The sequence below is a fragment of the Kitasatospora sp. Root107 genome (genome assembly GCF_001424875.1).
Classification (GTDB): domain Bacteria; phylum Actinomycetota; class Actinomycetes; order Streptomycetales; family Streptomycetaceae; genus Kitasatospora.
The window spans coordinates 107,208-163,014 of sequence record NZ_LMCT01000002.1; the positions used below are offsets into that span (position 1 = coordinate 107,208).

Genomic DNA, 55,807 nt, shown 5'->3' on the forward strand with positions numbered 1-55,807 from the left:
GCAGACCGTGCGGGGCCGGGGCGGCCAGGAACGCGGAGATCCGGCCGGGCTGGCGAACGGGCGCGGCGGCCTGGGCCGGGATCGGGACGGACTCGGCCGGGACCTCGGCGGCGATCGGCTCGGCGACCACCGGCTCGATGGCCGGAGCCTCGACCGCCACGGGTTCGACGGCCGCCGGCTCGGCGACGGGGGCCTCGACCASGAYCGGCACCTCGACRGCGACCGGCTCGACGACGGGCTGCTCGACCACCACSGGCTCGRCCAYSACCGGCTCGGCGACCGGAGCCTCGACGGCCACCGGTTCGGGCTCGGGCTCGGCCACCACGACGGCCTCGACCGGCGCCGCCGGGACCTCGACAACCACGACCGGCTCGGGCTGGACCGGAGCCACCGCCGGAGCCGGGACAGCCACGGGAACGGGAACGGGCGCGGGCATCGCCTGGACCGCCACCGGCGCGGACACGATCGGCACGCCGTACGCCGGGGTGCTCCCCGAGGGGCCCCGGTCGGCCAGCGAGCGGACCGGCACGTGGCCGGTCATCAGCGAGGGGTCCGGGATCGGCGGCCCGGCGTGCAGCGGGCGGCGCGGCGGCTGAGGGGCCGTCACCTGCTCGCGCGCCTGGGCGGCGGACCGGCCGAGGGTCTCAGGGGCGGGCTGAGCAACCGGTTCTGCAGCCACCGCGGGCACGCCCAGGACGGGCGGAGCGAGCGGCCGCAGAGGCGGACGGCGTCGCCCTGCCCACCGTCTCGTACCCGCTGGTGCTCGACGTGTCATAGTGTCGACCAGCGGGGAGGCGACGGCGTGCTCGTTCACCACGACCGTCTCGACCGCGCCGTGCACGGCCGCATCGCCCCAGGACACCTGCGGACCCGGCATCAGCAGCACGTCCTCGTCCTCGTCCAGCCCGTCCGGCTGGTCCAGGAAGGTGTAGGCGGGGTGGGGTTCGGCACCCGGCGTCGGGACGCCGTCCGGGCGGCCGAGCGGATCGGCGCCGCCGAGCAGGTGCTCGGGCAGGCCCTCGCTGAGGACGTGGCCGCCATCGGTCATCTCAAAGCTCCTTCCGGGCGCTGCCGCACCCTTGGCGCGGTGATCGCCGACCGCCGCGCCCAATTCTCCGCTCGGGGCGGGCCGTGCCCCCGCCCATTCATCCGTCCGTCCTCCGGCCCGGCGTCCGCCGTGCCGCGCTCCGGACCGGTGAGCAGCCCGTGGGAGGGGTGGCACACCATCAGAAACAACGACAGCCCGGGACAACCGGCACGACCGCACCGGGCCCGATGGCATTCTTCCGGGCCGACCCGCTTCACGTCGAATGTCCGAGACCGCTCCGGCCTGTGGGTTCCGCCACGTCAGAAAGGTGGCAGACAGGACGAACTGGACACGAACCGTCGATCGCATGCGCGCTCGAACGCCTCACCCTACCGGCCATCCTCGATCGACTCCCGAACCGGTGTCTGATTTGCGTAAGACCGGCCGCCCGTCAGGAGCCTTGCTCGCCCCAGAGCACCAGGCTCTGCTCCCCCGGCCCGAGCCCCAGTCCCGCCGCGCTGCCGTGCCCGGGGCCCAGCGGCGCGGACTGCAGCAGTGCGCCGTCCACCCGGTACCCCGCGCCTGCGATGGCCGCCCGGATCTCCTCCGCGTCGCCGAGCGAGTGCGCCACCGCGACCAGCCGTTCCGGTCTGCGGGCCAGCACCGCCCGGACGACCTCGGCGCCGCCGGACTCGACCACCACCGCATCCGGTTCCGGCAGCCCGCCGAGCACCTCGGGGCCGACCCCGTGCACCACCTCGACCTCGACGCCGTACCGGCGGGCGTTCACGGTGATCTGTGCGCAGGCCGAACGGGACGCCTCGACCGCGACCACCGCCGCACCGAAACGTCCGATCTCCACCGCCAGCGCGCCGCTGCCCGCGCCGACCGCCCAGAGCAGCTCGCCGGGCACCGGACCGAGCCGGGCCAGCGCCAGCGCGCGGACGTGCGGGGGCAGCGCGGAGCCGATGCCGCCCGCCGCACCCGTGCTCCGCTCCGCACCCGCGTACGCCTCGGCGTCCAGTGCCCAGCCCCGGTCGGGTCCAGGGAAGCCGAGCGGACGGCCCGCCAGCCAGCCGGAGGACTCGGCGGGCGCGTGGTTGGGGCCCGTGCCGCCGATCACCAGGACCACCGCCGGGTCCCGCCAGTCGTGGTCGGGCACCCGCTCCGAGGTGAGCATGGTGATGTCCTCGTCGGGGGTGCCGAGCGCCTCGCAGACCACGAAGGTGCGGTGCACCCCGCGGAGCATCAGCGCGAGTTCGCTCGGCCCGGCCCCGGCCGTGGTGAGGACTGCGACCTTCGGGTACGCCCGGCAGACGTTGGCCGCCCGGCGCAGCCGTCCGCCGTGTGCACTGACCACCTGGGCGTCCTCCCACGGCATGCCGGCCCGGGCGAAGGCGGCGGCCACCGAGGAGACACCGGGCAGCACTTCGAGTTCGAGGCCGTACTCGGGGCGGCGCAGCTCGCGGACCACGCCGAAGTACCCCGGATCGCCCTCGGCCACCACCACGGCGGCGCCCCGGTGCTCGGCGATCCGGCGGGCGGCCTGCTGCACACTCCCGAGGACGAGTCGCTCGGCGCCGGCCGGGACCGGCAGCGCGGCCAGTTGGTAGGGCGCCCCCGCGACCAGGGTCGCGCCCGCGAGCGCCGAGGCGGCCGCCTCGGTCAGTGGTGTGCCGTCCCACCCGATGACCGTGATCCGGTCCGCCATCTACCGATGCTCCCTCAGCCCTGACGACCGGTCGGCCCCCGACGCCCGAGGCTACCCGCTCGCACTGCCGTACGGCCGCAGGGCGCAAGGTTGCACCGGTCCAGGAGCGGGGAGTTCACCGCCCTGCGGCGTAGTGCGACTCCCTGGCACCGACCGGTTCCAGGTCCTCCGGGAGCAGGCTCCACAGGATCAGGTCGCTGCGGCTCTCCTCACCGTCCCGCACTATCCAGGCGCTCCGCAGCACCCCCTCGCTGATGCAGCCGAGCTTCTGCGCGACCTGCTGCCCGGCGGTGTTGCCGGCGGCGGTGCGCAGTTCGAGCCGGAGGAAGTCACGGTCCTCGAACAGCCACTGCGCGACCCCGTTCACCGCCTCGGGTGCGTAGCCCTCGCCCCGGGCCCAGGCGGCGGTCACGTAGGTGGCCTCGGTGGAGCGCAACCGCCAGTCGGTGCAGCGCAGTTCGACCACGCCGACGACCCGCCGGGTCAGATGCTCGGTGACGGCGAAAACGATTCCTCGCCCATCCGCCCGCCGAGCGGGGGCCAACTCCCGGATCCACTCCAGGGCGTGGCCGTCGGTGAAGGGCTGTGGGATGGCGGTCCAGGCGTGCACCTGCTCGTCGGCCATCATGGCCACCAGGCTGGGCGCGTCCGTCTCCGCGAGGGGGCGCAGCAGCAGCCGCTCGGTGCTGATCGCGGTCTCGGGGAAGCTCGCTGCCATCCGTCTCTCTCCTCGCCGGGTCGTGGACTCACGGTACGCCCCGCCCTGTCCGGGCCGTGACACGGTACCCGCAAACAGCACGACGGCACCCTCGCCCACCGGGCGAGGGTGCCGTCACGGACCGTCAGAAGGCCGGTCAGAAGGCCGGGATGACCGAACCGTTGAAGGTGGTGTTGATGTACTCCTTGACCTTGTCGGAGTGCAGCAGCTCGGCGAGCTTCTTCACCCGGGGGTCGTTCTCCTTGCCCTTCTTGACGGCCAGGATGTTGGCGTACGGGTTGCCCTCGGCCTTCTCCAGCAGGATCGCGTCGGAGGCGGGCTTGAGGTTCGCCTCGAGCGCGTAGTTGCCGTTGATGACGGCGGCGTCCAGGTCGGGGAGCGAGCGGGGCAGTTGGGCGGCCTCCAGCTCCTTCCACTTCAGGTTCTTCGGGTTGCTGACCACGTCGGCCGGGGTGGCGGCGGTGCCCACGCCGTCCTTGAGCTTGATGACGCCGTTGTCGGCGAGCAGCTTGAGCGCCCGGCCCTCGTTGGTGGTGTCGTTGGGCAGGCCGACCGTGGCGCCGTTGGCCAGCTCGGTGACCGACTTCACCTTCTTGGAGTACAGGCCGAGCGGCTCCAGGTGCACCGTCTCGACCGAGACGATGTCGGTGCCCTGCTTCTTGTTGAAGTCCTCGAGGTACGGCACGTGCTGGAAGTAGTTGGCGTCCGCCGAGCCGTCCTGGACCGCGGTGTTCGGGGTCACGTAGTCGGTGACCACCTTGACGTCGAGCTTGAGCCCGGCCGCGTCGGCCAGGTTCTTCTGGACGTACTCCAGGATCTGCGCGTGCGGGGTCGGGCTCGCGATCACCTTGAGCGCCGCATCCGGGCTGGAGCCGGAGGAGCTGTCGCTGCTGCAGGCGGTGAGCGACAGGGCGAGCCCGGCGGTGGCGAGAACGCTGGTGAACTTCAGGACGTTACGCACGAAAAGTGCCTTTCTCCATTGAACGGTGAAAACAGTGGGACGGGTCAGTGCGGAAGGACGAGTTCCTCGTCCTTCTCGGACGGGGTGTCGCGCGAGCGCAGCAGGCGGGTGGTCCCCCCGGACCCGCCGCGGTTGGTCAGTCGGCGGACGATCAGGTCGCCGGCCAGCTGAATGACCGTCACGATGACGGCCAGTTCGGCGACGATCACCCACATGAAGCCGGTCTCGAAGCGCAGGTAGCCGTAGTTGATGGCGAGGAAGCCGAGGCCGCCACCGCCGACCGTGCCGGCCATCGCGGAGAACCCGATCAGCGCGATGATCGTGGTGACCACGGAGGACACCAGCGAGGGCAGCGACTCGGGGAGCAGGACCTTGCGGACACTGGTCCAGGTCCCGCCACCCATCGCGTGGGCGGCCTCCAGCAGGCCGCCGTCGACCTCACGGACGGAGGTCTCCACCAGCCGGGCGAAGAACGGGATGGCACCGACCGTCAACGGCACGGTGGCCGCCTCCCAGCCGATGGTGGTGCCGGCCACGGCTCGGGTGAAGTTCATCAACGCGACCATGAGGATGATGAACGGCATCGAGCGGCCCAGGTTGACGACGGCTCCTGTCACCCGGTTGACCGGGGCGTTCTGCAGTGCGCCGCCCTTGTCGGTGAGCACCAGCAGCAAGCCGAGCGGCAGTCCGATCAGCACGGTGACGACGGTGGCGACGCCGACCATCTGGAAGGTCTCCCAGGTGGCGGGCCACATCAGGTCCAGCATCTGATCCCAGGTCATGCCGCTGCCCCGCCCTTCTCGTCGAGCACGTCCACCTGCAGGCCCTGCTCGCGCAGGAAGCCGATCGGCACCACGTTGTCCCGGTGTCCGCCGGGCAGTTCGACCCGCATCCGGCCGACCATCCGGCCGGCGATGGTCTCGACGGCGGCGCCGAGGATGTTGATGTCGATCTGGTAGGTGCGGGCCAGCTGGGAGACGAACGGCCGGGCCGAGGTGTCGCCCTGGAAGGTGATCTCCAGCACCGTGTTGCCGCGGTGGCCGTGGCCGAACTCGCCGAGCGGGAACAGCTCGCGGGCCAGCTGGGAGTTCTCGGTGGCGAGCAGGTCGGTCAGCTTCCCCTCCTCGACCACCCGGCCTCCGCGCATCAGGGCGGCGGAGTCGCAGACGGACTTGATGACGTCCATCTCATGGGTGATCAGCAGCACGGTCAGGCCGAGCTGTTGGTTGAGGTCGCGCAGCAGGGCGAGGATCGAACGGGTGGTCTCCGGGTCCAGCGCCGAGGTGGCCTCGTCGGAGAGCAGCACCTTGGGGTCGCCGGCCAGCGCCCGGGCGATGCCGACCCGCTGCTTCTGGCCGCCGGAGAGCTGGCCGGGGTAGCTGCGGGCCTTGTCGGCCAGGCCGACCAGCTCGAGCAGTTCACCGGCCTTGCGGCGGCGCTGTCCCCGGTCCAGGCCGATGATCTCCAGCGGGAGTTCGACGTTCTGCTGCACGGTGCGCGAGGAGAGCAGGTTGAAGTGCTGGAAGACCATGCCGATCCGGCGGCGGGCGGCCCGCAGTTCGGCGCCGGCGCGCTGTTCGGTCCCGGGCAGCGCGGTGAGCTCGACGCCGTCCACGGTGACCGTGCCGGAGCTGGGGCGCTCCAGCATGTTGACGCAGCGGATCAGGGTGGACTTGCCGGCGCCGCTGGTGCCGACGACTCCGTAGACCTCACCCTCGCGCACGTGCAGGTCCACCCCGGCCAGGGCGGTGACCTCGCGGCCTCGGGTTCGGTAGACCTTGGTCAGGTCCTTGGTGGTGATCACGGCTGCTTCCGTTGGTCGGGGGCGGACGACGGCATGCGGAGGCACACCTCTGAGGGAGGATCAGGTCCGGCCATGCTTCGATCGTTGCCGCTGAGCGGCGGGGGCGCGCGTGGGCATGACCCTTACGAGTCACGGCACGGGGTGCGCGGGAAGAGGGGCGAAAGCCCTCAGAAGCGACACATTCGACAACAACACATGCAGCGCTCTCCGGCCGGCGTGGCGCCGGTGGGGGTGCAGGTCGTCGTCGTGGTCATGAGTCAAAGTAAATCAGACATATGGACACGGTCTCAATTATCAGGAACGCCGGTCCGAAATACGGACACGACACAGCTGTGACAACGCAAAGAGCACCCGACCGGTCATCAGGTCGGGTGCTCTTCCGAGGAGTCTCAGGCCGCGGCCGCGACCACCACCCGCTTCGCCAGGGTGACGATGCTCAGGCTCCGGCTGACCTCGCGGACCTCGGTCTGCCGGTAGCCGTGCCGGGCGTACAGCCGCAGGTTGCCCAGGCTGCGGTGGCCGGTGAACAGCTCGAAGGAGCTGACCGGGCCCTCGGCGCTGAGCTGCCGCTCCACCGCGTCCAGCAGCCGGCCGCCGAGGCCGTGCCGCTGCATGCGCGGGTGCACCACCAGGCGGTGGACGTGCGCGGTGCCGTCCTGGTCCACCGAGCCGCGGACGGTGCCGACGATCTCCTCGCCGAGCCGGGCGACCAGCACGTGGCGCTCGGCCAGTTCGGTACGCAGGTTCTCCAGGGTCTGGGTCAGGGGCTCGATCGCCCAGTCGCCGTACAGTTCGGCCTCGGACTGGTAGCCGAGGTACTGGAGCTTCAGGATCTGCTCCGCGTCCTCTTCGTTCGCCACCGAGATGCTCACGCTCATGCCCATGTGCTGGGGCCTCCCCATCGTTAGTTCCCGGTGCGCGGGGTGAGGGTGGCGCACCGGTTGCCCTGCGAAGGATTCCCGGCCGGGGATCTGCCCTGACCGGGGGTGGCGCAGTCGTGCCCCGACTGTCCTCGGGGTCGGATCTGCGCGCCTGCCCAGTATCCGGCCGCTTGAGAGACCGTCAAGGGCACGTTAGCCACCGCTCTACCCACCGTCCGGCCTCCGGCAACCTTCCGGCCGCCCGACGTGGCGAGCGTCACTCCGGCCGTTCGTTGTGCAGGAGGGCGCGCAGGCAGGCGAGGCAGCGCGAGCGGGTGGGTCCGATACTGCCGCGCGGCAGGCCGAGCCGCTCGGCGAGTTGGCGGTACGTCAGTTCGGGCGCCTCGGCGATGGCGGTCATCAGTTCGGGGCAGCGGCCGGGCAGGCGGGCCAGCGCACGGCGCACCGCGCGCTCCCGGGCGGCGGTCAGCACCTGCTCCTCGGCGGACGGGACCACCCACTCCGTTCGGGTGAGGACGGGGCGCAGTTCGGCGTAACGGATCACACCTCGGAGAACGACGAGGGGGCGCCCGTGGACGCCCCCTCGTTCAGGTGGTGCTCAGCCCTGGACCCACTCCTGCTGGACCGCCAGGTCGGCCTTGAGCTCGGCCAGCTGGGCGGCGACGGCGGACGGTGCGGTGCCGCCCCGGCCGTTCCGGGAGGCGATCGAGCCGTGCACGGTGAGCACCGAGCGGACCTCGGGGGTCAGGTGCACGGAGATCTCGGCGAACTGCTGGTCGGTCAGGTCGGAGAGCTCGATGCCCTGGCCCTCGCAGAACTTGACGCAGGCGCCCGCCACCTCGTGCGCGACCCGGAACGGGACGTTCTGCCTGACCAGCCACTCGGCGATGTCGGTGGCCAGCGAGAAGCCGGCCGGGGCCAGCTCCTCCAGCCGCTCCCGATGGACCGTCAGGGTGGCCATCATGCCGGTGAAGGCGGGCAGCAGGACCTCGAGCGTGTCGCAGGAGTCGAAGACCGGCTCCTTGTCCTCCTGGAGGTCCCGGTTGTAGGCCAGCGGGAGCGCCTTGAGGGTGGCCAGCAGACCGGTCAGGTTGCCGATCAGGCGGCCGGACTTGCCCCGGGCCAGCTCGGCGATGTCCGGGTTCTTCTTCTGCGGCATGATCGAGGACCCGGTGGAGAAGGCGTCGTGCAGCGTGATGAAGCCGAACTCCTTGGTGTTCCAGATGATCACCTCCTCGGCGATCCGGGAGAGGTTGATCCCGATCATCGAGGTGACGAAGGCGAACTCGGCGACGAAGTCCCGCGAGGCGGTGCCGTCGATCGAGTTGCCGACCGAGCCGCGCTCGAAGCCCAGCTCGGCGGCGACCGCCTCCGGGTCCAGGCCGAGCGAGGAACCGGCCAGCGCGCCGGAGCCGTACGGCGAGACCGCCGTCCGGGTGTCCCACTGCCGCAGCCGCTCGGCGTCCCGGCCGAGGGCCTGGACGTGCGCGAGGACGTGGTGGGCGAACAGCACCGGCTGGGCGTGCTGGAGGTGGGTGCGGCCCGGCATCGCGGTGTCGGGATGCGCCTCGGCCAGGCCGACCAGCGCGTGCTGGAGGTCGAGCAGCAGGCCGCCGATGATCTTCGCGTGGTCCCGCAGGTACATCCGGAACAGGGTGGCGATCTGGTCGTTCCTGGACCGGCCGGCCCGCAGCTTACCGCCGAGGTCGGGGCCGAGCCGCTCCAGCAGGCCGCGCTCCAGCGCGGTGTGCACGTCCTCGTCGGCGACCGTGCCGGTGAAGGCACCTGACGCCACGTCGGCCAGCAGCGCGTCCAGGCCGCCGAGCATGCCGGTCAGCTCGTCCTCACTGAGCAGCCCGGCCTTGTGCAGCACCCGGGCGTGCGCCTTGGAGCCCGCGATGTCGTACGGGGCCAGCCGCCAGTCGAAGTGGACCGAGGCGGAGAGCTTGGCCAGTGCCTCGGAGGGGCCGTCGGCGAAGCGCGCGCCCCAGAGGCGGACGTCGGCGTTCTGATCGGCGGTCATCGCGTGGGCTCCTTCTGTCTGTTACGGGGTAGGGCAGCGCCCCGGCTGCCACGGGCAGCCGGGGCGGTTCACAGCGTGGATCAGGCCAGGTCGCGGCGGGCCGCGATCTTCGAGCTCAGGCCGAAGATCTCGATGAAGCCCTTGGACATCGACTGGTCGAAGGTGTCGCCGGTGTCGTAGGTGGCGAGGTTGAAGTCGTACAGCGACTGGTCCGACTTCCGGCCGTTCACGACGGCGCGGCCGCCCTGCAGGACCATCCGGATCTCGCCGGAGACGACCTGGTTGGCCTCGTTGATGAAGCCGTCCAGCGCGCGCTTGAGCGGGGAGAACCACAGGCCGTCGTAGACCAGCTCGGCCCAGCGCTGCTCGACCTGCCGCTTGTAGCGGGCCAGCTCGCGCTCGACGGTGACGTTCTCCAGCGCCTGGTGCGCGGTGATCAGCGCGATCGCGCCGGGGGCCTCGTAGATCTCCCGGGACTTGATGCCGACCAGGCGGTCCTCGACCATGTCCAGCCGGCCGATGCCGTGGGCACCCGCGCGCTTGTTGAGCTCCTCGATCGCCTGCAGCACCGAGACCTTGCGGCCGTCGATGGCCACCGGGACACCGGCCTCGAAGGTGATGACGACCTCGTCCGCCTCACGCGGGGTGGCCGGGTTCTGGGTGTACTCGTAGACGTCCTCGATCGGGGCGTTCCAGATGTCCTCGAGGAAGCCGGTCTCGACGGCCCGACCGAAGACGTTCTGGTCGATCGAGTACGGGTTCTTCTTGGTGGTGACGATCGGGAGGTTCTTCGCCTCGGCGAAGGCGATCGCCTTGTCCCGGGTCATCGCGTAGTCGCGGACCGGGGCGATGCACTTCAGCTCGGGGGCCAGCGACTGGATGCCGACCTCGAACCGGACCTGGTCGTTGCCCTTGCCGGTGCAGCCGTGGGCGACCGTGGTGGCGCCGTGCTTCTTGGCGGCGGCGACCAGGTGCTTGACGATGGCCGGCCGGGACAGCGCCGAGACCAGCGGGTACTGGCCCTGGTAGAGGGCGTTGGCCTTGAGGGCCGGCAGGCAGTACTCGTTCGCGAACTCGTCGCGGGCGTCGGCGACCTCGGCCGCGACGGCGCCGCAGTCCAGCGCGCGCTGGCGGATCGCGTCCAGGTCCTCGCCGCCCTGGCCGACGTCGACGGCGACGGCGATGACCTCGGCGCCCGTCTCCTCGGCGATCCAGCCGATGCAGACGGACGTGTCCAGACCGCCCGAGTAGGCGAGTACGACGCGCTCGGTCACGGCTTTCTCCTTCACAACAGTGCGAACAGGGTTACGACGACAGGCATAAGTATGCACTACGCCGTATGAAACTCAAAACAGGGGGTCGCGTGCGGCGGGCCTCGGGAGGACGCTTACTGCGCCTTGGCCTGGGCCAGTTGCATCAGGTGGTCGGCCAGCGCCTGGCCGCCGAACGGGTCACGGCTGATCAGCAGGACGGTGTCGTCACCGGCGATGGTGCCGATGATCTCGAAGACCTCGGCCTGGTCGATCGCCGAGGCCAGGAACTGGGCGGCGCCCGGCGGGGTCCGGAGCACCACCAGATTGCCGGAGGCCGTGGCGGAGACCATCAGCTCGCCCGCCAGCCGGGCCATCCGGCCTTCGGTGGCGGACTCCCCCATCGGGGCGCGCGGGGTGCGGTCCCCGCCCTCGGCCGGGACGGCGTAGATGAGCGCGCCGTCCCGGTTCCGGATCTTCRCCGCGCCCAGCTCGTCCAGATCCCGGGAGAGGGTGGCCTGGGTGACCACAAGGCCGTCGTCGGCGAGCAGCTTGGCCAGCTGGCTCTGCGAGCGGACGGGCTGACGGGTCAACAGGTCCACGATCCGCCGGTGCCGTGCGGTGCGGGTCTGCGGGACCTGCGACGTCGGACCGGCGGCGGGCTGGTCGGGGTTGGGTGCGGTCATGAAGAGGATTCTCCCGGAGTTCGCTCAGGCGTTCGCGTCGGGGGCGACGCTGTTCAGGATCTCCGGCAGTGCGGCCAGGAAGCGGTCCGCCTCCTGTTCGGTGAGGACGAGCGGGGGAACCAGCCGGACGGCGTCCGGCACGGCGGCGTTGACCAGGAATCCGGCCTGCTGGGCGGCCGCCTGCACCTTCCCGGCGACCGGTGCGGTGAGCACGATGCCCAGCAGCAGGCCGGCACCCCGGACGTGGTCGACCAGCGGGGAGCCGATCGCCTCGATACCGGTGCGCAGCTGCTCGCCGACCTTCTGCACGTGCGCCAGCAGCCCGTCGGCGACGATCGTGTCGAGCACCGCCAGACCCGCCGCCGCGACCACCGGGTTGCCGCCGAAGGTGGTGCCGTGGTGACCGGCGTGGAACAGCTCGGCGGCCGGCCCGAAGGCCACCGCGGCGCCGATCGGCAGCCCGCCGCCGAGGCCCTTGGCCAGCGTGATGACGTCCGGCTCGACGCCCTCGTACGCCTGGTGGGCGAACCAGTGCCCGGTCCGGCCGACGCCGGTCTGCACCTCGTCCAGCACCAGCAGGGTGCCCGTTGCCCGGGTGATCGCCCGAGCCTCCGTCAGATAGCCCTCGGGCAGCGGGATCGCGCCGTTCTCGCCCTGGATCGGCTCCAGGAAGACGGCGGCGGTCTCGGTGGTGACGGCCGCCCGCAGCGCCTCGATGTCGCCGAACGGGACGTACGTGACGTCACCGGGCAGCGGTACGAACGGGGTCTGCTTGGCGGGCTGGGCGGTGAGCGACAGGGCGCCCATGGTCCGGCCGTGGAAGCTGCCCTGGAGCGAGACCAGGTGGGTCCGGCCGGTCAGCCGGCTGATCTTGAAGGCGGCCTCGTTCGCCTCGGCGCCGGAGTTGCAGAAGAACACCCGGCCGTCCGGGCGGCCGAACAGCTCCAGCAGCCGCTCGGCCAGCCGGACGGTCGGCTCGGCGATGAACAGGTTGGAGACGTGGCCGAGCTGCCCGATCTGCGCGGTGACCGCCTCGACGATGGCCGGGTGGGCGGTGCCGAGCGCGTTCACCGCGATCCCGCCGACCAGGTCCAGGTACTCCTTGCCGTCGGCGTCCCAGAAGGTCGAGCCGGCGCCCCGGACCAGCGGGATCCGGGGGGTGCCGTAGTTGTCCATCAGCGAGTGCTGCCACCGCTGGGTGAGCTGATCGTTCGTCATGCCAGGCCCCCCAGGACCGTTGTCTCGTCGTCCGGCACGACCATGGTGCCGATGCCCTCGTCGGTGAAGATCTCCAGCAACAGGCTGTGCTGCACCCGGCCGTCCAACACACGTGCTGTGCCGACGCCGGAGCGGACCGCGTTCAGGCAGCCCTCCATCTTCGGCAGCATGCCGCTGGCCAGGGTCGGCAGCAGCTCCTCCAGCTCGGTGGTGCCGAGCTGGCTGATCACGTCGTCGGAGTTCGGCCAGTCCGCGTACAGGCCCTCGACGTCGGTCAGCACCACCAGCATCTCGGCGCCCAGCGCGACCGCCAGGGCGGAGGCGGCGGTGTCCGCGTTGATGTTGTAGACGTGGCCGTCGGTGCCGCGCGCGATCGAGGAGATGACCGGGATCCGGCCGTCCCCGATCAGCGCCTTCACGGCGCCCGCCTCGATGTTGACGATGTCTCCGACCAGGCCGATGTCGACCTGCTCGCCGTCCACCACGGCGTACCGCTTGACGGCGGTCATGGTGTGCGCGTCCTCGCCGGTCATGCCGACCGCGAACGGGCCGTGCTCGTTCAGCAGCCCGACCAGCTCGCGCTGGACCTGGCCGGCCAGCACCATCCGGACCACGTCCATGGTCTCGGGGGTGGTGACCCGCAGGCCGTTGGTGAAGGACGACTCCAGGCCGAGCTTGCTCAGCTGCGCGCTGATCTGCGGGCCGCCGCCGTGCACCACCACCGGGTGCAGACCGGCGTAGCGGAGGAAGACCACGTCCTGGGCGAAGGCCGCCTTCAGCGACTCGTCGACCATGGCGTTGCCGCCGAACTTGATCACCACGGTCTTGCCGTGGAAGCGCTCCAGCCAGGGCAGCGCCTCGATCAGGGTCAGTGCCTTGGGCAACGCGGTGTTGTTACGGGCCTGTTCGCCCTTGGGTGCGATCTTCACGGGGTCCCCCGGCTCAGGTGGAGTAGGCGCTGTTCTCGTGGACGTAGTCGGCGGTGAGGTCGTTGGTCCACACCGTGGCCGCCGCCTCACCGGCCCGCAGGTCGGCGGTGATGACCACCTCGCGGCCGGTCATGTCCACCAGGTCCCGGGACTCGCCGACGCTGCCGTCCTTGCAGACCCAGACGCCGTTGATCGCCACGTTCAGCTGGTCCGGGTCGAAGGCGGCGTCGGTGGTGCCGATCGCGGCCAGCACCCGGCCCCAGTTCGGGTCCTCGCCGTGCAGGGCGCACTTGAGCAGGTTGTTCCGGGAGATCACCCGGGCCACCTGGACGGCCTCCTGCTCGGTGGCGGCGCCGGTCACGTCGATCCGGATGTCCTTGCTCGCACCCTCGGCGTCACCGATCAGCTGGCGGGCCAGGTCGGCGCAGACGGTGGCCACGGCGGCGGCGAACTCGTCCTGCTCCGGGACGACTTCGGACGCACCCGAGGCCAGCAGCAGCACGGTGTCGTTGGTGGACATGCAGCCGTCCGAGTCGATCCGGTCGAAGGTGGTGTTCGTCGCGCTGCGCAGCGCGGCGTCCAGGCCCTCGGCGGTGACCTCGGCATCGGTGGTCAGCACCACCAGCATGGTGGCCAGACCAGGGGCGAGCATGCCCGCACCCTTGGCCATCCCGCCAACCGTCCAGCCGTTCTTCGTCACCTGCGCGGTCTTGTGCACGGTGTCGGTGGTCTTGATGGCGATCGCGGCGGCCTCGCCACCGTCGGCGCTTAGCGCCTTGGCGGCCTGCTCCACGCCAGGCAGCATGAGGTCCATCGGCAGCCGCAGCCCGATCAGACCGGTGGAGGCGACCGCCACCTCGCCCGCGTTCAGCGACAGCTCGGCGGCCACCTTCTCGGCGGTGGCGTGGGTGTCCTGGAAGCCGAGCGGGCCGGTACAGGCGTTGGCGCCACCGGAGTTGAGGACGACCGCGGAGATCCGGCCGCCCTTCACCACCTGCTCGGACCAGAGCACGGGGGCGGCCTTGACCCGGTTGGAGGTGAAGACGCCGGCCGCGGCGTTCGACGGTCCGTCATTGACCACCAGGGCCAGGTCGGGGGTGCCGCTGGCCTTGATGCCCGCGGTGACGCCGGCGGCGCGGAAGCCCTTGGCCGCCGTCACTCCAATGTTCTGCGTGTTCGTCACGGTGCGACTCCGTTCAGCGGGAGGCCCAGCTCTTCCGGCAGGCCGAGGGCGATGTTCATGCTCTGCACCGCGCCACCGGCGGTGCCCTTGACCAGGTTGTCGATCGCGCTGATCGCGATGATCCGGCCCGCGTGCTCGTCCAGCGCGACCTGGACCAGCGCGGCGTTCGAGCCGTAGACCGAGCTGGTCCGCGGCCACTGACCCTCCGGCAGCAGGCGGACGAACGGCTCGTTCGCGAAGGCCTGCTCGTACGCGGCGCGCAGGCTCGCGGCGGTCACACCGGGCTTCGCCTTGGCGCTGCAGGTGGCCAGGATGCCGCGCGGCATCGGCGCCAGCGTGGGGGTGAACGAGACGGTGATCTCCTCGCCCGCGACCGGGCCGAGGTTCTGCGCCATCTCCGGCGTGTGGCGGTGCCCGCCACCGACGCCGTACGGGCTCATCGAGCCCATCACCTCACTGCCCAGCAGATGCGCCTGGACGGCCTTGCCCGCGCCGGAGGTGCCGGACGCGGCGACCACCACGGCCTCCGGCTCGGCCAGCTTCGCGGCGTACGCCGGGAACAGCGCGAGCGAGACGGCGGTCGGGTAGCAGCCAGGGACGGCGATCCGCTTCGTGCCCTTGAGCGCGGCCCGGTGGCCGGGCAGCTCTGGCAGGCCGTACGGCCAGGTGCCGGCGTGCGGGGAGCCGTAGAACTTCTCCCAGACCGCCGGGTCCTTGAGTCGGAAGTCCGCCCCGCAGTCCACCACCAGCACGTCCTCGCCGAGCGCCTCGGCGACGGCCGCCGACTGCCCGTGCGGCAGCCCGAGGAAGACGATGTCGTGCCCGGCCAGCACCTCGGGGGTGGTCGGCTCCAGCACCCGGTCGGCCAGCGGCAGCAGGTGCGGCTGGAGCTCACCGAATCTCGTCCCGGCATTCGACCCGCCGGTCAGCGCCCCGATCTCGATCTCCGGATGCCCGAGCAACAGACGCAGCACCTCCCCGCCCGCATACCCACTGGCGCCGGCGACGGCGACTCGCAATGCCATGATGATCCCTCCTAGGACTCGGCATGAATATACGCATCACGGAACATTCATGCAAGAAGTCCTCACGGTGGAACCGCCAAGTGCTTGACCGCCCGACGCGGGCGGTGAAACCGTCCCCAGGTGACCGATTCCGTAGATGAAACGACTTTGGCCCGACCGGACGACCGGGCCGCGTCCGTTCTGCGCTTCGCGGTGGAACTCATCGCCTGGGTGGCGACCCCCTGGGCACTGGCCGACCACTCATGGCTGCTTGCCGTCCTGTCCGTGACTCTCCTGATCGGCCTTCCCACGTGCCTCTCCACTCCTGGCGACAAGGCGCAGGTGATCATCGCGGTACCGGGCTGGGTCACGATCCTCCTGGTACTGCTCCAACTCGTTGCAGCCGTGGTCTCCTCATGGCTGGCCTGGCCCGCATGGGCGGCGGTCCCGGTAACCCTGCTGGCCACTGCGACCCTGGTCACGGAGCGCCGACGCTGGCGGTGGCTGGTCTCCGGGGCACCGACTCGCTAGCACTCAGGGACAGGAGCGTGGCACAGCCCGGCGGTCGGCACCCCACGAGCGTGCGCGTCTCCGTCAAGTCGGAACAGGCTGACGCCCCGCCGGCCGCATGTCAACCAATGATTGACACAAGTGCGAATGGCAACCTACGGTTGACACATGACGATTCCCGTACGGCTCGACGACCTGATCGACGCCATCAAGAAGGTGCACCCCGACGCCCTGGACCAGCTCTCCGGTGCCGTCATCGCCGCCGATCACCTCGGCGACCTCGCCGACCATCTGATCGGCCACTTCGTGGACCAGGCCCGGCGCTCCGGCGCCTCCTGGACCGACATCGGCAAGAGCATGGGCGTGACCCGGCAGGCCGCCCAGAAGCGCTTCGTGGCCAAGGATCCGGGCGAGCCCGGCGACCTCGACCCGAGCCAGGGCTTCGGCCGCTTCACCGACCGGGCCCGCCAGGCGGTGGTGGCCTCGCAGGAGGAGGCCCGCTCCGCCGGGAACCACGAGATCCGCGCCGAACACCTGGCACTCGGTCTGCTCACCGTCCCCGAGTCGACCGGCACCCGGGCGCTGGCCGCCCAGGGCGTCACGCCCGAGGCGGTCCGTGCGGCCGTCAGCGTCGTCCTGCCCGCACCGGTGGCGGACGTGCCGGGGCTGATCCCGTACGACGCCGGCGGCAAGAAGGCGCTGGAGCTGACGTTCCGTGAGGCGCTCCGGCTCGGCCACAACCACGTGGGCACCGAGCACATCCTGCTCGCCCTGCTGGAGCTGGAAGGGACGGACGGGCTGCTCGGCCGACTCGGCGTCAGCAAGGCGGCCACCGAGCACTTCGTTCTCGAACAGGGCTGACTCGGCGGGGAGATCAGGAAGGCTGACGTCCATGGTTTCAGTAGTGCAGAACGTGGCGATCGACTGTGCGGACGCCTATGAGCTGGCCCGGTTCTGGAGCGAGGTGACCGGCCGTCCGATGGATCCGGAGGACGCACCGGGTGCCCGGGAGACCCAGGTGCTGCTGGCGGAGGGCCCGGTGCTGTACTTCAACCAGGTGCCCGAGCCCAAGACGGTCAAGAACCGGCTCCATCTCTGCCTGCGCCCCGAGACCTCGCGCGAGCAGGAGGTGGAACGGCTGCTGGGCCTCGGGGCCACCCTGGTCGCCGATCGCCGGAATCCCGACGGCTCCGGCTGGGCGGTCCTTGCCGACCCCGAGGGCAACGAGTTCTGCGTGCTCCGCAGCGAGTCCGACCGGGCTGCCATGACACCGCAGCCCTAGTTCTTGACCGCCCGGAGCAGCACGAACTTCGGGTCGCTGCTGACCACCTGCGAGTTGCCGAACAGCCGGCGCAGCTTGACGTGGTAGCCGAGGTGCCGGTTGCCGATCACCCAGAGCTCGCCGCCGGGGCGCAGCGCGTTCTTCGCCGTGGTGAACATCCGCCAGGCGGTGGCGTCGGTGGTGGCCTGGTGGGTGTGGAACGGCGGGTTGTTGAGCACCAGGTCGAGCGAGTCGGGCTCGGCGTCGGCCAACGCGTCGCCGACCGTGAACTCGGCCTTCGCGGCCGGGCCGAGCGCCGCCCGGAAGGTGGCCTCGGCGGAGGTCACGGCCTGGTACGACTCGTCCACGAAGAGCAGCTCGGCCTCCGGGTTGGCCAGCGCGGCAGCGGTGCCGACCACGCCGTTGCCGCAGCCGAGGTCGGCGATCCGCTTCGGCCCGGTGGTGGCCGGGAGGTGGGCGAGCAGGAAGCGGGTGCCGATGTCGAGGCGTTCGGCGCAGAAGATGCCCGCGTGGTTGGTGACGGTCCGTCCGGAGACCGGGCCGACGTCGGTGGGGAGGGTGTAGCTGATCGGCCAGGGGCTGACGGTCCTGGGCAGCGCCGGATCCGGCGTGCAGTGGATCAGCCGGGCCTTCCTGACGGCCAGTGAGGTCTTCGTCGGGCCGAGGATCCGCTCGAACAGGTGCAGGGTGGAGGTATGGATCTCGGTCACCATGCCGGCCCCGATCACCACCGTGCCCGCGTGCACTGAGGGGGCCAGCCGGTGCAGCTGGTCCTCCAGCAGCGCCAGGCTCTTGGGCACCCGGACCAGCAGCACGTCGATCCGCTCCGGCGGCGGGTCCTGAGTGGTGAGCAGCTCGACCGCGCCCGGCTCGGCACCGTTGCGGGCCAGGTTCTCGGCGGTGGCCCGGCGGCCGAGCCAGGAGTCGGAGATCTGGGTCGGCCGGTGCGCGGCCAGCGCGGTGGCCAGGGCGCCCCAGCGGTCGCCGAGCACCACCACCCGCCCGCTCAGGTCCACCGGCGGTGCGCCGTCGATGCCGTGCAGCTGCCGGAGCAGGTACTCGTCGGCAGCGTCCCAGGCCCGGAGGCGGTCGCGCGGATCCTCGGGGAAGCGGCTCAGCTCGAACTCGCCCCATGACGTCGTGAAACTTTCCATCGTCTGCCCAGGCTATCCGAGCCGGGCCAGGTCGATCCGCGCCGCCACCGGCAGATGGTCGCTGAGGGTCGGTGGCAGGGTCCAGCTGCCCGTCACGGCCGCGCCCCGGGTCAGCACGTGGTCGATCCGGGCCAGCGGGAAGCTCCGGGGCCAGCTGAACTCCCGGCGTCCCCCTTCGCCCAGCAGGCCGGTGAGCGGCGCCAGACCCCGGTCGTCCAGGGTGCCGTTGAGGTCGCCGAGCAGGATCACCCGGGGCAGCGGTTCGGCCGCGAGGACGGCGGCCAGCAGCCGGGCGCTCTCGTCCCGGCGGTCGGTGCCGTAGCCGCCCGGGCCGAGCCGGACCGAGGGCAGATGGACCACGTACACCGCCGTCTCACCCTGCTCGGTGTGCAGGGTGGCGCGCAGGGCCCGGCGCCAGTCGGCGGTCAGACCGCGCGGCTTGAGGTCGACCGGCCGGATGTCGGTGAGCGGATACCTGGACCAGAGTCCGACGGTGCCCTCGACCGCGCGGTAGGGGCGGTCGGCGCCGAGCACGTCCTGGTAGTCGGCGAGCCGCTCCGGGAGCAGCTCCTCCAGCGCGACCAAGTCCGCACCGCTGTCGGCCAGGGTCCGGGCGGTGCCGGCCGGGTCGGGGTTGGCGTCGTCCACGTTGTGCTGAACCACCGTCAGCCCGCCGCCACCACCGCCGTCGCCGCCGTCGGTCGGGAGGAACAGCGCCGCCCAGACCAGAGCCGCGAGCCCGATCGCCAGGCCCGCCGTGGCGGACCGGCGGAGCAGCGCGAGCAGCAGCAGGACCGGCACGGCGAGCCCGAGCCAGGGCAGGAAGGTCTCCAGCAGGCTGCCCAGCCGTCCCGGCCGGTTGGGCAGCAGCCAGGGCCACAGCAGCAGCGCCGTCACCAGTACGGCCGTCCCGGCCACCAGTCGTCCTCGCCGCCATATCTCCGCGTTCACAGCTGACAGGAGGTCAGGAACGGGCGGGCCGGTTCCGGCCGGGGCGGGTAACGTCCGGTCCATGTCGACCACGCTGTACGGCACCGCCGTCACGCTGCGCCCCGCCACCGCCGAGGACGTCGCCCCGCTGGCCGCGATCCGGGCCACCCCGGAGGTGTTCGCCCGCTGGCGCGGTACGGGCGACCTGCCCGCCGAGGTGGCCGAGGACCTGGCCGACCCGGGGACCGAGGTGTTCGCGATCGAGCACGCGGGCCGGGTGGTCGGCGCCGTCCAGTGGCACGCGGAGAACGAACCGGACTACCGGCACGCGGGCATCGACATCTTCCTCGACCCAGCCGTGCACGGCCAGGGCTTGGGCACCGACGCCGTCCGCGCTCTGGCCAGACACCTCACCACCACGCTGGATTTCCACCGCCTGGTGATCGACCCGGCCGCCGACAACACCGCCGCGATCCGCTGCTACGCCAAGGTCGGCTTCCGCCCGGTCGGCGTCATGCGGGCCTACGAACGCGGCGCGGACGGTGCCTGGCACGACGGCCTGCTGATGGACCTGCTCGCGGAGGAGGTGACCTGACCGCCGGTCACCCGACCAGCGGATGAGCCGCCTGGTACGCGAGCCGCTCGTCGGCCTGCGGGAAACCGAGCTCCAGCAGCAGTTCCCCCGCCGGTTCGTACCGGGCGGCCTCGGCGTCCACCGTGAGCTCCGGCCAGACCTCGGCGAAGCCGGCCAGCAGCCGGCCCGCTACGTCGTGCACCAGCCGCAGGTGGGCCACCAGCCGGGGCGGGGCGGCCAGTTCGGCGTACAGGTCCTCCAGGCCGGGCGGGACGTCGTAAAGCAGGGGCTGGCTGATGGTCATACCGATTAGTGTGCACGCATGCTGACTGACGCGATGGTCGACCGGTACCTGCGGCGGCTCGGAGTGGACCGGCCGGGACGGCCCACGGTGGAGGGGCTGTTCGCGCTGCACCGGGCCCATGTCGAGCGGGTCCCGTACGAGAATCTCGAGATCCAGCTGGGCCGGCCGACCACGATCGAGCCGGTCGATTCGGTACGGCGAATCCTCGTCGGGCGGGGCGGGTACTGCTTCCACCTCAACGGGGCGTTCGCCGCGCTGCTGACCGCCCTCGGTTACCAGGTGACGTGGCACGTCGCCGGGGTCCAGACCGACCCCGCCGTCCCGGCCGGGGCGAACGCCAACCACCTGGCGCTGACGGTGGAGTGCGAGGGCGGGCGCTGGTTCGCGGACACCGGTCTCGGCGACGCGCTGCACGAGCCGCTGCCGCTGAGCGAGGGGACGTACCGTCAGGGGCCGTTCACCTTCGGCCTGGCGCCCTCGGCGGCCGAGCCCGGCGGCTGGCGCTTCAGCCACCACCCGCAGGGCTCGTTCCTCGGCATGGACTTCCGTCAGGAGCCCGCCGCCCAGGCCGACTTCCTGGAACGGCACACCTGGCTCTCGACCTCGCCCGACTCCCCGTTCATGGGCCTGACCTGCGCGCAGCGCCGGGATGCCGACGGGACGGACGGGCTGCGCGGCCTGGTGCTGAGCCGCACCGACGCCACCGGACGCACTGAGACCGAACTGCTGGATCCCGCCGAGTGGTTCACCGCCCTCGCGGACGTCTTCGGCCTCACCCTCGCGGAGCTCGGCCGGGCCGACCGCGACCGCCTGTGGCGCAAGGTGCACGCCGCTCACCTGGTCTGGAGCGGTGAGCGGGCGGTCGCGGCCGAGCCGGTCAGCGGGTGACCTGCCAGCTGAGCGAGTCGGTGAGGCCGGACCGCAGTTCGGGGTCACGGACGGCGGTGGTCGGGTCGCTGGCCACGGCGGTGAGCTGGTGCGGGCGACCCTTGGGGCCGGTCAGCTTGAGCTCGGTGAGGGCGAGTGCGGTGCGGTCGCGCAGTGCGGTCAACTCGCGGCCGTCCAGGTACCACCGCAACTGGGTCCCCGGCACCGGCAGTTCGACGCTCAGCCGGTCGGCGGCGGTGAGCTGCGCCGAGGCGGGGGTGGTGCTGGCCAGCGTGCTGGCGTAGCGGTAGAACCCGGCGATCATCGCCTCCCGGCCGGGGAGGTTGAACTCCCGGCCGAGCGATCGCATGATCGAGTTGTCGGTCGGCCGGTACAGCCCCTGCGGGTAGTAGCCGCCGCCCAGGTAGGCGCCCACGGTGCCACCGTCCGGCGAGGTCTGGCCGAGCCAGCGGTACCACTTGGTGTGGCTGCGGCGCAGTTGGGCCGCCGTCTGCTTCGAGATGTTGGCCTCGGCCGGCTCCTTGCCCTGGTAACTCCCCTGGCCCTCGTAGAAGTACTCGTCGGCGAGCAGGCCGAGCGAGTGCCCGGTCTCGTGCACGGCTATCTGTCCGGACTGGGCGTTGCCGCCCGCCACGGTGGCGATGCCGGAGTAACCGAGCGAGGAGACCACGTCGTTGTAGCCCGCGCCGCCGTACTTGGCGCTGTTGGCCACCACGACCACCAGGTCGGCCTGCGGCGCCTTGGCGGCGTACCGCTCCACCGCGTCGGTGTCCACGCAGAGCAGCCGCTCGACGTCGTCGCACCAGAAGTACGAGCCGAGCGCGGTCTGCCGCACGGTGGCCTTGTCCGGGTCGCCGCTCACCCCGGACTCCGCCGAAACCGCCTCCACCGCCCAGACGTTGAACAGGCCGCGGTAGGTCTTGTACGGCTCGACGGCCGAGATCTGCTGCCACTTGGCGGTGGCGTCGGCCAGGAACTTCGTCTGCTGGTCAGCGGTGTAGCCGTCGCCGATCATCACGATGTCGAGCTTGGCGGCGGTGGCGCCGCTCTGCACGATCGGGGTCACCGTGCCGTCCCCGGTCACCCCCGCCGCTGCCGAGAGCGCGGGCGGGGCGGTGAACGGGGAGGTCGCCGGGGCCTCGGCCCGGGAGATGGTGCCGTCCTCGGCGAAGCTCTCGACCTGGTGGCCGGGACGGGTCACCGGAGCGGGGGCCGCCGCGACGGGTGTGCTGCCGAGCGCGGCCAGGGCGAGCGCGCCGGCCAGGGCGAGGGTGCTGATTCTGCTGCGGTGCACGAGGGTCCTCCCGGGAAGTTAAGTTGACGGTTAATCAGACTTAATCGGTGAGTTAATGTAGGCCACCCACCGGGGCCCCGACAATGGGGCGGACCGCACTGGCAGACACCACCGGCGGATGACCTGGGAGGACGTGGGCATGACGGTCCGGACCGACGCCGCAGCCATCGGGCAGCGGCTGCAACAGCTGCGCCGGGAACGCGGGTTGACCCAGCGGGCACTGGCCGGCGACGGGTACACCGCCGCGTACGTCTCCACCCTGGAGGCCGGCCGGGTCCGCCCCTCCGAGACCGCCCTGCGCTACCTCGCCGAGCGGCTCGGCGTCACCCAGGACGAGCTGGCCACCGGCCGTCCCGCCCAGCTGGCCACCGAACTGCGGCTCGCCCTGACCGAGGCCCAGGCCCTGCTCGCGGCCGGACGGCCGGGCCCGGCGGCCGAGGGCTTCGCCGCCGTGCTGGAGCGGGCCGAGCGCGAGGAGGTGGCCGCCGTCCGCTCTGCCGCCCTGCTCGGGCTCGGCGAGTGCGCACTGGAGAGCGGGCGGCTGGAACAGGCCAGGGAGCACTTCGAGGCGGCCGAACAGCTGCTCGCCGACCAGCCGCTGCCACAGCGCGCCGCCGCCGTCCGGGGCCGCGCCGTGGCCTACCTGCTCTCCGGCGAACTCCGGTACTCCTGCTACCTGCTGGAGACCGCGATCGACCAGCTGAACGCCGCCGGGCTGCCCGACCCGGACGCCCTGCTGCTGCTCTACGCCGCCGTGATCGGCCCGTACATGGACATGGGCGCGCACACCCGCGCCGCCCAGGCCGCCGAAATGGCGCTCGCGCTGGCCCCCACCGCCACCGACCCGGCGCTGGTCGCCGGGCTGCACCGGAGCGTCGCCCGGACCCTGATCGCGGCCGGCCGGATCACCGAGGCGGACGCCTCGCTCGCCCGCGCCCAACAGCTCTACCAGCGGCTCAGGCTCAGCTCCGACCTGGCCAAGTGCCACTGGATGCGCGGCTACGTGCACGCCCAGGCAGGCCAGTTGGATCAGGCCGAGCACGAACTACGCACCGCCCGCCAGATGCTGACCGTCCAGCAGGCCGAACTCTTCACCCATCAGGTGGACGTGGAGCTCGCCGACGTGCTCCGCCGCCGGGGCCGCCTCCAGGAGGCGGGCCACCTGCTGCACGCCCTGCTCGACCGCCTCGGCCCGCACCGGGGCGCCGTGCACGCCGCCGGGGCGCACCGCCTGCTCGGCCTGATCGCCGAGGAGCAGGGCACCCCGGAGGACGCCGAGGAGCACTACGTCCGCGCCCTCTCGCTGCTCGAACAGACCGGCGCCGCAGGCGATCTGGCCGACCTCTGCCGCCTGCTCGGCGACCTCTACCGCCGCACCGGCCGGACCGACCTGGCCCTCGACGTCTACCGCACCGGCCTGGGCCACCGGGCCGCCCCCGGCACCACCACCCTCGGCCCCGGCCCGGCCCAACCGCCGGTCGGTCTAGGCACAGAGGGAGCCGACCAGTAGCCCCATCAGCGCCTTCTGCTGGACCGCACCCTTGGTGTGGTCGTACGGGACGTACGAGACGCTGACCTGCCGGCGGCCGTCCGCCGTGCCGACCATCGCGGTCTGGAAGCCCTTGGTGCTGCCGGTGTGGCCCCAGAGCGGCCCGCACGGCGAGTCCATCCGCTGCAGACCGAGCCCGTAGCCGACGCCGGGGCGGACCGTCTCGGTGCGCAGCAGCTCGGCTTGCTCGGCGGGGCGCAGGAGTTCGCCGCCGAGCAGGGCGGACTGGAAGCGGTTCAGGTCGGCGGTGGTGGAGAGGCCTGACCCGGCCGCGCCGACGGCGGAGGGGTTGAACTCGGTGACGTCGGCCGGGCCTTCCGGCAGGTCGAAGTAGGCGTGTGCGTGCGGGCCGGAGATCCGGGCGGAGTCCCGGGGGAAGTCGGTGTGCTGCAGGCCGAGCGGGCGGACGATCCGGTCCCGGACCTCCTGCTCCCAGCGGTGGCCGGTGACCTGCTCCACGAGCATCGAGGCGATCACGTAGTTGGTGTTGGAGTACTCCCAGCGCTCACCGGGCTGGAAGCGTACGGGCATCGCCGCGGCCAGCGCCGCCAACTCGCGCGGCTGGTAGCCGTCCCAGCGACCCTCGGCCACCCAGCGGCGAATCGACTCCTCGTCGGTGAAGGCCAGGTCGGGGTGCTTGGTGAAGTCGGCCAGCCCACTGGTGTGGTTGAGCAGCCGGCGGACCGTCACCCCGGCGCCGCCGGGCAGCAGGCCGGGCAGGTGCTGCTCCACCGTGTCGCTGAGCGCAAGCCGTCCCTCGCCGACCAGTTGGAGCACGATGGTGGCGACGAAGGGCTTGGTCACGCTGCCGATCCGGAACCGCCCCTGCTCGGCCACCGGCCGCCCGCTGCCCAGCTCGCTCACCCCCGCGCCGCCACGCCACACCGTGCGCCCGTCCTGCCGGAGTTCGGCGATCGCGGAGGTGGCGCCGGCGGCGACCAGGCTGTCCAACCCACCCTGCCAGGTGTCCGCACCAGCCACGACCGAGGCCGAGGCAGTGGGCGCCGCACCGATCACCATCGCACCGGCCAGCACGCCAGCAGCAATCCGCAGCATCCCAACAGCACCCATGGCTACCTCCCGTTCCCCGCGTCGGGCCCCTCCCGACACCGAGAACTCTGCCGCCCGGAGCACCGCCCCGCCCTCCCCCACCGGCGTGAACGGCCTCCCTCCCGAGAGTGAGCAGCCGTCAGGCGAACAGCCGCAGCCGCTGCGCCGCCACCCCCACCCGGACGGTCTGACCCCAGCTCAGCTGGAGCGCGTCCGACTCCACGCCGTCCCCGAAGGCGATCAGCCGGTCCGACTCGACCGTCAGGGTCAGCCCCTCACCGAGCGCCAGCAGGCCCTGCACCTGCTCGGTGCCGGTGGCGGGCGAGGGCCAGGCCTCCCGGACGAACCAGGCCACCGCGGCGGCGGTCGGCCCGGGCAGCGGCAGCGCGCTGCCCCGCTCCAGTGCGGCCGAGCGGCACCACCCCGTCGCCCCCGTCCCGGTGCCGACCAGCACACCCGAGGAGGCCTGTGCCTCCTCCGGCCCGTCCCCGGCGGCGAGCCGGTAGCGGGAGGTCTGGTGGCCGCTCTGGCCGAGGTAGATCTCGTTCAGGGCGAGCAGCCGCTGGGTGTCGTCGGCGACCGCCTCCACCATCGTGCGCTCCTCCAACTGCCGTTCACCGTCCGGCCCGACGGCGGCCCGCAGCAGCCGTCCGGTCTGGTCCGGCCGATGCCGGACCAGCACGCCGGGGTTGCGGCCCGGCTCGGTGTCGATGCCGATCACCGGCTGGCCGGAGAGGTACTTGGCGGCGTTGGCCACCAGCCCGTCCTGACCGACCACGACCACCAGGTCCTCGGGGCTGAACAGGAAGCGGTCCAGGTCGGCGCGCTCCACCCGGCTGCGCCGCCAGTCCAGCGGCACCGCGCCGGCCACTTCGGCGAGCGCCGCCAGCGAACGGTGGTGGCGCTCCTCCACCTCCGCCAGCGAGCGGCCGCGCGAGCCGGTGAAGAACGACGCCTGTCCGCGCGAGCCGTGCCGGGCGAGCAACTCCTCGTACTCGGTGCGGCGGTGCACCAGCACCACCCGGGGTGCCAGGCTCACCGGTCGGCACTCAGCCTGGTCAGCAGGCCGGTCAGCACGTCGGGGGTGAGCGTGATGCTGTCGATGTTCGGCAGGTGCTCGGCCAGCCTGATCAGCGCGAGTGCCCGCAGCACCTCGGGGCCTGCCTGCTGGTGCGCCGCCAGCCAGGCGGCCTCGGCCTCGGCCTTTGCGGCGCCGAGGTCCCGGTCGGAGTCGGCCTGCGCACTGGCCAGGATCCGGGCGGCCTCCGCCTCGGCGGCGGCGAGCCGGGTCCGGCGGACCGCCTCGGCCTCGGCCCTGATGCCGTCGGCGGCCGCGTTCTGCTCGGCCAGCCGGCGGGCGTTCGCGCCCTGCTGCTCGACCAACTGCTCTTCCCTGCGGGCGAGTTCGATCTGGCTGGCGAGCTCGTTCTCGGCGATCGCGCGCTCCCGCTCGACCGCCACCGCCCGCCGCTCGTACGTAGCCGCATCGGCGTCCTGCTGGACCTGCTCGCGGGTCGGGGTACGCAGCGCGCGCTCCATCTCGGCCTCGGGCCGCAGCGCGGTGATCCGCACCGCGACCACCGAGAGCCCGGTCTCGGACAGGCGCCGCTCGTCGACCAGGCCCTCACTGATCCGGTTCCGCAGCGCGGTGATGCCGTCGGCCAGCGCCTCGGCGAGCGAGGTGCGGGCGATCAGCTCCAGCGCGTACTGCTGGGCGATGTCGGTCAGCAGCGTGCCGAGCTGGTCGAGCGGCTCGGCCCGCCAGCGACCGGTGTCGGGGTCGATGCCGAAGTCCACCCGGGTCGCGGCCACCGCAGCGTCCACGATCCGGTAGGTCACGGCGGCCTGGACGGTGAGGTCCTGGAAGTCCGCAGTAGTGGCGTGGAACAGCATCGCCAACTCGCGGTCGTCGGCCGGCACTTCGGATATCGCGGCGGTGCGCGGCCGGAACCAGAACGCCAGCCCGGTGCCGTCGTGGGCGAGCTGCCCCCGGCGCAGGTGCCGTACGTGCGAGGTCGGTGCGGCCCGCAGATGCCGGAAGCCGAAGCGCCTGGTGATGTCGGCCATGGAGTCCCCCTCTGGACAGCTTTAATCGTCCCCATGACGATAAGGGCTCGACCCCTTTATCGTCAATAGGACGAAAATAGCCCTCTCAGCCCATCGGGTCGTCCTCGCCGTACGGCCGCAGCCGCAGCGTCCTGGCATCCGCCTCGCGGATCTCCTCGGCCCTACCCACCAGCTGCTCCAGGTTGTCCCGGCCCGCGTGGATGAACCGACCGTGCAGCGCGTCGAACCGCCCCCGGGCCGCGTCCACCGTGACCGCCACCATGTACGGGATGCTCCCCCAGGCCTTCATGTCCTGGAACATCGGCATGCCGGCCGTCATCTCGGTCTGCACCGCGCCCGGGCTGATGTCGAGTACCACCACGTGGTGCTCGGCCAGCGAGTCGGCGATGTTGTCGGAGAGCTGGAGCAGCGCGCCCTTGGAGGTGGCGTACGCGGTGTAGTGCCCGTCCGGCCGCAGCGCGAACCCGGAGTTGAGGTTCACCACCCGGCCCCGGCCGCGCTCGACCATCCCCGGCAGCACACTGCGCAGCAGGTTGTACGGGCCGCGCAGGTTGGTCTCCACCACCTTCCACCACTGGGACGGGTCGGTCTCCCAGACCGGCACCTCCTCCCGGTCCACCTGACCGGCGTTGTTGACCAGCAGGTCGACCGGCCCGAGGTCGCGCTCGACCGCCCGGACCGCCTCCCGGACGGCACCCGGCCTGGTCACGTCCGCCGTCACGGCGACCCCGCGCGCGCCGTGCCGCACACACTGCCTGAGGGTCTCCACCAGCGTCGTGTGGTTGCGGCCGACCAGCCCCACCGCCATCCCCTCGGCGGCCAGCCCGATGGCGATCTCCCGCCCGATCCCGCGGCCCGCCCCGGTGACCAGCGCGACCTGTCCTGCGAGTGATCCCGTAGGCATGCGTACGTGCTCCCTCCTCGACTGCTCCGTATTCTTCGGGCCGTCCGGCCACCCGAGTTGGATCACGGGGGCCGACCGGGCCGCTTGTCATCCGATCGGCTCAGCATTCGTACCCGCAGCACCCGACGAAGATCACATCCCGGACCGGAGATGAACTCGTCGGTAGCCGGGTAGTACCGTCGTCCGGGCGGCACGTACGGCCACGACACCGGCGCGCCTCCGCTGTTACGCATGCTGGGCACCCCCAGCTCCACCGTGAAGAGGGCAACTGAGTGAGTGACATCGCGCGCGTCGGAGTAGTCGGCTGCGGCCTCATGGGGTCGGGCATCGCTGAGGTCTTCGCCCGCTCGGGCCTGGACGTGCTGGTCTCGGAGGCCAGTGGAGAGGCCCTGGAGCTCGGCCGGACCCGGCTCGGCAACTCGCTCGCCACCGCCGTCCAGCGCGGAAAGCTGACGGACGAGCAGCGCGCCGAGACCCTGTCCCGGATCGCCTTCACCACCGACCTGGGCGACTTCGCCGACCGCGACCTGGTGGTCGAGGCGGTGGCGGAGCAGGAGGAGATCAAGAACAAGATCTTCCAGACTCTGGACCAGGTGATCGAGCGCCGGGATGCCATCCTGGCCTCCAACACCTCCTCGATCCCGATCGTGAAGCTGGCCTCCGCCACCTCCCGCCCGGAGCAGGTGATCGGCCTGCACTTCTTCAACCCCGCCCCGGTCCAGCGCCTGGTCGAGGTCATCCCGACCCTCACCACCTCCGCCGAGACCACCGCGAGGACCGAGAACTTCGCTGTCCAGGTGCTCGGCAAGGAGCCGATCCGGGCCCGCGACCGGGCCGGCTTCGTGGTCAACGCCCTGCTGGTGCCGTACCTGCTCTCGGCCGTCCGGATGTTCGAGTCCGGCGTCGCCACCGCCTCCGACATCGACAAGGGCATGGAGGCCGGCTGCGCCCACCCGATGGGCCCGCTCCGCCTCTGCGACCTGATCGGCCTGGACACCATCCTGTCCATCGCCGACTCGATGTACGACGAGTACAAGGAGCAGCTCTACGCCGCCCCCCCGCTGCTCTCCCGGATGGTCGACGCCCGCCTGCTGGGCCGCAAGTCCGGCCGCGGCTTCTACGACTACACCGCGAGCGCCTGACCCCACCCCCGTACCGGGATCGGTACGGGGCCCTGTCACGCGCGCCTTACTGCGGTGCGGGCGGCTCCTGGGTGCCGAGCTGTTCGTTGAGCTTCTGCTGCGCGGTGTCGACCTGGCCGCTGTACTTTCCGCCGGTCTTCTCGTCGACCGCGTCGCCCGCCTTGTCGACTCCCGTCCGCACGGTGTCCTCGTGGCCCTTGATCATGCTCTTCAGCTTTTCGAACACGGCTCGGTCCTTCCTGTGCAGCGATCGGACCCTCCAAGGATCACCGCTGCCCCCGCCGACCGCATCCGCAGGCAGCTTCGGTGAAGAGTCACCGTCAGAAATTTACCTCCCGGGTCTACCCGCGTAAACCAGTGGCCCCCCATGATGGCGGAGCGCATCCACCCGACTCCCCCGGGTGGTCCAACTCCCCTGTCGAGTACTGGAGTTCGCCATGTCCCGAGTTCGTCGCGCCGCCGCTGCGGCCGGTGCCGTCATGCTGGCCTCGGCCACCCTGTTCGGCATCGCCGCCCCCGCCCAGGCCGCCCTGCCGACGCCCGTGTCGGCCGCCACCGCCCGGACCTACCTGGCCTCGCTCACCGTCGCCGCCGACTCGCACGCCTCGACCTACGACCGTGCGCTCTTCCCGCACTGGAGCACCGTCTCCGGCTACTGCGACACCCGCGAGACGGTGCTCAAGCGGGACGGCGTCAACGTGGTCACCAGCTCCACCTGCGCCGCCACCTCGGGCTCCTGGTACAGCCAGTACGACGGCATCACCGAGACCGCATCCAGTGACATCGACATCGACCACATGATCCCGCTCGCCGAAGCCTGGCGCTCCGGCGCCTGGGCCTGGACCACCGCCCAGCGGCAGGCCTTCGCCAACGACCTGACCCGGCCCCAGCTGATCGCGGTGACCGACAACAGCAACCAGAGCAAGAGCGACCAGGACCCGGCCACCTGGCTGCCGCCGCGCACCGCGTACCGCTGCACGTACGTGCGCGCCTGGGTGCAGGTGAAGTACTACTACCACCTCACCATCGACAGCGCCGAGAAGTCCGCCCTGACCTCGGTGCTGAACGGCTGCTGAGGGAAAGGAGATCGGGGGCGCGGGCTCCCACAAGCCCACGCCCCCGATCGACCGCCCGTCAGGCCTGCCACTGCCAGGAGGCCGCCGGTCGGTACTCCGCTGCGGCCCGGACCGCCGTGGCGTCCTGAAGCGCCGTCAGCCGGCGCAGCACCAGGATCGCCGGCACCGCCGCGACCACGTCCACCAGGTCGGCCACCAGGGTCACCCCGAAGCCGGTGACGTACGCCTCCGGCGTCTCCGCAGCGCTGAGGAGCCGCTGGGCGGCCTGGCCGACGGCCAGCGACAGCAGCCACGCCGCCCACCAGAGGCGCAGCACCAGCTCCGAGCCCCACGGATCACCCTTCGGTGCGCTCGCCCGCCAGCAGTCCCGGGCGATCTGGAACGGGAACCAGAACGAGACCACCGGGACGATCCAGCCCCAGACCACCCAGCCCGCACCCCGACGGTGCGGGGCCTGCGGGGCCAGCAGCTCGGCGTTCTTCCGGATCCGGACGAACCAGCAGGCGAAGACCACGCCGGCGGCCACCAGCGCCACGACCTCCAGCATGGACGTTCCCGCCCACACCACCGCGTTGTTGACCGCGACGTCCTCGGACAGCCCCGGCTCGTCGACGAGCCGCTGGTAGTCACCGCGGACCACGAAGGCCATCGCGGCGTCCAGCAGGTCGGCGAGCGCCACCACCCCGACCAGGATCGAGGCCGCCACCGCGAGGCCGCGCGGCGACCGATACGCCGTCAGGGCGGGTGGCGGGCCCTGCCACTGGGGCGGCTGCGCGGTGGTGGTGCCGTCGGAGTGCATGATCGGAGGTGTCCAGTCTGTGGTGCCCACCGGGTGGCGGGATCGCAGCGGACATCGGACCATAGCTCCCGGCCGGATTTCCAAACGTTATCCGTCAGCTGTTGATGCTGAAACTGTCGCCGTAGACCTTCCACTTGAGCGGCGGGTTGAGGTCGAAGTTCTTCGCCTTCAGGAAGACCCGCTGGGCGGTGTCCACCCGACTGGTGTCGCTGTGCGCCTCCTCCTGCTGCATGGCCCACTTCCGGGCGTCCAGGAAGGCGTTCAGGTAGGTGGTCTCGTCGCCGCCCTGGGCCGGGGTCTTGGCCTTGGCCAGGGCGCGCTTGCGGATCGAGCCGAAGCTGGTGGAGTCGCCGCCGTTGCCGTGCATCACGATGGCGTCGTAGTACGCGAACTGGCCCAGCGCGCGCAGGCCGTCGGCCTTGCCCTGCTTGACCGCCGGGTTGAAGTAGACCCGGTCGCGCTCGTGGTTCTGGGCCTGCTGGAAGGTCGAGTCCTTGGCGGCGGTGGCCCAGTCGCGCTCGAAGGCGGAGCCGAGGCCGGCGTGCGATTCGGTGCCGTCCACCTTGCGCAGCGCGGGCAGGTACTTGGCGAGCACGTTGCCCGGCTTGACCTCGGTGTAGTACTCGACCAGGTCGAGCATGTCGCCGGTGCCGGAACAGAAGCCGATGATGCCCGCGGTGTAGCCACGGCCGTCGCCGATGTCCTCGATGTACTTGTACTGGGACTTCCAGTCCAGCGAGGAGTTCTCCGCGCTGGAGACCAGCTTCATCGCGATCTCCTTCTTCGCGGGGTCGTCCAGCCCGACGGCGGCGGCCTGCGAGGTACCGCCGAGCAGGGTGAGGGAGACGGTGGCGGCCAGCAGGCCGGTGATGGCGGTGCGACGGTTCAGCGCGTGCATGGGGGCGCTCCGTAAGCCGGGGAAATTAGGAAACTTTCCTAACTGACGAAGATTGAAGCGCGCCCACCACCCGCACCGCAAGAGCCAAGCCACAACTCACACCAAAACTCCAGCAGTTGGACCCAGAACGAAAGCAGGGCCCCACCCCCGGCGAACCGGGGACAGGGCCCTGCTGACCTGCACAGACAGCCGTCAGGCGCCGCGCAGCACCGCACCCGTACGGGACGCGGCGACTGCCACCGCCGACTCGCGGGCGGCCGTGGCCTCGTCCGCCGTCAGCGTCCGGTCGGTGGCCCGGAACCGCAGCGTGTACGCCAACGACTTCTTGCCCTCGCCCGCCTGCTCGCCGGTGAAGACGTCGAACAGCCGGAGGGACTCCAGCAGTTCGCCCGCCCCGTCGCGCAGCGCGGTCTCCACCTCGGCGGCGGGGACGGCGGCGTCGACGATCAGCGCCACGTCCTGGGTGGCCACCGGGTAGCCAGAGACCGGCGGGCCCGAGACCCGGCCGGACAGGTCGGCGCCCAGCAGGTCCAGGTCGACCTCCATCGCGCAGGTGCGCTCCGGCAGGTGCAGCGCCTTGATGACCCGCGGGTGCAGCTCACCGGCGTGGCCGACCACGGTGCCGGCCACCGAGAGCTCGGCGCACCGGCCCGGGTGCCACGGCGCGTACTGCGCCTGGCGGACCGTCAGTTCGACCCCGGCGGCGCGGGCCACCGTACGGGCCGCCTCGACGGCATCCGCCCAGGAGGCGCCGGCGCCCTTGCCCCACCAGCCGGACGGCAGCCGCTCGCCGGCCAGCGCGACGGCGACCCGGCGCGGCTGGTGCGGCAGGGCCGCGTCCAGCTCGGCCAGCTGCTCCGCGCTCGGACGGCGGTCGACGGGCAGTCGCGGCGCCACGGACAGCTCCGCCTTGGGCAGGAAGACCGTGCCCATTTCGAAGATCGCCAGATCGGTGTTGCCCCGGCCGATGTTCCGCCGCAGCGCACCGAGCAGGCCCGGCAGCAGCGAGGTGCGGAGCGAGGGCTCCTCGTCGCTGAGCGGGTTGACCAGCTTGACGGTCCGTCGGCGGGCGTCGCCCGCGTCCAGGCCGAGCGCGTCCAGCGCGGCCTCACCGATGAACGGGTAGTTGTTCACCTCGACGAAGCCCGCACCGGCCAGCACCACGCCGGTCCTACGGTGGAAGCGCTGAGCCTCCGTCAGACCCCGGCCCGGCGGCACCATCGGCATCCGGGCGGGGACGTTGTCGTACCCCTCCAGCCGGATGACCTCCTCCGCCAGGTCGTACGGGTCGGTCAGGTCGGGCCGCCAGCTCGGCGGGGTGACCTCGAGGATGTCGGCGCCCGCGACGGTGGCACCGATCTCCTGCAGACGCCGGGTGACGGTCTCGCGGCCGTACTCGGTGCCCGCGACCCGGTCCGGCAGGTCCGCGTGGATCGCGATGGTGCGCACCGGGTGCGGCGCTGCGATGTCGGTGACGCCCGCCTCGGCGGTGCCGCCGGCGATCAGCACCAGCAGGTCCACCGCGCGCTGCGCGGCGGCCCGGGCGGCCTCCGGGTCGACGCCGCGCTCGAAGCGCTTGGACGCCTCGGAGGGCAGCTTGTGCCGCTTCGCCGCACGGGCGATGGTGACCGGCTCGAAGTGCGCGGCCTCGATGATGATCTCGGTCGAACCGGTGGTGACACCGGTCTCCGGGTCCGTCACCGGGTCGACGATCTCGGTCGAGGCGCCGCCCATGACACCTGCCAGCCCGATCGGGCCGGAGTTGTCGCAGATCAGCAGGTCCTCGGCGGAGAGCTTGCGCTTGACGCCGTCCAGCGTGGTCAGGGTCTCGCCCTCGGCCGCGCGGCGGACCTGGATCGGCCCGTCCACCCGGCTGCGGTCGTACGCGTGCAGCGGCTGACCGACCTCCAGCATCACGTAGTTGGTGATGTCGACGGTCAGCGAGATCGGGCGGATGCCCGACTTCTGCAGCCGGCGCTGCAGCCAGAGCGGCGACTGCGCGGCCGGGTCCACACCGGTGACGGTGCGGGCCACGAAGCGGTCGCAGCCGACCGGGTCGGCCACCTTGACCAGGTAGCCGTACGAGTTGGCCGGGGGCACGTCGAGCAGCGCCGGGTCGGCCAGCGGCAGCCCGTACGCGGCGGCGGCCTCGCGGGCCACCCCACGCATGGACAGGCAGTAGCCACGGTCCGGGGTGACCGCAATGTCCAGCACCTCGTCGACCAGCTGGAGCAGCTCGATCGCGTCGGTGCCGGGCTCGTACTCCGGCGGGAGCACGATGATGCCGTTGTGGTCGTCGCCCATGCCCAGCTCGCGGGCGGAGCAGATCATGCCGGCCGAGGTGTGGCCGTAGGTCTGCCTGGCGGCGATCGGGAACGGTCCTGGCAGCACGGCACCCGGGAGCACCACGACCACCTTGTCGCCGACGGCGAAGTTGGTCGCGCCGCAGACGATCTCCTGCGGCTCGCCGGTGCCGTTGGCGTCGCCGACGTTGACGAAGCAGTGCCGGATCGGCTTCTTGAAGCCGGCCAGCTCCTCGATCGAGAGCACCTGACCGACCACCAACGGGCCCTTGAGGTCGGCGCCGAGCTGCTCGACGGTCTCCACCTCGAGACCGGCGCGGACCAGGCGGGCGGCGACGTCGCGGCCGCTCTCACCCGCCGGAAGGTCGACGTACTCGCGCAGCCAGGAAAGCGGGACGCGCATCAGATCTCCATCCCGAACGGGAGGGTGAAGCGGACGTCACCCTCGACCATGTCGCGCATGTCGGCGACGTTGTGGCGGTTCATCAGAATGCGCTCCAGGCCCAGGCCGAACGCGAAGCCGCTGTAGACCTGCGGGTCCACCCCGCAGGCGACCAGCACGCGCGGGTTGACCACGCCGCAGCCGCCGAGCTCGATCCAGCCCTCGGAGGAGCAGGTCCGGCAGGGGCGGTCCGGGTTGCCGACGCTCTCGCCCCGGCAGACGAAGCACTGCAGGTCGATCTCGGCACTCGGCTCGGTGAACGGGAAGTACGAGGGCCGCCAGCGCAGCTCCAGGCCGCCGCCGATCAGCTTCTCGACCAGCAGTTCGATGGTGCCCTTGAGGTCGGCGAAGGTGATGCCCTCGTCCACCGCGATGGCCTCGACCTGGCGGAACACCGGGGTGTGGGTGGCGTCCAGCTCGTCCGTCCGGTAGACCCGGCCGGGGCTCACCGCGTACAGCGGCGGCTCACGGTCGAGCATGGTGCGGATCTGCACCGGGGAGGTCTGGGTGCGCAGCACCACACCGGAGTCGGCGGAGCCGTCCGGGGCCTGGACGAAGAAGGTGTCCTGCATCGACCGGGCCGGGTGGTCCTCGTGCAGGTTGAGCGCGTCGAAGTTGAGCCACTCGGCCTCGACCTCGGGGCCCGAGGCGACCTCGTAGCCCATCGCGACGAAGGTGTCCTCGATCCGCTCGGCCAGCGTGGTGAGCGGGTGCCGGGCGCCACGCGGGGTGCGGTCGTACGGCAGCGTGACGTCCACCGCCTCCTCGACCAGCACGCGGGCGTCCCGCTCCGCCTCCAGCTCGACCTGACGCTTCGCCAGCGCCTGGTTCACCGCGCCGCGGGCCTGGCCGATCAGCTTGCCGGCCGCCGCCTTGGCCTGCGGGGGCAGCGCGCCGATCTCGCGGTTGGCGAGCGACAGGGCCGAACGGTCGCCGGTGTGCGCGACCTTGGCCTGCTTGAGCTCCTCGAGGGTGCCGGCCGTGGCGAAGGCCGCGAGGGCCTCGTCCCGGGCGCGCTCGACCTCTTCGGGCTTGAGTGCCTCGACCTCTACCGGGTCATAGGACTTATTGGGTGCCGACATCGCTATCTTTCCCGTGCTCCTGCTCGTGAAGGGGTGCCTGGCCCTTGCGCTACGCACTGCGTGGCCGGGGCACGGGCAGCCGCTCCCGTGTCTCAGGAAGGGTGTCCGCGGCACAGCCGCGCAGGGCGTCTCACAACGCAAAGGTCGAGTGTAGTCGCAGCCTGCGAACCGCCCGCCGGGCCTGGACTTCCTACAACATGAAGTCGGGCACTCCGGCGGGCAGGATAAATCGGAAGCAGGCGCCGCCGGAGGGCGCCCGGCTGATCCGGATGGTGCCGCCGTGGGCCTCCACGATGCCCTTGACGATGTAGAGGCCGAGGCCGGTGCCGCCGCGCTTGGAGCCGCGCCAGAAGCGGGTGAAGACGCGCGGCATGGACTCCTCCGGAATCCCGCTGCCCTCGTCGCTCACCGTCACCGCCGTCCCTTCCAGGACTCGTTCCCGACCGGCGCTCTCGACCACTTCCTTGGCGGGCGCCACCTCGATCGTGACAGTTCCCTCACCGTGCCGCACGGCATTTTCCAGCAGGTTGGCGAGTACCTGGTCGAGTTTGTCCGGGTCGGCCCAGAGCTGGGTGAGCGGCTGCTCGATCCGGATGTCGAAGCGGTCGGCCGCGATGCCCGCCGCCAGCTTGCCGTCCACGTGCCGTCGGACCGCGGCCGGCAGGTCCACCACCTGCTTGTAGAGCTCCAGCCGGCCGGCGTCGATCCGGGAGATGTCCAGCAGCTCGGCGATCAGGCGGGTGACCCGGTCGGCGTCCGCGTCCACGGTCTCCAGCATCACCCGCTTCTGGCCGTCGGTGAACCGCTCCCACTTGGCCAGCAGCGTCTTGGTGAAGCCCTTCACACTGGTCAGCGGGGAGCGCAGCTCGTGGGCCACGGTGGCGATCAGCTCGGCGTGACTGCGTTCGGTCCGCCGGCGCGCCTCGGTGCCGCGCAGCGCCACCACCACCTGCCGGACCGGACCGCGCGGCTGCTCCCGGACGTACCGGGCGGAGACCAGCACCTCCCGGCTGCCGGGCAGTAACAGATTCCGCTCGGGCTGCCCGGTCCGGATCGGCAGGCCGCCGTACGGGTCCGTCAACGGCCACCAGCGGCGGCCGTCCAGATCCTCCAGCGGCAGTGCCTGCTCCAGTGGCATGCCCAGCACCGCCTCGGGCCGGACGCCGGTCAGCCGGGCGGCGGCCCGGTTGAAACGGACCACCGCGCCGGACGCGTCGGCGACCACCAGCCCGTCCGGCAGGTCGTCCAAGTCCAGTTCGGTGCCGACCATGGGTTGCCCTCCCCTTAGACCCTCCGGGCCTTACCCACCGTGTACGTGCCCCCACTGTCCGACCCTAGCGCCCCTACCCCTTCGCGCGACACCCTCCGGGAGACCGCTGGGCGCGCGCGGAGGCGTACAGGCACACGGCGGCGGCCGTAGCGAGATTGAGGCTCTCGGCGTGTCCGTGGATGGGCACGCGCACCACCTCGTCCGCGAGTGCGCGGGTCTGCTCCGGCAGGCCCCAGGCCTCGTTGCCGAAGACCCAGGCCCCGGGCGCGCCGAGGGTGCCCTCGTCCAGCTCCTGGTCGAGGTCCCGGTCCCCCGCGCCGTCGGCGGCCAGCACCCGGACGCCGGCCTCCCGCAGCCGGGCGACCGCCTCCTCGACCGGCACGCCGACCGCGAACGGCAGGTGGAACAGGCTGCCCACCGAGGCCCGCACCGCCTTCGGGTTGTACGGGTCCACCGAGGCGTCGGTGAGGATCACCGCGTCCGCCCCGGCCGCGTCGGCGGTCCGCAGCACGGTGCCCGCGTTGCCGGGGTCGCGCACGTGCGCCAGCACGGCGACCAGCTGCGGCTTCATCCCGAGCACCTGCTCGAAGGGGGTGTCCAGGAAGCGGCAGAGCGCCACGATGCCCTGCGGGGTGACGGTGTCACAGATCTCGCCGATCACCTCGTCGGTCGCGGTGAGCACCGGCAGGCCCTCGGCCAGCGCCGCGTCCACGATCTCGGCGTGCCGCTCGGCCGCCTCCAGGGTGAGGTAGATCTCCACCACCGCGTGCTCCCCCGAGCCCGCCAGCCGCCCGTACGCGACCGCCTCGCGCACCGCCTGCGGGCCCTCGGCCAGGAAGCGCCGCTCCTTGCTCCGCTGGTTGCGCTTGGCCAGCTTGCGTGCGGCGATCACCCGGGGCGAACGCAGGGAGGTGAGCAGGGGAGGTTCGGTGCTCTGCATGGTCTCGTCTCTGGGGTGACGCGGTGACGGTGTGTCAGGAGGGGCTAAAGCACACAGACCCGCAGGCGAACCTGCGGGTCTGTGTGAGTCAGCTGCGCTGCCGATCCTCGGAAGGATCAGATTCAGGCGGCGACGCGCGGGGCGTTGACGTCCTCGGGCAGCGCCTTCTGGGCGACCTCGACGAGCGTGGCGAACGCGCCCGGGTCGTTGACGGCCAGCTCGGCCAGCATCTTCCGGTCGATCTCGACGTTCGCGATCTTCAGGCCCTGCACGAAGCGGTTGTACGTGATGCCGTTGGCACGGGCCGCAGCGTTGATGCGCTGGATCCAGAGCTGGCGGAAGTCACCCTTGCGCTTCTTGCGGTCGTTGTAGTTGTAAACGAGCGAGTGGGTGACCTGCTCCTTGGCCTTGCGGTACAGGCGCGACCGCTGGCCGCGGTAACCCTTCGCTCGCTCGAGGATGACCCGGCGCTTCTTGTGGGCGTTTACTGCCCGCTTGACGCGTGCCACTTCATTACTCCTTGGATTGGACCACGGACTACTTCACGCGGTCCGTAAACGAATGGGTCGGAAAGGATCAGCCGGGGTCCTGCGGCCATCGGCCGCAGGAGGCGATCACTTGCCGAGAAGCTTCTTGATCTTCTTCACGTCGGCGGGGGAAACCACGACGGTGCCGGCCAGCTTGCGGGTCAGCGTCGACGGCTTGTGCTCGAGCAGGTGGCGACGGCCGGCACGCTCGCGCAGCACCTTGCCGGAGCCGCTGATCTTGAAGCGCTTGCTGGCGCCGCTGTGGGTCTTTTGCTTCGGCATGTCGCCGTATCTCCTCGTCGGTCCGCCCCCGCCCGCGCGTTGCCGCGCGGGCGGGGACTGGATGGATCTGGTGGGTGGGGCGGGACGCCCCACTACCTCGTTGACCGAACCGCTCAGGCTTCCTGAGTGGTCTCGGCCGGCTTCTCGACCTCGGCGGTCTCGGTCTCGACCTCGGCGGTCTCGTCGACGTCCACCTCATCGGTGTCGTCGTCGTCGTCCGCCTCCGCCTCGAGCGCCGCGTTCTCGGCCTCGAGAGCGGCGTCGTCGGCGTCGTCCAGGACGTCGTCCAAGCTACCGGTGCGACCCTGACGCTCCGCCTTGCGGGCGTCGGCGATCGCACGAGCCTCGGCCATCGCCTCGGTCTTCTTCTTGTGCGGACCAAGAACCATGATCATGTTTCGGCCGTCCTGCTTGGCCGAGGACTCCACGAAGCCCAGGTCCTGCACATCGTTCGCCAGCCGCTGCAGCAGTCGGAAGCCCAGCTCGGGGCGGGACTGCTCGCGACCACGGAACATGATCGTGATCTTGACCTTGTCACCCTGCTTGAGGAACCGAACGACGTGACCCTTCTTGGTGTCATAGTCGTGCGGGTCAATCTTCGGCCGGAGCTTCATCTCCTTGATGACCGTGTGCGCCTGGTTCTTGCGCGCCTCACGGGCCTTCATGGCCGACTCGTACTTGAACTTGCCGTAGTCCATGAGCTTGCACACCGGCGGCCGGGCGGTCGCCGCGACCTCGACCAGGTCGAGGTCGTACTCCTGCGCGAGCTCCAGCGCCTTGGCAAGCGGCACAATGCCGACCTGCTCGCCGCTGGGACCGACGAGTCGCACCTCGGGGACGCGAATCCGGTCGTTGATGCGGGGCTCGGTGCTGATGGGGCCTCCTTGGTTGCACCTTCTGCGATGCGGCCGTCGGAAGGCGGTCGCACGTAGTGGACTCGACCACTGGGCGGGGCTTCATTCGTGCTGCGCTGCCCACTGGCGTACGCACCGCGACACGAAAAAAGCCCCGCTCGGTACAAGCGGGGCTCCACAACCGGGGGGCGGCACCCTTCTCGCGAAGTGCGCTGCTCGGCGACTCGCTGGAACCTTGCGGCTCAGGTGTCGCGGACCGGACCCGTCGACCGCGAGGACGATCGGGTGGGAGACTTTCGCGGTTGCCCTCTCGGGCCTCCTGTGAGTGGAGCCTCCACTTGCTGGCCGGGCTACCTTGCGGTCTCCTGGCCGGTCAGTCTCGAAGCATACAGCGTTTCCGCCGAGGGTGGTATTCCGGGCCCCGGGCCGGTGGCCGGACGGCGGTCCGCTCCTCTGTACGCTCCCAGGTGTACCCGTTTCCACTGAGAAGTGAGCCCCCGTGAGCGACAGCACCCCCAACGACGAGATCGGCTTCGACGACCTCACCCGCGACATCGCCGAGGTCCCGGCGGTCGAGGTGATCACCACCGTAGCGGTGCACCTGATGAGCGCGGCCGCCGTCAAGTGCGGGCTCGCCGAGGGCGGCGAGAAGGACAAAGACCTCGACGAGGCCCGCAAGCTGATCACCGCCCTGGCCGGCCTGGTCACCGCCGGAGCCCCCGAGATCAGCAGCTTCCACGCCGCACCGCTCCGGGACGGCCTGCGCTCCCTGCAGCTCGCCTTCCGCGAGGGCTCCCTCGTCCCGGACGCCCCCGGCACCGGCCCGGGCGAGAAGTTCACGGGGCCCGTCTACAGCTGATTCGGGCAGACGCCCAAGTGGCACACGCCAGGGGCTCGGGGAACTGCGACGCCGACCTCGAAAAAGGTGATCCATACGTAGGTGGTCAGGCACTTTCGCAGTTCCCCGAGCCCCCGGACCGTAAAACCGGAGCACCTGCAGAAGTATCAGCGCAGTAGGGCGAGGTCCAACCCCCGGTTGAGCCGCACTCGGAGCAGCGGGTCCTCGGCCAGGGCCGTGGCGAGACGCTGCGCCAGTTCCTGGACCGGTGTGCCGTCGGCGAGGGCGAGCGCGAGCACCACGTCGGTCTCGGTGCCCGGACGGAGTTCGGACCGCAGGACGGCCGGTTCGGCCGCGACCAGCGCCGCGACCGCCGCCTGCACCTCCGGGTCCTCGACCGGCGGCAGGTAGCGCCGGTTCTCGGCGAGCGCCCGCAGCCGGGCCCCGGCAACCGAGTACGACACCGGCCCCGCCGGGTCGATCAGCAGGGTGTCGGCCCGCTCGGAGTAGGCGACCATCGCAGCCTGCGGTCCGGCCACCGGTGCCGGACGGGCGTCCGCCCGCCAGCGGGCCAGGCTCTCCAGTGAGGTGAAGGCGGGCAGCGCCCGGCGTCCGTCGGCGGCCTCGATCAGCGGGACGGCCATGTCGCTGGTCTTCTCGTGCTTCAGCCCGTTGGCGTCGGTCTCCACCTCGCCGAGCAGGGCCACGATCGGGACCATCAGCCGACTGGCCGTCAGCGCGGCCAGCAGCTCGGACTCGGCGGCCGAGGCGGTCCGGTCGGCCGACCAGGCGGCCAGGGCGGCGCTCAGGCGCGGGTCGGCAGTGCCGTCGTCGTCGGCGAATCCGGGGTTCGGGATGTTCTTCTGGTCCACCCGGTGAGCGTATGCCAACCAGGCCGGCGGATTCTCAGCCGGTGCTCACCACCAGCTCAGCCCGGACCCATCAGCGGCGCCGAAGCTCTACCTCGTCCAGGCCTCGCCAAGCGGTTCGGCCCCGGTGGCGAACGTCCAGCCCGCAGTCGCGTCGGCTGCCCCGCCCGACCCCGCCCCCGCCGTCCGAGCCGCCGCTGCGGCGGTGGCCGCCCAGGGTGCGGTGTCCGTCGCGGTGCTGGACACCGAGAGCGGGGTGAGCGCCTCGTACGGGACCGGTTCGTTCGTCACCGCGAGCATCGTCAAGGCGGACATCCTGGCCGCGCTGCTCTGGCAACGGCAGCAGGCGGGGCGGGAGTTGACGACCGCCGAGCGGGCGGCCGCGACGCTGATGATCGAGCAGAGCGACAACACCGCCGCCGACACGCTCTACACGGCGGTCGGCGAGGCGGCCGGGCTCGATGCCGCGAACCTGGCCTTCGGACTGACCGGCACCACGGCCGGGGCGGACGGCCACTGGGGGCTGACCGAGACCACCGCCACCGACCAACTCCGGCTGCTCCAGGTGGTGTTCGGGACCGGTTCACCGCTGGAGGCCGACCGGCAGGGGTATCTGCAGGTCCTGATGGGCCAGGTGGCCACCGATCAGGACTGGGGCGTCTCGGCAGCCGACCAGGACGGCGCGTACACCCTGAAGAACGGCTGGCTGCCGCGCTCGGCCACCGGGCTCTGGGTGGTGAACAGCATCGGCCGGGTCACCCACGACGGGCGGGAACTGCTGGTGGCGGTGCTCAGCGAGGGCTCGGCGGACCAGCAGAGCGGGATCGACACCGTGCAGGAGCTGGCCGAGGCGGCCACCGGGGCACTGACGGCCGAGCTGACGGGCTGACACCCCTACCCATGAGTACGGACGTGTGGCAGTCTGCGCCCATGGTCAACCATGCCGTTCCCGGCCTCGCCGCCGACCGAGCCCGCTATGACCGGGCCACCGCGCACCTCGACGCGCCACTGGCGGTCGTGGACCTGGACGCCTTCGACGCCAACGCGGCCGACCTGGTGCGCCGGGCGAACGGCAAGCCGGTCCGGGTGGCCAGCAAGTCGGTGCGCTGCCGGGCGCTGCTGGAGCGGGTGCTGGCGATGGACGGCTTCGCCGGGGTGATGAGCTTCACGCTGGCCGAGTCGATCTGGCTGGCCAGGGAGGGCTTCGAGGACATCCTGCTCGCCTACCCGTCGGCCGACCGGTCCGGGTTCGCCGAGCTGACCGGTGACCCCAAGCTGGCCGCGACCGTCACGGTGCTGCTCGACGACCCCGCGCAGCTCGACCTCATCGACTCCGCCCGTACCGGCAACGAGGAGGTCCGGGTCTGCCTGGAGCTGGACACCTCGCTCCAACTGCTCGGCGGCAGGATCCGGGTCGGCGCCCGGCGGGCGCCGCTGCGCACCCCCGAGGCGCTCGGCGCGTTCGCCGAACTGGTGCAGCAGCGCCCGGGGTTCCGGGTGGTCGGGCTGATGGCGTACGAGGGCCACATCGCGGGCGTCGGCGACCTGATCGCGGGCCGCCCGGTGCGCTCCCGGATGATCCGGACGATGCAGAGCAGGGCCCGGCGCGAGCTGGCCGTGCGGCGGGCCGCCGTGGTGCGGCGGCTGCGCGAGGTGGCCGATCTCGAGTTCGTGAACGGCGGCGGCACCGGCAGCGTGGAGAGCACGGTGGCCGAGCGAGCGGTGACCGAGGTGGCCGCCGGGTCCGGACTGTACGTGCCCCGGCTGTTCGACAACTACCGTTCGTTCCAAGGGCGTCCGGCCGCACTGTTCGCCCAGCCGGTGGTCCGCCGGCCCGGGCTCGGCGTGGTCACCGTGCTCGGTGGCGGCTACCCCGCCTCGGGCGCGGCCGGTCCCGACCGCTCGCCGGTGCCCTACCTGCCGGCCGGGCTGAAGTACGACCCGCAGGAGGGGGCGGGCGAGGTGCAGACGCCGCTGCTCGGGTCGGCGGCGGACGACCTGCGGATCGGTGACCGGGTCTGGTTCCGGCACGCCAAGGCGGGCGAGCTCTGCGAGCGCTTCGCGGAGCTGCACCTGATCCAGGGCGACCGGGTGGTGGACACCGTGCCGACGTACCGGGGCGAGGGGCGGACGTTCCTCTGACAACCGTCGGTGCGCTGACCTAGGCTGACGGTCCATCACCGATGGTTGGGGGCGGGGTTCATGGATGCTGAGCTGGTGGCTGCGGCGACGGGCGCGCTGGTCCAGGCGATGACGACGGACGCCTGGCAGGCGGTCCGCGGGCAGGTGGCCGCGCTGTTCGGGCGCGGCGGCCGGGAGGAGGAGGTCACCGCCGAGCTGGAGATCGTCCGCGAGGAGGTCACGGCGGACGGCGACGAGCTCGCGGCCCTGACCTGGCTGCGCCGGACGCTGCGGGCCAACCCGGAGTTCGCCGCCGAGCTGCGGGAGCTGCTGGTGGACACCTCGCCGCGGACCGGGCTGCCCCCGCAGGGCCCCCGGGTCTCCAACCAGATCACCGGCGAGACCTTCGAGAAGGTGTTCCAGGCCGAGAACGTCACCATCGAGAACCTTCACTGACGCGACCGGCCCCCGCCCGGTGGGCGGGGGCCGGTCTGCCGGTCCGTCAGGCGCGGGTGCCGCCGCCCTCGCCGAGCTTGCCGGTGAACGCCTTGATGCTCTCCACGATCTTGTCCATCTGGGTCAGCTGGGGAGCCTTGTCGTCGATGTCGAAGCCCAGGTGGACCGAGGCCAGCGCCTTGCCGTCGGCGGTCGGGAAGACCACGGTCTGCACGTAGCCGTCGTTGCCCTCGGGCGCGTCCACCTTCCAGCGGACCAGCCAGCCGTCCCGGCCGTCGATCGCGATCGGCTCGGACTTCAGCTGCTCGTGCGACTTGATCTTGCCGTACGAGTCCTCGGCCGCCGTGGTGATGTCCTGCTCGGCGGCCTGCTTGACGTCGGTCCCCTTGAGCTGACCGGTCGACACACCGCCCAGCGAGCACTCGCCGCTGCCGGAGGCGCAGGTGTACGAGCCGATGCTCAGCCCGGCGTACCCCGCCTTGGTGGTGCCGCCGGTCCAGCCGGTCGGGATCGACAGGCTGATCCGGTTGACCGCGTCCACCGCCAGGCCGGAGTTCCGGCCCTTGCCGCCGGGGGCCTCCGGCTTGGGGGTGCCGTCGCTGCCTTCGGCGCTGTCACCGCCCCCGCCGGGCCGGAACTCCGGGCGGACCTTCTGTGCCGACCGCCGGTCCGACTTGCCGTCCATCGCCAGGTAGGTGACGCCGGAACCGACCAGCAGGCCCGCCAGCGCGGCCACGGCGACCGCCGCCAGCACCGGCTTGGGAAGCTTCCGGCGTACCGGCGCCACCTCGGCGACCGACACCAGCGGCTCCGGGTAGCGGACCGTCGGCCCGCTCTCCAGCACCTCGCCCTCCAGTACCTTCGGCCCCTCGGGGCTGTCCGCCGGGGCGGGCCGGGTGTTGGCCGTCCAGCCCTGGCCGTCCCACCAGCGCTGCGGCCGGGGGTCGGTCGTGGTGTCCTGCGGGTCCGGGTACCACCCGGCGGGAATCTGCTCGCTCACGGCACCGAATCTAGGCGCCCGAAGATAAACGCGGTATCAGTTCGACCCCTGTTCCGGCCGTTTTCCGATGAGATTCCGGTAAGAAAGCTGCCGGCCCCGCCCATCGGTCGCTCGACGGACCTGACGGAGCCTCCGGCGACCGGGCGACCTGACGGCGAATCGGCCACCGGCACGGGCTCCGACCGTGCAGAATCCGGGCCATGACCAACAGACCCCTGATCGGAGTCAGCACCTACGTCAACGACGCGACGTGGGGGCCCTGGGACGCCCAACGGGCCGTGCTGCTCCCCGAGCGGTACCCGCAGCTGGTGCAGCGCGCCGGTGGCACCGCCGTCCTGCTGCCGCCGGACGCCCCCGAGACCGCCCCCGGCCTGCTCGCCCGGCTGGACGGCCTGGTGATCTCCGGCGGCCCCGACGTCAATCCGGCGTTGTACGGCGCCCTGCCGCACCCCAAGACCCGGGCCACCGCACCCGAGCGGGACCTCTGGGAGGCCGCCCTGCTGCGGGCCGCACTGGCCTCCGGCTTGCCGCTGCTCGGCATCTGCCGGGGGATGCAGCTGCTCAACGTGGTCTGCGGCGGCACCCTGGTGCAGCACCTGGAGAACGGCGAATGCCACCTGCCCACCGCCAACCGCTACGGCTCCCACCCGGTCCGCCCGCTGGCCGGCACCCGGCTCGCGTCACTGCTCCCCGAGCCGGAGGTCGAGGTCCCGACCTCGCACCACCAGGCGGTCGACCGGCTCGGCGAGGGCCTGACGGTCAGCGCACTCGCCGAGGACGGCACCGTCGAGGCGGTCGAGGGCTCCGGCTTCGTCCTCGGCGTCCAGTGGCACCCGGAGCAGGGGGCGGACCTCCGGGTGATGCAGGCCCTGGTCGAGGCAGCGCGGGTCCCTGCGGTCGTCTGAGGCCGGCCATATACGGTCCAGGGGCTCGGGGAACTGCGAGGAGATCTGGCGTTCGGGTCACTGCGAAGGTGCCTGACCGCCCACACAGGTGCAACGCTCCCGAGGTTGGCGTCGCAGTTCCCCGAGCCCCTATCTGCCGAAGCATGTGCCTCAGATGAGCAGGGCCCCCGCCAGCCCCGCGAGGAGGAGGCAGGTGACCACGGAGCGGCGGGCGGCCAGCAGCCAGAGCAGGGCGAGGCCCAGGAGCACGTACTGCCAGGGGAGTTGCAGGCTGAGGGCGAGCGGGACGGCCGAGCCGGCGATGGCTCCGGTGACGGCGGGGCCTGCGCCGGTGAGGAAGTCCTGGATGCGCTGGTCGGCCCGGAGCCGGTCGAAGTGGGCGGCGCCGAGGAGGACGAACAGGAAGGACGGCGCGAAGGCCACCAGGGCCGCCAGCAGGCCGCCCGTCAACCCGGCTGCCGCGTAGCCGACCACCGCGACGGTCTGGACGACCGGTCCGGGAGTGATCTGGCCGAGGGCGACGGCGTTCAGGAACTGACCGTCCGTCATCCAGTGGTAGCGCTCGACCGCGTCGTACCGCATCAGCGGGATGATCACGAAGCCACCACCGTACGAGAGCGCCCCCACTTTGAGGGCCACCCAGGCCAGGGCGCCGAGGCCGCCGGTCGCGGGCAGCGCGCCGAGCAGCAGGGGCAGCGTCAACCGCCGTCCCCGGACGGTGACTTCGGCCAGACCGGCGGCCAGCAGGACCAGGACCAGCCAGGGGCCGGTGAGCATCGCGGCGGCCGCGCCGCAGAGGGCGTACCCGGCCCAGCGGGCCCGGGCTGCCCGGGCCTTGCCCGCCCGGGCCAGGCTGCCCGGCACCAGGGCGGCGGCGGCCTGCACCGCGACCGCAGGCACCGCTGCGCCGGCTCCGGCGGCCGCGCCGAGCACCCAGGCCGGTGGGTCGCCCGCCAGGAAGAGTGCGGCCAGCGCCAGGATCAGGGCGAGGCCGGGGAGGATGAAGCAAGCCCCGCCGACCAGCGCCCCGGCGGTGCCGCGCAGCCGCCAGGCGGTGAAGATCGCCAGCTGGGTGGAGGCCGGTCCCGGCAGCAGGTTGGTGGCGGCGATGCCGTCCTCGAACTCGTCCGGGCGCAGCCAGCCGCGCCGCTCCACGCAGAGCCGGCGGAGCAGCAGGATGTGGGCGGGCGGGCCGCCGAAACCGGTGCAGCCGATCCGGCCCCACTCCCGGGCGATGGTGAGCAGCGATACCCGCTCCTGATGGTCCGACACGTCCGTTCCCCTGTTCACCCGGTGGCGGGCAGACCTCGCCGGGCGTGACCCTAGCGGAGGCGGCCGACCGGTTGATGAACATCCGGAGAGGCGTAGCGGAGGGTGCCCGACGGGAACGACAACGGTCACCAGTGCAGCCTTTGGATCTTCGTCCGATCTGCGGTTCACTTCCGGTGCGGGGCGGCTGCGCCCTGGTTCCTGCGCGTTCGCGGAGAGGATCTCGATGTCGAACCACGAGCACGACCACGACCACGGAGGATCAGGCGGTCACGGCGGTCACTCGCACAGCATCTCCGCCGATGCGGACCGCAAGTGGCTGCTCGGCGCGCTGACCCTGATCGTGGTCTTCATGGCCGGCGAGGTGGTGGTCGGCTTCGCCGCCCAGTCGCTCGCGCTGATCTCGGACGCCGCGCACATGCTGACCGACGCGGCCTCGATCGTGCTGGCGCTGATCGCGATGCGGCTCTCCCAGCGACCGGCGCGGGGCGGCTACACGTACGGGCTGAAGCGGGCCGAGATCCTCTCCGCGCAGGCGAACGGCATCACCCTGCTGCTGCTGGCCGGCTGGCTCGGCTACGAGGCGGTCAGCCGGCTGTTCGACCCGCCGGAGGTGACCGGTTCGCTGGTGCTGGTGACCGCGCTGGTCGGGGTCGTGGTGAACATCGGGGCGGCCTGGTGCATGTCGAAGGCCAACCGCAGTTCGCTGAACGTCGAGGGTGCCTTCCAGCACGTGCTGACCGACCTGTACGCGTTCATCGCCACCGCGGTGGCCGGTCTGATCATCGTCACCACCGGCTTCACCCGGGCGGACGCGATCGCCTCGCTGATCGTGGTCGCGCTGATGCTGAAGGCGGGGATCGGGCTGGTCCGGGACTCCGGGCGGATCTTCCTGGAGGCCGCGCCGGCCGGGGTCGACCCTGACGCGGTGGCCGACCGGCTGATCGACTCCTCGCAGGTGGAGGAGATCCACGACCTGCACATCTGGGAGATCACCTCGGGCCAGCCCGCGCTCTCCGCGCACATCCTGGTGGCCCCCGACGGCGACTGCCACGCCGTCCGCCGCTCGCTGCAGCGGACCCTGCGGGACGAGTACCGGATCACCCATGCCACCCTCCAGGTCGACCACGTCGGCGAGGAACTGGGGCAGGACCTGCTGGCGATAGGGCGTTCGGCGGTGGAGGCGGGCGGTGCAGAACCGGCGGACGACCACTGCGGCGACTCGCACGGCCCGGTGCACCGGAGCGGCCCGCACCGGCACTGAACGGGCCGTGCCGCTGAGACTCCGTCAGTCGGGTGCGGCATGATCGGGGCCATGACCGCACCCAGGCTGATGCTGCTCGACTCGGCGAGCCTCTACTTCCGTGCCTACTTCGGCGTGCCGGATTCCCTGAAGTCCCCCGACGGGCAGCCGGTGAACGCCGTGCGCGGCCTGCTGGACTTCATCACCCGGCTGGTCCAGGACCACCACCCCGACCAGTTGGTCGCCTGTATGGACGCCGACTGGCGCCCGCAGTGGCGGGTGGATCTGATCCCCACGTACAAGACGCACCGGCTGGCCGCGGAGCCCTCGTTCGAGGGCGAGGAGGAGATCCCGGACACCCTGTCCCCGCAGGTGCCGGTGATCGAACAGGTGCTGGACGCCATCGGTCTGGCCCGGATCGGCTCGCCCGGCTACGAGGCGGACGACGTGATCGGCACGCTGGCCACCCGGGCCGGCGGCCCGGTGCAGATCGTCACCGGCGACCGTGACCTGTTCCAACTGGTCGACGACGCCCGGCAGGTGACCGTGCTCTACCCGGTCAAGGGCGTCGGCAACGCCCAGCTCATCGACGAGGCGGCGCTGCGCGAGAAGTACGGCGTGACCGGCTCGCAGTACGCCGACATGGCCGCCCTGCGCGGCGACCCGAGCGACGGCCTGCCCGGGGTGAAGGGCATCGGCGAGAAGACCGCCGCCCAGCTCATCCACGAGTACGGCGACCTGGCCGGCATCCGCGCCGCAGCCGCCGACCCCTTCTCCAAGCTCACCCCGGCCCGCCGCCGGAACCTCCTCGAAGGCGCCGCCTACCTCGATGTCGCCCCCACCGTGGTCCGGGTCGCCACCGACACCCCGCTCCCCGACTTCGACCCCGCTCTCCCCCGCGAACCCCTCGACCCCATGACCCTCGAAGCCCTCGCCGCCCGCTGGGGCCTCGGCACCTCCCTCACCTGCCTCCTCGAAACCCTCGCCCAGGTTGGCGAGCAGGCCTGAGGGGCCCCGCCCGGCCTCCGGCTACCCAGCAGCACCCGGTGTCGCAGGTGTCCTCGTCCGGGTCGGCCGGTGACTCGGCGGAGACTCCCTGACGGTGGCAGTAGCCGTGGGCTCGGGCAGTGCAGTGGTGGGGTCCGGGGGCGGGTAACTCGGCGACTGTGCCTCGGAGTTGCTGGGAGGAGCCGAGGTCGGCTGCACGGTCGTCACCGGGTGCGGGCTGCCTCCGCCCCCGTTCGCCGAGGGGACGAGGAGAGCGCCCGCCACCTCGACCGCGCCGCCGCAGATGAGCAGCGCCGCGGCCAGCACGGTCAGCCTGGCAGAGGCGCGCAGCGCCTGGGAACCCGTGGAACGCGGATCGGCAGCCATCATCAGTCCACGTATTCCTGGGCGACCTGAACGTACTCGAAGCCCTTGACGTCGGTGGCGATCTGCATCTGGCCGGTGTTCGACGAGGCGATCAGGGTGTTGAGCAGGCCTGAGATCGCTCCGCTCAGTGCCGACTCGGTGTCCGAACCGTCGGCGATGAACAGCGCCTTGGTCGCCACCTGTTCCAGCACGCTGCGCTGGGCGCCACCGAAGCCGTAGGCGATCACGTGCGGGTGGCGCGGCCAGCTCCGGTCCACCAGTTTGCGGAACGAGTCCCGCCAGTTGGCGTCGGTAGGGCCACCGTCGGTCAGGAAGAAGACCGTCGGACGCAGCACGCTGTAGTGCTGCGCCCGCAGGCCGCTGACGTCCTGTTCGATGCACTGCCGCAGCAGGTCGAAGGTCTTGCCGTAGTCCGTCCGGCCTCCGCAGATCACCTCGGGCATGCTCGGGACCTGCTCCATGTCCGACATCGGGATCACCACGTGTACGTCGGTGGAGAAGGCGACCACGCAGACCCGGGCGAACTCCGAGACACGGGGATTCGTCGCCAGGTTGTAGTGCAGGCGCGAGAGGGTCGCGTTGAGCACTGTCTCGTGCGGCTTCATCGACGACGATGCGTCGATCACCACGTAGGTGGGCAGGCAGAGTGACACGGTGCACCTCTGAGCTAGTGGTTGGAGGCGATGATGATGATCAGGATCACGGCGATGACGAGCACCCAGATCCACCCGGCGTCCCAGTCGGTCGTGGAGTCCTGCTTCTCCGCAGTGCCCGTCGCCTGCTCCCGTGCCGCCTTGGTGAACGCCGACTCGGGCCGCTCCACGGCCGGGCCGGTGCCCGCGGGAACCGTGATCGGTACGGGCAGCAGGGGCAGGGCGGTGCGGGTCGGCCGTGGCACGGGCCTGAGGTACGGCCCGCTGTTCAGTGCCTGGTCCAACTGGGCGGCTGACGGCCGGCGTTCGCGATCGGCCGCGAGCAGCATGTCCAGCAGTACCTCGGCGGCGGCGGGCTGTTCCCGCCAGCTGGCGGCGGCGACGGTGTGGAAGGCGTCCGCATCGCGTTGGCCCGTCAGGCATTTGGCGATCAGCAGGCCGAGCCGGTAGCGGTCGGTGTACCGGTCGGCGTCGGTGCCCGGCGGCGTCAGCGGGTCGGCCCAGTTCGGCTGGTGGAGGTCGGGCATCTTCTCCGGCTGGCAGCCGTCGACGTCGATCAGGTAGACGGAACGCCGGTCCGGGCTCCAGAAGGCGTTGGAGAACGACCAGTCCGAATAGACCAGGCCCAGACCTTCCAGGATCGCGGCGAGCTCCGTCAGTCGGCGGCAGGCGGCCAACCGGCCCTCGAAACCCGGGCCCGGCAGTCCGACGCGCCGGATCGACTCGTCGGACTTCGCCAGCCAGTCGATCTCCACGAACCGGCGCTCGCTGAACTTGCCGCGCCGCAGCTCGGCACGGTACTGATCCGGCGCCATCGGGATCACGCAGCCGACGGCCGGGTTGCCCGGCTCGTGGATCCGGGCGGCGGGCCAGCACGTGCCGGCGTACAGGGCCGCCCGGTCCGCCTCCGGCAGCGTGTCCGGTGCCGAGATCAACCGGTCGATCCGGTGGGCGTCCTCCGGCTGCATGTCCGGCCGGTAGAGCTTGGCCAGCCAGCCCGGATGGTCCGTCAGCGGCCGTACGGCGATGGCCTGGCCGTTGTGTTCGGAGATCGGTTCGGCGAACGGTCCGAGCTGGCTGACGCCCACGGTCCGAGGCAGCGCCCAGCCCCTCGGATCGACCGCCGGGCCGCCGGGGGCGAGTTCGGGGTCGGTCATGCCCGGCCGCCGTTCCACACCACGACAGCGGTGCGGTCGTCGAGGCACTGCGGCGCGTCGAAGCCGACGTCGGCGGTGAACCGCGTGGCCGGGACCGGCGAGCGCCAGGCGTTCGCGAAGTACTCGTTGACGTTTCCCCCCGGGTCCGCCCACGCGTCGCCGATCCCGTCCGTGACCAGGGCGAGAGCTGCGCCGGGGGCCAGACTGACCAAGCGGTCCACGGCCAGGTGCGGCGTGTCCGGCAGTCGCCCGGCGACCTCGTTCGAGACCACCTCAGCCGCGCGGTCCTTGGCCTCACCGGCGGCGAACTGCCAGAGCGGGATCCGCGGGTCGAGCATCCAGGCCGAACTGTCGCCGATCCACCCGACCCAGGCCTGCGCCACGCCGTTCTCGTCCGGCTCGGCGATCACGGCGGTGATCAGCACGGTGGCCACCTGTGCGGTGCTGACGCCGCGTCCGGCCGCGTGCCCGGCGACCGAGTCCGCGATCCGCCCGTACAGTCGCTGGACGTCGAGCCGGCCGAAGCCTCCGGCCTCGATCTGCTCGCGCAGCAGGGTGACGGCCTGGCTGGCGGCCGCGGTCGCTCCGGCGTCGGACCAGGCCGCGCTGGACAGGCCGTCGGCCACGGCCACGATCGCGTACCGGCTGTCCCGGCTCCGCCCGATCCGGTAGGAGTCCTGCCGCGGGTCGGCCGGCTGGCCGCAGCGGTGGCCGGGCCCGATGACGGAGGCCGCGCGGATGGCGAGGGCACCGACCGCGGCTTCGTCGGCGGCGATCCCGTTCTGTACCGTGCGCTCCGGCAGCAACCAGGGGTAGCCCTGCGCACGGGCGCCTTCGCCGAAGCGGGGAACGCTCAGGTCGGTCGGCCGCTCGCGCAGGAACGGCCGGGGCCTCGCGGGCTGGGCCGTCGGCACCGCCGGTCCGGCGGCGTAGCGGCAGACCGGTACCGTCCCGTCGGGCCGGGGCTCCTGTTCGAGCCGGGCCCGCGGCCGGGCGGGAGTCGCGGCGGCCTCGGACCCCAGCGCCGCCGCCGTGCCGACGACACCCACAGCTGCCAGGGCGAGCGCATCCACCAGCCAGCCGTAGTGCCGGTGCGGGATGCTGACCTCGACGAAGGCCCCGATCACGACGGCCACCATCAGCACCGCCCGCACCCATCCGTCCATCAGGCCGTCCCGCCGGTTGTCGTCCCAGCTCACGGTCGTTCCTGCGGATCGCGGGCCTTCGGCCCGAAGGCGAAATGCTGGCTACCGTGCTGCACCGCGAACACCTCACCCGAGTCGGTGGCGGAGTTGACCTGGACCGCGATGTCCGGCCGCTGCGCGGTCCGCAGCGATGCCAGGGCCATGACGTCCTGGGCGAGCTCCGGGTTCCGGTCGAGCAGCTGGGACAGCGCCTCGGTCCAGTAGTTCAGGACCTCGGGGTCGACCGCTCCCCTCGTGGCGGTCGACCCCTGCTCCAGTGCGGCGGACAGCTCCCTGCGGCGGTGGCTGCGGGCCTGCTCAATGACGCCGCTGATCAGCCGTTTCGCCTCCTGCCAGAGCTCGGTGCCCATCGCGGAGACCAGCGCGGTGGCGCCGCTCGCGGCCAGCGCGGCGAGTTCCTCGTTCATCGCTGCGTCAACTCCTGTCGTTGTGGCGGATGTACTGGTCACCACGGCCGACGGCGAAGACCGTGCCGTTCCCGGTGGCGTGGACGAGTTGCCCCACGGTCCGTGCCCCGGGGTCCGCAGGCGGCTCGCCGGAGCCGGATTCGGGTGCCCCGGCATCGCCGTGCGGCCCGACGGGGCTGCCCGGGTACCAGAGCCAGGCCGGTGCGGCGTACTCCTTGACCCGCACCTCGGCCGCAGTGAAAGCGCCGCTCTCCAACCCGTCGTAGCCGTGCCCGACCGTCTCCTCGTAGACGTGCTGCGAGAGGACCGCGGCCACCGGGGTGCCGTCCGGACCGGCCAGGGCCGCGTACCGCAGCGGCGCTGAGTCGAGCAGCCGGGCGAGCGCCTCGAAGGGAGTACCCGAGACGGTGCCCTCCGGGTCGAGCCGGACCTCCCCCGCGTGCACCGCGGCCCGTACCCGCAGCTGAGTGCCCGGGACGGCATGGCGGTTGTGCTCGCGGATCCGCTCGCTCAGCTCCGGCAGGAGCGGGAGGAGCAGTCTGGCCTTGGGCAGCCCGGCCGGGGCGACGAGCCGGCAACCGTCACCGGTGTCCACGTACTCGAACTCCCGCAGGTCCAGATCCGCGACGCCGAAGGCACCGGACAGCGCGGACCGCAGCACACTGCGGATCTCCTGCAACCGCTGCTGCCCGCGACCGGCGGAACCCGCGATGTCGCACGCCAGCAGGGCTCGGTATTCGTACCTCGGGTTCACATTCCCTCCGCGATCACGACGGGGGCCGGCAATTCGAAGATCGATTCGTCGGCGCCGAATTCCCGGCGCCAACAAGATGATTGACGAGATCGTAGAGGAGGGGTCCTCGGGTAGAACGGCTACTAATACCGCTTGTCCGGCTTCAGCCGAACGAAGAACAGGAGTGCCGCCGATGAGCAACACACGGGTGCGCGGGGCCGCGACTTACTGGCCGCCGACCGGGCTGCTCGGCCGGGTCGGCGAGGACGACCGCCGAGTCCTGCTCGGGCTCGGCCACGGCGTGGTCTACCCGGCCGGTCAGATCACCATCCACGAGGCGGACACCTCGGACTTCGCGCTGCTCCTGACCGGCGGCACGGTGAAGGTCACCGCGCATGCGCAGGACGGCCGGGAGGCGCTGCTGGCCGTGCGGATGGCCGGGGACCTGGTCGGGGAGCTCGCCGGGATCGACGGTCAGCCGCGGATCGGCACCGTGACCGCCTGCGGCCGGGTGCTGGCCCGCTACGTCCTGCGCGCCGAACTGCTGGACTGCACGAAGAAGCACCCTGCCATCGGGCTCGCGCTCAACGCGAGCGTGGTGGCCAAGCTGCGCACGGCGACCGGCCGGATCGTCGACTTCACCGGTTGCGACGTACTCGGGCGGCTGGCCAGGATCCTGCACCACCTGGCCGTCAGCTACGGGCGTCCCGGCCGGAACGAGGCTCAACTTCCGCTGTCACAGCCGGAGATGGCCACGTTGGTCGGCGCGGCGGAGTCGTCGATCCACAAGGCACTGCGGGCCTTGCGCGAGTCGGGCGCGGTCACGACGGGCTACCGGAGGATCACGATCCTCGACCTGGACCACCTCGCCCGGATCGCCGCCGCGGCCAGTTCGCCGGGGATCTCACCGAAGACGTAAAAGCGTCGGGTTCGCACGACGGGTCGGCTCCACCATGACCTAGTGCTGGGACCCGAGAGTTGGAAAGGGCAGGGGAAGCACATGCCAGAGAACAGCAGTGCCCCGGACGGTTCCGAGGGGATCAGGGTCGGCGACGTGTCCGGGACGGTGGTCGTCGGCAGCCACAACACCGTGAACAACCTGAACGTCACCGCCGAGTACGGTGCGACCGTCACCGTACACGCCGGGCCGCTGCCGCGACCGGTCAAGCGCCGGGCGATCTCACAGCTGCCCCGGTCCGTCGCCGATCCGCTGATCGGCCGGGAGCTGGACCTCCAGGTGCTGCAACAGGCGCTCGAGAAGCGTCAGTTGGTGCAGATCTGGGGCGCGTCCGGGGTCGGCAAGAGCGCGCTGCTGCGCCACCTCGCGTGCACGATGCCGCGCGGGCCGGAGGGAGCGGCCTACATCGAAGCCGGCGGACGGACGGCGGACGACATCGCGCAGGCGATCTTCGACATCGGCTTCGACGCGCCGAACTACAAGCCGTCGCTGGAGGTCCTGAAGGAGCACCTGAAGACCCTGCGGCTGCGGATCTACCTGGACGACGCGGGACTCGACGAGAAGGACCTGCGCCGACTCCTCGACATGGCCGAGCAGTCCACGTTCGTCTTCACCTCGCAGCAACGGTCCGCGGTCGCCGGCGTACACGCGATCCGGCTCGACGGGCTGACGGCCCCGGCGGGGGCGCACCTGGTGCAGACGGTACTGGCCCGCGGGCTGCGGCCCGACGAGACCCGGACCGTGCAGGCGCTGTGCGACGCCGTGCACGGCAACCCGCTCCGGCTGCGGCGCATCGCCCTGTCCGCCGCGACGGGCAAGAGCCTGCCGGGCATCGCCGACCTCCCCGAGCTGCTCCCCGCACTGCTGAACAGGCTCCGGCCGCCGGAGCGCGACCTGCTGCACCTGCTCGGTTCGCTGTCCGGCGCCGAGTTGGCTGCCCGTCAGCTCGATGCCCTGCTCGGCCGGTCGGACACCGACGCGCTCGCCGACGGCCTGGTGCGGCACGGTCTGCTGGTTGCCTCGGAGACCGGCTACGGATGTCCGCCGGACGTCGCCGGGTGCGTGCTGAAGAGCCGGATGACGGAGTTCCCGGCCGACCGGCT

General features: G+C 71.7%; 57 protein-coding genes and 1 pseudogene (1 of these 58 running past the window's edge). 17 read left to right on the forward strand and 41 right to left on the reverse strand.

Annotation, left to right across the window (positions count from 1 at the left end; translation table 11 throughout):
* From ASC99_RS40065 to argC, 15 genes and pseudogenes are all read right to left on the reverse strand, one after another.
* Positions 1–1,048: pseudogene (locus ASC99_RS40065) on the reverse strand (hypothetical protein); the annotation flags it as partial.
* A 430-nt stretch (positions 1,049–1,478) separates the two neighbouring features.
* Complete coding sequence (cbiE, locus tag ASC99_RS03950) at positions 1,479–2,738, reverse strand: precorrin-6y C5,15-methyltransferase (decarboxylating) subunit CbiE (RefSeq protein WP_057228262.1); 1,260 nt, start codon at positions 2,736–2,738, stop codon at positions 1,479–1,481.
* A gap of 115 nt (positions 2,739–2,853) precedes the next feature.
* Complete coding sequence (locus ASC99_RS03955) at positions 2,854–3,456, reverse strand: GNAT family N-acetyltransferase (protein WP_057228264.1); 603 nt, start codon at positions 3,454–3,456, stop codon at positions 2,854–2,856.
* A 136-nt stretch (positions 3,457–3,592) separates the two neighbouring features.
* The gene (locus ASC99_RS03960; protein ID WP_057228266.1) at positions 3,593–4,417 is read right to left on the reverse strand and encodes a MetQ/NlpA family ABC transporter substrate-binding protein; all 825 of its coding nucleotides are present in this window, start codon (positions 4,415–4,417) and stop codon (positions 3,593–3,595) included.
* 44 nt (positions 4,418–4,461) lie between these two features.
* Entirely contained in the window at positions 4,462–5,199 is a 738-nt protein-coding gene (locus ASC99_RS03965) for a methionine ABC transporter permease (RefSeq protein WP_057228268.1), read from the reverse strand.
* On the reverse strand, positions 5,196–6,221 hold the full coding sequence (locus ASC99_RS03970; RefSeq protein WP_057228270.1) for a methionine ABC transporter ATP-binding protein: 1,026 nt from the start codon (positions 6,219–6,221) through the stop codon (positions 5,196–5,198). Before ASC99_RS03970 ends, ASC99_RS03965 begins: the two co-directional genes overlap by 4 nt.
* Positions 6,222–6,610: 389 nt before the next feature.
* Positions 6,611–7,105, reverse strand: coding sequence for a GNAT family N-acetyltransferase (locus ASC99_RS03975; RefSeq protein ID WP_057228272.1), 495 nt, complete (start codon positions 7,103–7,105; stop codon positions 6,611–6,613).
* 253 nt (positions 7,106–7,358) lie between these two features.
* Positions 7,359–7,646, reverse strand: coding sequence for a sigma-70 family RNA polymerase sigma factor (locus ASC99_RS03980; protein WP_057228274.1), 288 nt, complete (start codon positions 7,644–7,646; stop codon positions 7,359–7,361).
* A gap of 54 nt (positions 7,647–7,700) precedes the next feature.
* Positions 7,701–9,125, reverse strand: a complete 1,425-nt coding sequence (gene argH, locus ASC99_RS03985) for an argininosuccinate lyase (RefSeq protein WP_057228275.1) — start codon at positions 9,123–9,125, stop codon at positions 7,701–7,703.
* Between the two features lie 80 nt (positions 9,126–9,205).
* Positions 9,206–10,399 carry an argininosuccinate synthase gene (locus ASC99_RS03990; RefSeq protein ID WP_057228277.1) on the reverse strand — a complete coding sequence of 398 codons (1,194 nt, stop codon included), beginning with the start codon at positions 10,397–10,399 and terminating at the stop codon, positions 9,206–9,208.
* A 113-nt stretch (positions 10,400–10,512) separates the two neighbouring features.
* Positions 10,513–11,061, reverse strand: coding sequence for an arginine repressor (locus ASC99_RS03995; protein WP_057228281.1), 549 nt, complete (start codon positions 11,059–11,061; stop codon positions 10,513–10,515).
* A gap of 24 nt (positions 11,062–11,085) precedes the next feature.
* Complete coding sequence (locus tag ASC99_RS04000; protein ID WP_057228283.1) at positions 11,086–12,279, reverse strand: acetylornithine transaminase; 1,194 nt, start codon at positions 12,277–12,279, stop codon at positions 11,086–11,088.
* The gene (gene argB / locus ASC99_RS04005) at positions 12,276–13,208 is read right to left on the reverse strand and encodes an acetylglutamate kinase (protein ID WP_057228285.1); all 933 of its coding nucleotides are present in this window, start codon (positions 13,206–13,208) and stop codon (positions 12,276–12,278) included. The genes ASC99_RS04000 and argB overlap by 4 nt, the downstream gene beginning before the upstream one ends.
* Positions 13,209–13,221: 13 nt before the next feature.
* On the reverse strand, positions 13,222–14,373 hold the full coding sequence (gene argJ / locus ASC99_RS04010) for a bifunctional glutamate N-acetyltransferase/amino-acid acetyltransferase ArgJ (RefSeq protein WP_057228482.1): 1,152 nt from the start codon (positions 14,371–14,373) through the stop codon (positions 13,222–13,224).
* A gap of 14 nt (positions 14,374–14,387) precedes the next feature.
* Positions 14,388–15,416 (reverse strand): N-acetyl-gamma-glutamyl-phosphate reductase, encoded by a 1,029-nt coding sequence (argC, locus tag ASC99_RS04015; RefSeq protein ID WP_057228287.1) that lies wholly within the window; start codon positions 15,414–15,416, stop codon positions 14,388–14,390.
* Between the two features lie 147 nt (positions 15,417–15,563).
* On the opposite strand from argC, the gene ASC99_RS04020 reads away from it, so the two are divergent.
* From ASC99_RS04020 to ASC99_RS39280, 3 genes are all read left to right on the forward strand, one after another.
* Positions 15,564–15,926, forward strand: a complete 363-nt coding sequence (locus tag ASC99_RS04020) for a hypothetical protein (RefSeq protein WP_157531358.1) — start codon at positions 15,564–15,566, stop codon at positions 15,924–15,926.
* 147 nt (positions 15,927–16,073) lie between these two features.
* Positions 16,074–16,766: a Clp protease N-terminal domain-containing protein gene (locus tag ASC99_RS04025; protein WP_057228291.1), complete on the forward strand. Its 693-nt coding sequence runs from the start codon at positions 16,074–16,076 to the stop codon at positions 16,764–16,766.
* A gap of 31 nt (positions 16,767–16,797) precedes the next feature.
* A complete protein-coding gene (locus tag ASC99_RS39280) occupies positions 16,798–17,187 on the forward strand; it encodes a VOC family protein (protein ID WP_057228293.1) in 390 nt (129 codons plus the stop codon).
* Here ASC99_RS39280 and ASC99_RS04035 read toward each other — a convergent pair.
* A complete protein-coding gene (locus ASC99_RS04035) occupies positions 17,184–18,341 on the reverse strand; it encodes a methyltransferase (protein WP_057228295.1) in 1,158 nt (385 codons plus the stop codon). The two genes, ASC99_RS39280 and ASC99_RS04035, sit on opposite strands and share 4 nt — an antisense overlap.
* 12 nt (positions 18,342–18,353) lie before the next feature.
* On the reverse strand, positions 18,354–19,355 hold the full coding sequence (locus ASC99_RS04040; protein ID WP_082598073.1) for an endonuclease/exonuclease/phosphatase family protein: 1,002 nt from the start codon (positions 19,353–19,355) through the stop codon (positions 18,354–18,356).
* Here ASC99_RS04040 and ASC99_RS04045 point away from each other — a divergent pair.
* Positions 19,354–19,866: a GNAT family N-acetyltransferase gene (locus ASC99_RS04045; RefSeq protein WP_057228297.1), complete on the forward strand. Its 513-nt coding sequence runs from the start codon at positions 19,354–19,356 to the stop codon at positions 19,864–19,866. The genes ASC99_RS04040 and ASC99_RS04045 overlap by 2 nt on opposite strands.
* A 7-nt stretch (positions 19,867–19,873) precedes the next feature.
* On the opposite strand, the gene ASC99_RS40070 is transcribed toward ASC99_RS04045, so the two are convergent.
* Complete coding sequence (locus ASC99_RS40070; protein ID WP_057228299.1) at positions 19,874–20,149, reverse strand: hypothetical protein; 276 nt, start codon at positions 20,147–20,149, stop codon at positions 19,874–19,876.
* A gap of 18 nt (positions 20,150–20,167) precedes the next feature.
* On the opposite strand from ASC99_RS40070, the gene ASC99_RS04055 reads away from it, so the two are divergent.
* Entirely contained in the window at positions 20,168–21,037 is an 870-nt protein-coding gene (locus ASC99_RS04055; RefSeq protein ID WP_200948271.1) for an arylamine N-acetyltransferase, read from the forward strand.
* Here ASC99_RS04055 and ASC99_RS04060 read toward each other — a convergent pair.
* Positions 21,027–22,331, reverse strand: coding sequence for a M64 family metallopeptidase (locus ASC99_RS04060; RefSeq protein WP_082598064.1), 1,305 nt, complete (start codon positions 22,329–22,331; stop codon positions 21,027–21,029). The genes ASC99_RS04055 and ASC99_RS04060 overlap by 11 nt on opposite strands.
* Positions 22,332–22,470: 139 nt before the next feature.
* Between ASC99_RS04060 and ASC99_RS04065 the strand changes: the two genes are divergently transcribed.
* Positions 22,471–23,841 (forward strand): helix-turn-helix transcriptional regulator, encoded by a 1,371-nt coding sequence (locus ASC99_RS04065; protein ID WP_057228490.1) that lies wholly within the window; start codon positions 22,471–22,473, stop codon positions 23,839–23,841.
* Here the strand turns inward: ASC99_RS04065 and ASC99_RS04070 are convergent.
* The 4 genes from ASC99_RS04070 to ASC99_RS04085 form a co-directional block, all read right to left on the reverse strand.
* Positions 23,815–24,951, reverse strand: a complete 1,137-nt coding sequence (locus tag ASC99_RS04070; RefSeq protein WP_082598065.1) for a serine hydrolase — start codon at positions 24,949–24,951, stop codon at positions 23,815–23,817. The two genes, ASC99_RS04065 and ASC99_RS04070, sit on opposite strands and share 27 nt — an antisense overlap.
* Before the next feature lie 118 nt (positions 24,952–25,069).
* Positions 25,070–25,969: an NAD(+)/NADH kinase gene (locus tag ASC99_RS04075; protein ID WP_057228303.1), complete on the reverse strand. Its 900-nt coding sequence runs from the start codon at positions 25,967–25,969 to the stop codon at positions 25,070–25,072.
* Entirely contained in the window at positions 25,966–26,997 is a 1,032-nt protein-coding gene (locus tag ASC99_RS04080) for an SPFH domain-containing protein (protein WP_057228304.1), read from the reverse strand. The genes ASC99_RS04075 and ASC99_RS04080 overlap by 4 nt, the downstream gene beginning before the upstream one ends.
* Before the next feature lie 85 nt (positions 26,998–27,082).
* Positions 27,083–27,901 (reverse strand): SDR family NAD(P)-dependent oxidoreductase, encoded by an 819-nt coding sequence (locus ASC99_RS04085; RefSeq protein ID WP_057228306.1) that lies wholly within the window; start codon positions 27,899–27,901, stop codon positions 27,083–27,085.
* A 272-nt stretch (positions 27,902–28,173) separates the two neighbouring features.
* Between ASC99_RS04085 and ASC99_RS04090 the strand changes: the two genes are divergently transcribed.
* Positions 28,174–29,043 carry a 3-hydroxybutyryl-CoA dehydrogenase gene (locus ASC99_RS04090; protein ID WP_082598066.1) on the forward strand — a complete coding sequence of 290 codons (870 nt, stop codon included), beginning with the start codon at positions 28,174–28,176 and terminating at the stop codon, positions 29,041–29,043.
* Between the two features lie 46 nt (positions 29,044–29,089).
* Here the strand turns inward: ASC99_RS04090 and ASC99_RS04095 are convergent, their stop codons facing one another.
* Positions 29,090–29,269 (reverse strand): antitoxin, encoded by a 180-nt coding sequence (locus tag ASC99_RS04095; RefSeq protein ID WP_255359218.1) that lies wholly within the window; start codon positions 29,267–29,269, stop codon positions 29,090–29,092.
* 211 nt (positions 29,270–29,480) lie between these two features.
* On the opposite strand from ASC99_RS04095, the gene ASC99_RS04100 reads away from it, so the two are divergent.
* Positions 29,481–30,119, forward strand: coding sequence for an HNH endonuclease family protein (locus ASC99_RS04100; protein WP_057228310.1), 639 nt, complete (start codon positions 29,481–29,483; stop codon positions 30,117–30,119).
* 58 nt (positions 30,120–30,177) lie between these two features.
* On the opposite strand, the gene ASC99_RS04105 is transcribed toward ASC99_RS04100, so the two are convergent.
* The 9 genes from ASC99_RS04105 to infC all read right to left on the reverse strand — a co-directional run bounded on the left by ASC99_RS04105 (position 30,178) and on the right by infC (position 39,537).
* Complete coding sequence (locus ASC99_RS04105) at positions 30,178–30,918, reverse strand: DUF4328 domain-containing protein (RefSeq protein WP_057228312.1); 741 nt, start codon at positions 30,916–30,918, stop codon at positions 30,178–30,180.
* 94 nt (positions 30,919–31,012) lie between these two features.
* On the reverse strand, positions 31,013–31,816 hold the full coding sequence (locus ASC99_RS04110; protein ID WP_057228314.1) for a chitosanase: 804 nt from the start codon (positions 31,814–31,816) through the stop codon (positions 31,013–31,015).
* A gap of 192 nt (positions 31,817–32,008) precedes the next feature.
* Positions 32,009–34,522, reverse strand: coding sequence for a phenylalanine--tRNA ligase subunit beta (gene pheT / locus ASC99_RS04115; RefSeq protein WP_057228316.1), 2,514 nt, complete (start codon positions 34,520–34,522; stop codon positions 32,009–32,011).
* Positions 34,522–35,643: a phenylalanine--tRNA ligase subunit alpha gene (gene pheS, locus ASC99_RS04120; protein WP_057228318.1), complete on the reverse strand. Its 1,122-nt coding sequence runs from the start codon at positions 35,641–35,643 to the stop codon at positions 34,522–34,524. Before pheS ends, pheT begins: the two co-directional genes overlap by 1 nt.
* 190 nt (positions 35,644–35,833) lie before the next feature.
* Positions 35,834–36,913, reverse strand: coding sequence for an ATP-binding protein (locus ASC99_RS04125; RefSeq protein ID WP_057228320.1), 1,080 nt, complete (start codon positions 36,911–36,913; stop codon positions 35,834–35,836).
* A 73-nt stretch (positions 36,914–36,986) separates the two neighbouring features.
* Entirely contained in the window at positions 36,987–37,853 is an 867-nt protein-coding gene (locus tag ASC99_RS04130) for an RNA methyltransferase (protein ID WP_057228322.1), read from the reverse strand.
* 122 nt (positions 37,854–37,975) lie between these two features.
* On the reverse strand, positions 37,976–38,362 hold the full coding sequence (gene rplT, locus ASC99_RS04135; RefSeq protein WP_057228324.1) for a 50S ribosomal protein L20: 387 nt from the start codon (positions 38,360–38,362) through the stop codon (positions 37,976–37,978).
* Positions 38,363–38,467: 105 nt separating this feature from the next.
* Complete coding sequence (rpmI, locus tag ASC99_RS04140) at positions 38,468–38,662, reverse strand: 50S ribosomal protein L35 (RefSeq protein WP_057228326.1); 195 nt, start codon at positions 38,660–38,662, stop codon at positions 38,468–38,470.
* Between the two features lie 113 nt (positions 38,663–38,775).
* On the reverse strand, positions 38,776–39,537 hold the full coding sequence (gene infC, locus ASC99_RS04145; protein ID WP_082598068.1) for a translation initiation factor IF-3: 762 nt from the start codon (positions 39,535–39,537) through the stop codon (positions 38,776–38,778).
* Positions 39,538–40,015: 478 nt separating this feature from the next.
* On the opposite strand from infC, the gene ASC99_RS04150 reads away from it, so the two are divergent.
* Positions 40,016–40,375 carry a DUF1844 domain-containing protein gene (locus tag ASC99_RS04150; RefSeq protein WP_057228330.1) on the forward strand — a complete coding sequence of 120 codons (360 nt, stop codon included), beginning with the start codon at positions 40,016–40,018 and terminating at the stop codon, positions 40,373–40,375.
* Between the two features lie 146 nt (positions 40,376–40,521).
* Here ASC99_RS04150 and ASC99_RS04155 read toward each other — a convergent pair whose 3' ends face one another.
* Positions 40,522–41,226: an SseB family protein gene (locus ASC99_RS04155; RefSeq protein WP_057228331.1), complete on the reverse strand. Its 705-nt coding sequence runs from the start codon at positions 41,224–41,226 to the stop codon at positions 40,522–40,524.
* 124 nt (positions 41,227–41,350) lie between these two features.
* On the opposite strand from ASC99_RS04155, the gene ASC99_RS04160 reads away from it, so the two are divergent.
* From ASC99_RS04160 to ASC99_RS04170, 3 genes are read left to right on the forward strand one after another with little or no spacing between them, the layout of a single operon-like run.
* The gene (locus tag ASC99_RS04160) at positions 41,351–42,112 is read left to right on the forward strand and encodes a serine hydrolase (protein WP_057228334.1); all 762 of its coding nucleotides are present in this window, start codon (positions 41,351–41,353) and stop codon (positions 42,110–42,112) included.
* 41 nt (positions 42,113–42,153) lie between these two features.
* Positions 42,154–43,365 (forward strand): amino acid deaminase/aldolase, encoded by a 1,212-nt coding sequence (locus tag ASC99_RS04165; protein WP_057228335.1) that lies wholly within the window; start codon positions 42,154–42,156, stop codon positions 43,363–43,365.
* 60 nt (positions 43,366–43,425) lie between these two features.
* On the forward strand, positions 43,426–43,800 hold the full coding sequence (locus ASC99_RS04170) for a hypothetical protein (protein ID WP_063856968.1): 375 nt from the start codon (positions 43,426–43,428) through the stop codon (positions 43,798–43,800).
* Positions 43,801–43,846: 46 nt separating this feature from the next.
* Here ASC99_RS04170 and ASC99_RS41875 read toward each other — a convergent pair whose 3' ends face one another.
* The gene (locus ASC99_RS41875) at positions 43,847–44,800 is read right to left on the reverse strand and encodes a DUF2510 domain-containing protein (RefSeq protein WP_057228339.1); all 954 of its coding nucleotides are present in this window, start codon (positions 44,798–44,800) and stop codon (positions 43,847–43,849) included.
* Between the two features lie 200 nt (positions 44,801–45,000).
* Here ASC99_RS41875 and ASC99_RS04180 point away from each other — a divergent pair, with 200 nt between their 5' ends.
* Positions 45,001–45,705: a gamma-glutamyl-gamma-aminobutyrate hydrolase family protein gene (locus ASC99_RS04180; protein WP_057228341.1), complete on the forward strand. Its 705-nt coding sequence runs from the start codon at positions 45,001–45,003 to the stop codon at positions 45,703–45,705.
* Between the two features lie 150 nt (positions 45,706–45,855).
* Here the strand turns inward: ASC99_RS04180 and chrA are convergent, their stop codons facing one another.
* Complete coding sequence (chrA, locus tag ASC99_RS04185; RefSeq protein ID WP_057228343.1) at positions 45,856–46,977, reverse strand: chromate efflux transporter; 1,122 nt, start codon at positions 46,975–46,977, stop codon at positions 45,856–45,858.
* A gap of 223 nt (positions 46,978–47,200) precedes the next feature.
* On the opposite strand from chrA, the gene ASC99_RS04190 reads away from it, so the two are divergent.
* A complete protein-coding gene (locus ASC99_RS04190) occupies positions 47,201–48,238 on the forward strand; it encodes a cation diffusion facilitator family transporter (RefSeq protein ID WP_057228345.1) in 1,038 nt (345 codons plus the stop codon).
* Between the two features lie 51 nt (positions 48,239–48,289).
* Positions 48,290–49,225 carry a 5'-3' exonuclease gene (locus ASC99_RS04195; RefSeq protein WP_157531359.1) on the forward strand — a complete coding sequence of 312 codons (936 nt, stop codon included), beginning with the start codon at positions 48,290–48,292 and terminating at the stop codon, positions 49,223–49,225.
* Between the two features lie 368 nt (positions 49,226–49,593).
* Here ASC99_RS04195 and ASC99_RS04200 read toward each other — a convergent pair whose 3' ends face one another.
* The 5 genes from ASC99_RS04200 to ASC99_RS04220 are packed head-to-tail and all read right to left on the reverse strand — an operon-like array spanning position 49,594 to position 53,767.
* Complete coding sequence (locus ASC99_RS04200) at positions 49,594–50,244, reverse strand: VWA domain-containing protein (RefSeq protein WP_057228348.1); 651 nt, start codon at positions 50,242–50,244, stop codon at positions 49,594–49,596.
* Between the two features lie 14 nt (positions 50,245–50,258).
* Positions 50,259–51,401, reverse strand: coding sequence for a hypothetical protein (locus tag ASC99_RS04205; RefSeq protein WP_057228350.1), 1,143 nt, complete (start codon positions 51,399–51,401; stop codon positions 50,259–50,261).
* Positions 51,398–52,600 (reverse strand): protein phosphatase 2C domain-containing protein, encoded by a 1,203-nt coding sequence (locus ASC99_RS04210; RefSeq protein ID WP_057228352.1) that lies wholly within the window; start codon positions 52,598–52,600, stop codon positions 51,398–51,400. Before ASC99_RS04210 ends, ASC99_RS04205 begins: the two co-directional genes overlap by 4 nt.
* On the reverse strand, positions 52,597–53,013 hold the full coding sequence (locus ASC99_RS04215) for a hypothetical protein (protein WP_057228354.1): 417 nt from the start codon (positions 53,011–53,013) through the stop codon (positions 52,597–52,599). Before ASC99_RS04215 ends, ASC99_RS04210 begins: the two co-directional genes overlap by 4 nt.
* Before the next feature lie 7 nt (positions 53,014–53,020).
* Positions 53,021–53,767, reverse strand: coding sequence for a hypothetical protein (locus ASC99_RS04220; RefSeq protein ID WP_057228356.1), 747 nt, complete (start codon positions 53,765–53,767; stop codon positions 53,021–53,023).
* Between the two features lie 172 nt (positions 53,768–53,939).
* Here ASC99_RS04220 and ASC99_RS04225 point away from each other — a divergent pair, with 172 nt between their 5' ends.
* Together ASC99_RS04225 and ASC99_RS04230 are read left to right on the forward strand one after the other, a co-directional pair.
* Positions 53,940–54,665 carry a Crp/Fnr family transcriptional regulator gene (locus ASC99_RS04225; protein WP_057228358.1) on the forward strand — a complete coding sequence of 242 codons (726 nt, stop codon included), beginning with the start codon at positions 53,940–53,942 and terminating at the stop codon, positions 54,663–54,665.
* 81 nt (positions 54,666–54,746) lie between these two features.
* Positions 54,747–55,807: the start of a hypothetical protein gene (locus ASC99_RS04230; RefSeq protein ID WP_057228360.1), read on the forward strand. 1,381 nt of this gene lie beyond the right edge of the window; the window shows 1,061 of its 2,442 coding nt (coding positions 1–1,061); its start codon is at positions 54,747–54,749; its stop codon lies beyond the right edge, outside the window.

Coding starts and splice junctions, on each gene's coding strand:
- cbiE (WP_057228262.1), bottom strand. CDS start 2,738: ATGGCGGACCGGATCACGGTCATCGGGTGGGACGGCACACCACTGACC.
- ASC99_RS03955 (WP_057228264.1), bottom strand. CDS start 3,456: ATGGCAGCGAGCTTCCCCGAGACCGCGATCAGCACCGAGCGGCTGCTG.
- ASC99_RS03965 (WP_057228268.1), bottom strand. CDS start 5,199: ATGACCTGGGATCAGATGCTGGACCTGATGTGGCCCGCCACCTGGGAG.
- ASC99_RS03975 (WP_057228272.1), bottom strand. CDS start 7,105: ATGGGCATGAGCGTGAGCATCTCGGTGGCGAACGAAGAGGACGCGGAG.
- argH (WP_057228275.1), bottom strand. CDS start 9,125: ATGACCGCCGATCAGAACGCCGACGTCCGCCTCTGGGGCGCGCGCTTC.
- ASC99_RS04000 (WP_057228283.1), bottom strand. CDS start 12,279: ATGACGAACGATCAGCTCACCCAGCGGTGGCAGCACTCGCTGATGGAC.
- argC (WP_057228287.1), bottom strand. CDS start 15,416: ATGGCATTGCGAGTCGCCGTCGCCGGCGCCAGTGGGTATGCGGGCGGG.
- ASC99_RS04025 (WP_057228291.1), top strand. CDS start 16,074: ATGACGATTCCCGTACGGCTCGACGACCTGATCGACGCCATCAAGAAG.
- ASC99_RS39280 (WP_057228293.1), top strand. CDS start 16,798: ATGGTTTCAGTAGTGCAGAACGTGGCGATCGACTGTGCGGACGCCTAT.
- ASC99_RS04035 (WP_057228295.1), bottom strand. CDS start 18,341: ATGGAAAGTTTCACGACGTCATGGGGCGAGTTCGAGCTGAGCCGCTTC.
- ASC99_RS04045 (WP_057228297.1), top strand. CDS start 19,354: ATGTCGACCACGCTGTACGGCACCGCCGTCACGCTGCGCCCCGCCACC.
- ASC99_RS04040 (WP_082598073.1), bottom strand. CDS start 19,355: ATGGACCGGACGTTACCCGCCCCGGCCGGAACCGGCCCGCCCGTTCCT.
- ASC99_RS40070 (WP_057228299.1), bottom strand. CDS start 20,149: ATGACCATCAGCCAGCCCCTGCTTTACGACGTCCCGCCCGGCCTGGAG.
- ASC99_RS04055 (WP_200948271.1), top strand. CDS start 20,168: ATGCTGACTGACGCGATGGTCGACCGGTACCTGCGGCGGCTCGGAGTG.
- ASC99_RS04065 (WP_057228490.1), top strand. CDS start 22,471: ATGACGGTCCGGACCGACGCCGCAGCCATCGGGCAGCGGCTGCAACAG.
- ASC99_RS04070 (WP_082598065.1), bottom strand. CDS start 24,951: ATGGGTGCTGTTGGGATGCTGCGGATTGCTGCTGGCGTGCTGGCCGGT.
- ASC99_RS04080 (WP_057228304.1), bottom strand. CDS start 26,997: ATGGCCGACATCACCAGGCGCTTCGGCTTCCGGCATCTGCGGGCCGCA.
- ASC99_RS04085 (WP_057228306.1), bottom strand. CDS start 27,901: ATGCCTACGGGATCACTCGCAGGACAGGTCGCGCTGGTCACCGGGGCG.
- ASC99_RS04100 (WP_057228310.1), top strand. CDS start 29,481: ATGTCCCGAGTTCGTCGCGCCGCCGCTGCGGCCGGTGCCGTCATGCTG.
- ASC99_RS04105 (WP_057228312.1), bottom strand. CDS start 30,918: ATGCACTCCGACGGCACCACCACCGCGCAGCCGCCCCAGTGGCAGGGC.
- ASC99_RS04110 (WP_057228314.1), bottom strand. CDS start 31,816: ATGCACGCGCTGAACCGTCGCACCGCCATCACCGGCCTGCTGGCCGCC.
- pheT (WP_057228316.1), bottom strand. CDS start 34,522: ATGCGCGTCCCGCTTTCCTGGCTGCGCGAGTACGTCGACCTTCCGGCG.
- pheS (WP_057228318.1), bottom strand. CDS start 35,643: ATGTCGGCACCCAATAAGTCCTATGACCCGGTAGAGGTCGAGGCACTC.
- ASC99_RS04125 (WP_057228320.1), bottom strand. CDS start 36,913: ATGGTCGGCACCGAACTGGACTTGGACGACCTGCCGGACGGGCTGGTG.
- ASC99_RS04130 (WP_057228322.1), bottom strand. CDS start 37,853: ATGCAGAGCACCGAACCTCCCCTGCTCACCTCCCTGCGTTCGCCCCGG.
- rpmI (WP_057228326.1), bottom strand. CDS start 38,662: ATGCCGAAGCAAAAGACCCACAGCGGCGCCAGCAAGCGCTTCAAGATC.
- ASC99_RS04165 (WP_057228335.1), top strand. CDS start 42,154: ATGGTCAACCATGCCGTTCCCGGCCTCGCCGCCGACCGAGCCCGCTAT.
- ASC99_RS04170 (WP_063856968.1), top strand. CDS start 43,426: ATGGATGCTGAGCTGGTGGCTGCGGCGACGGGCGCGCTGGTCCAGGCG.
- ASC99_RS04180 (WP_057228341.1), top strand. CDS start 45,001: ATGACCAACAGACCCCTGATCGGAGTCAGCACCTACGTCAACGACGCG.
- ASC99_RS04190 (WP_057228345.1), top strand. CDS start 47,201: ATGTCGAACCACGAGCACGACCACGACCACGGAGGATCAGGCGGTCAC.
- ASC99_RS04195 (WP_157531359.1), top strand. CDS start 48,290: ATGACCGCACCCAGGCTGATGCTGCTCGACTCGGCGAGCCTCTACTTC.
- ASC99_RS04205 (WP_057228350.1), bottom strand. CDS start 51,401: ATGACCGACCCCGAACTCGCCCCCGGCGGCCCGGCGGTCGATCCGAGG.
- ASC99_RS04215 (WP_057228354.1), bottom strand. CDS start 53,013: ATGAACGAGGAACTCGCCGCGCTGGCCGCGAGCGGCGCCACCGCGCTG.
- ASC99_RS04225 (WP_057228358.1), top strand. CDS start 53,940: ATGAGCAACACACGGGTGCGCGGGGCCGCGACTTACTGGCCGCCGACC.